The 55,762-nt window shown below is 68.8% G+C and carries 58 protein-coding genes and 1 other RNA gene (2 of these 59 running past the window's edge); 42 read left to right on the forward strand and 17 right to left on the reverse strand.

The window, feature by feature from the left end; all coding sequences use genetic code 11:
• From LC452_RS20570 to LC452_RS20680, 23 genes are all read left to right on the forward strand, one after another.
• Positions 1-87, forward strand: the 3' portion of a protein-coding gene (locus tag LC452_RS20570; RefSeq protein ID WP_223628677.1) for a FliI/YscN family ATPase. The gene continues 1,242 nt to the left of window position 1, outside the view; the window shows 87 of its 1,329 coding nt (coding positions 1,243-1,329); its start codon lies off the left edge, out of view; its stop codon occupies positions 85-87.
• Positions 84-506, forward strand: coding sequence for a hypothetical protein (locus LC452_RS20575; protein WP_223628678.1), 423 nt, complete (start codon positions 84-86; stop codon positions 504-506). Before LC452_RS20570 ends, LC452_RS20575 begins: the two co-directional genes overlap by 4 nt.
• A complete protein-coding gene (locus LC452_RS20580) occupies positions 503-1,774 on the forward strand; it encodes a hypothetical protein (protein WP_223628679.1) in 1,272 nt (423 codons plus the stop codon). Before LC452_RS20575 ends, LC452_RS20580 begins: the two co-directional genes overlap by 4 nt.
• 13 nt (positions 1,775-1,787) lie before the next feature.
• The gene (locus tag LC452_RS20585) at positions 1,788-2,237 is read left to right on the forward strand and encodes a flagellar hook capping FlgD N-terminal domain-containing protein (protein WP_223628680.1); all 450 of its coding nucleotides are present in this window, start codon (positions 1,788-1,790) and stop codon (positions 2,235-2,237) included.
• Positions 2,238-2,266: 29 nt separating this feature from the next.
• On the forward strand, positions 2,267-3,433 hold the full coding sequence (locus tag LC452_RS20590; RefSeq protein WP_223628682.1) for a flagellar hook protein FlgE: 1,167 nt from the start codon (positions 2,267-2,269) through the stop codon (positions 3,431-3,433).
• 122 nt (positions 3,434-3,555) lie between these two features.
• A complete protein-coding gene (locus LC452_RS20595) occupies positions 3,556-3,771 on the forward strand; it encodes a flagellar FlbD family protein (protein WP_223628684.1) in 216 nt (71 codons plus the stop codon).
• A gap of 2 nt (positions 3,772-3,773) precedes the next feature.
• Positions 3,774-4,583, forward strand: a complete 810-nt coding sequence (locus LC452_RS20600) for a motility protein A (RefSeq protein WP_223628685.1) — start codon at positions 3,774-3,776, stop codon at positions 4,581-4,583.
• Positions 4,580-5,395, forward strand: coding sequence for a flagellar motor protein MotB (locus tag LC452_RS20605; protein WP_223628687.1), 816 nt, complete (start codon positions 4,580-4,582; stop codon positions 5,393-5,395). Before LC452_RS20600 ends, LC452_RS20605 begins: the two co-directional genes overlap by 4 nt.
• Before the next feature lie 33 nt (positions 5,396-5,428).
• Positions 5,429-6,322 (forward strand): flagellar motor switch protein FliM, encoded by an 894-nt coding sequence (locus LC452_RS20610; protein ID WP_223628689.1) that lies wholly within the window; start codon positions 5,429-5,431, stop codon positions 6,320-6,322.
• Complete coding sequence (locus LC452_RS20615; RefSeq protein ID WP_223628691.1) at positions 6,322-6,981, forward strand: FliM/FliN family flagellar motor switch protein; 660 nt, start codon at positions 6,322-6,324, stop codon at positions 6,979-6,981. Before LC452_RS20610 ends, LC452_RS20615 begins: the two co-directional genes overlap by 1 nt.
• Positions 6,982-6,983: 2 nt before the next feature.
• Positions 6,984-7,448, forward strand: a complete 465-nt coding sequence (locus LC452_RS20620) for a flagellar biosynthetic protein FliO (RefSeq protein WP_223628693.1) — start codon at positions 6,984-6,986, stop codon at positions 7,446-7,448.
• 135 nt (positions 7,449-7,583) lie between these two features.
• Positions 7,584-8,414: a flagellar type III secretion system pore protein FliP gene (gene fliP / locus LC452_RS20625; protein WP_223628853.1), complete on the forward strand. Its 831-nt coding sequence runs from the start codon at positions 7,584-7,586 to the stop codon at positions 8,412-8,414.
• A complete protein-coding gene (fliQ, locus tag LC452_RS20630) occupies positions 8,411-8,686 on the forward strand; it encodes a flagellar biosynthesis protein FliQ (protein ID WP_223628695.1) in 276 nt (91 codons plus the stop codon). Before fliP ends, fliQ begins: the two co-directional genes overlap by 4 nt.
• Positions 8,686-9,447, forward strand: a complete 762-nt coding sequence (locus tag LC452_RS20635; protein ID WP_223628697.1) for a flagellar biosynthetic protein FliR — start codon at positions 8,686-8,688, stop codon at positions 9,445-9,447. Before fliQ ends, LC452_RS20635 begins: the two co-directional genes overlap by 1 nt.
• Positions 9,444-10,547: a flagellar biosynthesis protein FlhB gene (locus tag LC452_RS20640; protein ID WP_223628698.1), complete on the forward strand. Its 1,104-nt coding sequence runs from the start codon at positions 9,444-9,446 to the stop codon at positions 10,545-10,547. Before LC452_RS20635 ends, LC452_RS20640 begins: the two co-directional genes overlap by 4 nt.
• 42 nt (positions 10,548-10,589) lie before the next feature.
• Positions 10,590-12,656: a flagellar biosynthesis protein FlhA gene (locus LC452_RS20645; protein ID WP_223628700.1), complete on the forward strand. Its 2,067-nt coding sequence runs from the start codon at positions 10,590-10,592 to the stop codon at positions 12,654-12,656.
• 87 nt (positions 12,657-12,743) lie between these two features.
• Entirely contained in the window at positions 12,744-12,992 is a 249-nt protein-coding gene (gene csrA / locus LC452_RS20650; RefSeq protein ID WP_223628702.1) for a carbon storage regulator CsrA, read from the forward strand.
• 143 nt (positions 12,993-13,135) lie between these two features.
• Positions 13,136-13,597 carry a flagellar export chaperone FlgN gene (gene flgN / locus LC452_RS20655; RefSeq protein WP_223628704.1) on the forward strand — a complete coding sequence of 154 codons (462 nt, stop codon included), beginning with the start codon at positions 13,136-13,138 and terminating at the stop codon, positions 13,595-13,597.
• Between the two features lie 7 nt (positions 13,598-13,604).
• Complete coding sequence (gene flgK, locus LC452_RS20660) at positions 13,605-15,011, forward strand: flagellar hook-associated protein FlgK (RefSeq protein ID WP_223628706.1); 1,407 nt, start codon at positions 13,605-13,607, stop codon at positions 15,009-15,011.
• 13 nt (positions 15,012-15,024) lie between these two features.
• Positions 15,025-15,912 (forward strand): flagellar hook-associated protein FlgL, encoded by an 888-nt coding sequence (gene flgL, locus LC452_RS20665; protein WP_223628707.1) that lies wholly within the window; start codon positions 15,025-15,027, stop codon positions 15,910-15,912.
• Positions 15,909-16,307 carry a flagellar assembly protein FliW gene (locus LC452_RS20670; protein WP_223628709.1) on the forward strand — a complete coding sequence of 133 codons (399 nt, stop codon included), beginning with the start codon at positions 15,909-15,911 and terminating at the stop codon, positions 16,305-16,307. The genes flgL and LC452_RS20670 overlap by 4 nt, the downstream gene beginning before the upstream one ends.
• Before the next feature lie 216 nt (positions 16,308-16,523).
• Complete coding sequence (locus tag LC452_RS20675) at positions 16,524-16,838, forward strand: HU family DNA-binding protein (RefSeq protein WP_223628711.1); 315 nt, start codon at positions 16,524-16,526, stop codon at positions 16,836-16,838.
• Between the two features lie 170 nt (positions 16,839-17,008).
• The gene (locus tag LC452_RS20680) at positions 17,009-17,779 is read left to right on the forward strand and encodes a sigma-70 family RNA polymerase sigma factor (RefSeq protein WP_223628713.1); all 771 of its coding nucleotides are present in this window, start codon (positions 17,009-17,011) and stop codon (positions 17,777-17,779) included.
• Here the strand turns inward: LC452_RS20680 and LC452_RS20685 are convergent.
• The gene (locus tag LC452_RS20685) at positions 17,725-18,843 is read right to left on the reverse strand and encodes an ATP-binding protein (RefSeq protein WP_223628714.1); all 1,119 of its coding nucleotides are present in this window, start codon (positions 18,841-18,843) and stop codon (positions 17,725-17,727) included. The genes LC452_RS20680 and LC452_RS20685 overlap by 55 nt on opposite strands.
• 317 nt (positions 18,844-19,160) lie before the next feature.
• Between LC452_RS20685 and LC452_RS20690 the strand changes: the two genes are divergently transcribed.
• On the forward strand, positions 19,161-19,517 hold the full coding sequence (locus LC452_RS20690; RefSeq protein ID WP_223628715.1) for a hypothetical protein: 357 nt from the start codon (positions 19,161-19,163) through the stop codon (positions 19,515-19,517).
• 29 nt (positions 19,518-19,546) lie between these two features.
• Here the strand turns inward: LC452_RS20690 and LC452_RS20695 are convergent, their stop codons facing one another.
• On the reverse strand, positions 19,547-20,317 hold the full coding sequence (locus tag LC452_RS20695; protein WP_223628717.1) for an SDR family oxidoreductase: 771 nt from the start codon (positions 20,315-20,317) through the stop codon (positions 19,547-19,549).
• A gap of 101 nt (positions 20,318-20,418) precedes the next feature.
• On the opposite strand from LC452_RS20695, the gene LC452_RS20700 reads away from it, so the two are divergent.
• Complete coding sequence (locus LC452_RS20700) at positions 20,419-21,255, forward strand: helix-turn-helix transcriptional regulator (RefSeq protein WP_223628718.1); 837 nt, start codon at positions 20,419-20,421, stop codon at positions 21,253-21,255.
• Positions 21,256-21,264: 9 nt separating this feature from the next.
• Here LC452_RS20700 and LC452_RS20705 read toward each other — a convergent pair whose 3' ends face one another.
• A complete protein-coding gene (locus LC452_RS20705) occupies positions 21,265-22,104 on the reverse strand; it encodes an aldo/keto reductase (protein ID WP_223628720.1) in 840 nt (279 codons plus the stop codon).
• A gap of 61 nt (positions 22,105-22,165) precedes the next feature.
• On the opposite strand from LC452_RS20705, the gene LC452_RS20710 reads away from it, so the two are divergent.
• The 4 genes from LC452_RS20710 to rnpB all read left to right on the forward strand — a co-directional run bounded on the left by LC452_RS20710 (position 22,166) and on the right by rnpB (position 25,439).
• A complete protein-coding gene (locus tag LC452_RS20710) occupies positions 22,166-22,549 on the forward strand; it encodes a YchJ family protein (RefSeq protein WP_223628721.1) in 384 nt (127 codons plus the stop codon).
• 37 nt (positions 22,550-22,586) lie between these two features.
• A complete protein-coding gene (locus LC452_RS20715; RefSeq protein WP_223628722.1) occupies positions 22,587-23,321 on the forward strand; it encodes a zinc ribbon domain-containing protein in 735 nt (244 codons plus the stop codon).
• Between the two features lie 22 nt (positions 23,322-23,343).
• Positions 23,344-25,041 (forward strand): bifunctional 3'-5' exonuclease/DNA polymerase, encoded by a 1,698-nt coding sequence (locus tag LC452_RS20720; RefSeq protein ID WP_223628723.1) that lies wholly within the window; start codon positions 23,344-23,346, stop codon positions 25,039-25,041.
• A 41-nt stretch (positions 25,042-25,082) separates the two neighbouring features.
• An RNA gene (gene rnpB, locus LC452_RS20725) (RNase P RNA component class A) lies at positions 25,083-25,439 on the forward strand.
• 58 nt (positions 25,440-25,497) lie between these two features.
• On the opposite strand, the gene ppgK is transcribed toward rnpB, so the two are convergent.
• Positions 25,498-26,244: a polyphosphate--glucose phosphotransferase gene (gene ppgK / locus LC452_RS20730; protein ID WP_223628725.1), complete on the reverse strand. Its 747-nt coding sequence runs from the start codon at positions 26,242-26,244 to the stop codon at positions 25,498-25,500.
• A gap of 68 nt (positions 26,245-26,312) precedes the next feature.
• Between ppgK and LC452_RS20735 the strand changes: the two genes are divergently transcribed.
• From LC452_RS20735 to LC452_RS20750, 4 genes are read left to right on the forward strand one after another with little or no spacing between them, the layout of a single operon-like run.
• Entirely contained in the window at positions 26,313-26,540 is a 228-nt protein-coding gene (locus LC452_RS20735) for an SPOR domain-containing protein (RefSeq protein WP_223628726.1), read from the forward strand.
• Positions 26,541-26,542: 2 nt separating this feature from the next.
• Complete coding sequence (gene glnA / locus LC452_RS20740; RefSeq protein ID WP_223628727.1) at positions 26,543-27,880, forward strand: type I glutamate--ammonia ligase; 1,338 nt, start codon at positions 26,543-26,545, stop codon at positions 27,878-27,880.
• A gap of 9 nt (positions 27,881-27,889) precedes the next feature.
• Entirely contained in the window at positions 27,890-30,865 is a 2,976-nt protein-coding gene (locus LC452_RS20745) for a bifunctional [glutamine synthetase] adenylyltransferase/[glutamine synthetase]-adenylyl-L-tyrosine phosphorylase (RefSeq protein WP_223628728.1), read from the forward strand.
• A gap of 49 nt (positions 30,866-30,914) precedes the next feature.
• Positions 30,915-31,835, forward strand: a complete 921-nt coding sequence (locus LC452_RS20750) for a diacylglycerol kinase family protein (RefSeq protein WP_223628729.1) — start codon at positions 30,915-30,917, stop codon at positions 31,833-31,835.
• Positions 31,836-31,858: 23 nt separating this feature from the next.
• Here LC452_RS20750 and LC452_RS20755 read toward each other — a convergent pair whose 3' ends face one another.
• The 5 genes from LC452_RS20755 to glnA (LC452_RS20775) all read right to left on the reverse strand — a co-directional run bounded on the left by LC452_RS20755 (position 31,859) and on the right by glnA (LC452_RS20775) (position 36,649).
• Complete coding sequence (locus LC452_RS20755; protein ID WP_263294376.1) at positions 31,859-33,013, reverse strand: AI-2E family transporter; 1,155 nt, start codon at positions 33,011-33,013, stop codon at positions 31,859-31,861.
• Between the two features lie 85 nt (positions 33,014-33,098).
• The gene (locus LC452_RS20760; RefSeq protein ID WP_223628731.1) at positions 33,099-33,305 is read right to left on the reverse strand and encodes a hypothetical protein; all 207 of its coding nucleotides are present in this window, start codon (positions 33,303-33,305) and stop codon (positions 33,099-33,101) included.
• Positions 33,306-33,370: 65 nt separating this feature from the next.
• Entirely contained in the window at positions 33,371-33,859 is a 489-nt protein-coding gene (locus tag LC452_RS20765) for a pyridoxamine 5'-phosphate oxidase family protein (protein ID WP_223628732.1), read from the reverse strand.
• A gap of 98 nt (positions 33,860-33,957) precedes the next feature.
• The gene (locus LC452_RS20770) at positions 33,958-35,115 is read right to left on the reverse strand and encodes an AI-2E family transporter (RefSeq protein ID WP_223628855.1); all 1,158 of its coding nucleotides are present in this window, start codon (positions 35,113-35,115) and stop codon (positions 33,958-33,960) included.
• Positions 35,116-35,224: 109 nt separating this feature from the next.
• Positions 35,225-36,649, reverse strand: coding sequence for a type I glutamate--ammonia ligase (glnA, locus tag LC452_RS20775; RefSeq protein WP_223628733.1), 1,425 nt, complete (start codon positions 36,647-36,649; stop codon positions 35,225-35,227).
• Between the two features lie 121 nt (positions 36,650-36,770).
• Between glnA (LC452_RS20775) and LC452_RS20780 the strand changes: the two genes are divergently transcribed.
• A complete protein-coding gene (locus tag LC452_RS20780; RefSeq protein ID WP_223628734.1) occupies positions 36,771-37,199 on the forward strand; it encodes an RDD family protein in 429 nt (142 codons plus the stop codon).
• A gap of 7 nt (positions 37,200-37,206) precedes the next feature.
• Here the strand turns inward: LC452_RS20780 and LC452_RS20785 are convergent, their stop codons facing one another.
• The gene (locus LC452_RS20785; RefSeq protein ID WP_223628736.1) at positions 37,207-37,695 is read right to left on the reverse strand and encodes a RimK/LysX family protein; all 489 of its coding nucleotides are present in this window, start codon (positions 37,693-37,695) and stop codon (positions 37,207-37,209) included.
• A gap of 17 nt (positions 37,696-37,712) precedes the next feature.
• On the opposite strand from LC452_RS20785, the gene LC452_RS20790 reads away from it, so the two are divergent.
• Positions 37,713-38,900, forward strand: coding sequence for a RimK family alpha-L-glutamate ligase (locus LC452_RS20790; protein WP_223628737.1), 1,188 nt, complete (start codon positions 37,713-37,715; stop codon positions 38,898-38,900).
• 59 nt (positions 38,901-38,959) lie between these two features.
• Here the strand turns inward: LC452_RS20790 and LC452_RS20795 are convergent, their stop codons facing one another.
• On the reverse strand, positions 38,960-39,670 hold the full coding sequence (locus tag LC452_RS20795; RefSeq protein WP_223628738.1) for a DUF4191 domain-containing protein: 711 nt from the start codon (positions 39,668-39,670) through the stop codon (positions 38,960-38,962).
• 155 nt (positions 39,671-39,825) lie between these two features.
• Here LC452_RS20795 and LC452_RS20800 point away from each other — a divergent pair, with 155 nt between their 5' ends.
• Positions 39,826-41,286, forward strand: a complete 1,461-nt coding sequence (locus tag LC452_RS20800; RefSeq protein WP_223628739.1) for a hypothetical protein — start codon at positions 39,826-39,828, stop codon at positions 41,284-41,286.
• An 8-nt stretch (positions 41,287-41,294) separates the two neighbouring features.
• Here LC452_RS20800 and sucB read toward each other — a convergent pair whose 3' ends face one another.
• The 3 genes from sucB to LC452_RS20815 form a co-directional block, all read right to left on the reverse strand.
• On the reverse strand, positions 41,295-43,130 hold the full coding sequence (gene sucB, locus LC452_RS20805; RefSeq protein ID WP_223628741.1) for a 2-oxoglutarate dehydrogenase, E2 component, dihydrolipoamide succinyltransferase: 1,836 nt from the start codon (positions 43,128-43,130) through the stop codon (positions 41,295-41,297).
• Between the two features lie 67 nt (positions 43,131-43,197).
• A complete protein-coding gene (gene lpdA / locus LC452_RS20810; protein WP_223628743.1) occupies positions 43,198-44,571 on the reverse strand; it encodes a dihydrolipoyl dehydrogenase in 1,374 nt (457 codons plus the stop codon).
• Between the two features lie 3 nt (positions 44,572-44,574).
• The gene (locus tag LC452_RS20815) at positions 44,575-46,047 is read right to left on the reverse strand and encodes a leucyl aminopeptidase (RefSeq protein WP_223628744.1); all 1,473 of its coding nucleotides are present in this window, start codon (positions 46,045-46,047) and stop codon (positions 44,575-44,577) included.
• 113 nt (positions 46,048-46,160) lie between these two features.
• Here LC452_RS20815 and LC452_RS20820 point away from each other — a divergent pair, with 113 nt between their 5' ends.
• From LC452_RS20820 to LC452_RS20830, 3 genes are all read left to right on the forward strand, one after another.
• Positions 46,161-47,102: a proteasome assembly chaperone family protein gene (locus tag LC452_RS20820; RefSeq protein ID WP_223628746.1), complete on the forward strand. Its 942-nt coding sequence runs from the start codon at positions 46,161-46,163 to the stop codon at positions 47,100-47,102.
• Between the two features lie 167 nt (positions 47,103-47,269).
• Positions 47,270-48,514 carry an RNA polymerase sigma factor gene (locus tag LC452_RS20825; RefSeq protein ID WP_223628748.1) on the forward strand — a complete coding sequence of 415 codons (1,245 nt, stop codon included), beginning with the start codon at positions 47,270-47,272 and terminating at the stop codon, positions 48,512-48,514.
• Positions 48,514-49,206: a coenzyme F420-0:L-glutamate ligase gene (locus tag LC452_RS20830; RefSeq protein ID WP_223628856.1), complete on the forward strand. Its 693-nt coding sequence runs from the start codon at positions 48,514-48,516 to the stop codon at positions 49,204-49,206. Before LC452_RS20825 ends, LC452_RS20830 begins: the two co-directional genes overlap by 1 nt.
• Before the next feature lie 106 nt (positions 49,207-49,312).
• Here LC452_RS20830 and LC452_RS20835 read toward each other — a convergent pair whose 3' ends face one another.
• The gene (locus tag LC452_RS20835; protein WP_223628749.1) at positions 49,313-50,329 is read right to left on the reverse strand and encodes a sugar-transfer associated ATP-grasp domain-containing protein; all 1,017 of its coding nucleotides are present in this window, start codon (positions 50,327-50,329) and stop codon (positions 49,313-49,315) included.
• An 81-nt stretch (positions 50,330-50,410) separates the two neighbouring features.
• Here LC452_RS20835 and LC452_RS20840 point away from each other — a divergent pair, with 81 nt between their 5' ends.
• A complete protein-coding gene (locus LC452_RS20840; protein WP_223628751.1) occupies positions 50,411-51,115 on the forward strand; it encodes an alanine racemase in 705 nt (234 codons plus the stop codon).
• Complete coding sequence (locus LC452_RS20845; protein ID WP_223628753.1) at positions 51,112-52,152, forward strand: alanine racemase; 1,041 nt, start codon at positions 51,112-51,114, stop codon at positions 52,150-52,152. Before LC452_RS20840 ends, LC452_RS20845 begins: the two co-directional genes overlap by 4 nt.
• A 60-nt stretch (positions 52,153-52,212) precedes the next feature.
• On the opposite strand, the gene LC452_RS20850 is transcribed toward LC452_RS20845, so the two are convergent.
• Positions 52,213-52,431: a hypothetical protein gene (locus LC452_RS20850; protein WP_223628754.1), complete on the reverse strand. Its 219-nt coding sequence runs from the start codon at positions 52,429-52,431 to the stop codon at positions 52,213-52,215.
• Positions 52,432-52,612: 181 nt separating this feature from the next.
• Between LC452_RS20850 and LC452_RS20855 the strand changes: the two genes are divergently transcribed.
• A complete protein-coding gene (locus LC452_RS20855) occupies positions 52,613-54,742 on the forward strand; it encodes a type IIA DNA topoisomerase subunit B (RefSeq protein ID WP_374197792.1) in 2,130 nt (709 codons plus the stop codon).
• Between the two features lie 6 nt (positions 54,743-54,748).
• Here LC452_RS20855 and LC452_RS20860 read toward each other — a convergent pair whose 3' ends face one another.
• Positions 54,749-55,762, reverse strand: partial view of a glycosyltransferase gene (locus LC452_RS20860; protein ID WP_223628756.1) — the 3' portion only. Its footprint extends 204 nt past the window's final position; only the last 1,014 of its 1,218 coding nucleotides appear in the window; its start codon lies off the right edge, out of view; the stop codon is at positions 54,749-54,751.

Genomic DNA, 55,762 nt, shown 5'->3' on the forward strand with positions numbered 1-55,762 from the left:
CAGGGGATGGACGATTCCACGAGCGCTGCCGAATCCTGGCGGCTTCTCGCCGCCCTCACCACCGAGTTCGGAGGACTGACGCCATGACATTCTCCCTGGCGGGACTCCTGCGTGTCCGCGACGCGCAGGAGCGGGTCGCCGCAGAACAGCTGTCGCGCACGACATCCGCTCGCCTGCAGGCCGAGGCCGCAGAGCATGGCGCCGTCGTGAGCCTGTCCGAGATCAGCGCGCAGGTGGACGACGCGCCGACGATGCTGGCGATGGCGGCAGCCCGGGCGGCCGGTCGTAGCGCGCTCAGCGATCTGCAGACGCTCGCCGAGCTGCGACGCGCGGAGGAGGCCGAAGCCAAAGCCTCGCACGTCGAGGCTCGCCGAGAGCTCAAAGGGCTCGAGCGACTGGAGGGCGCGCATCGCGTCGACAGCATCCGCGCGCAGCAGCATGCCGAGCAGGTGGCGCTGGACGAGATCGCGGTCGTGCGCAGTCTCCGAGAGGAGCGGACGGCATGAGCGCCGTGTCGACGGCGAACGCCACGGTCGCTCCGGGGCTTGCGGCTCTGCTCGGCGGCGCGCCCGAGGGGAACGGCCTCGGCGGCTCGGCCGGGAAGGCACCGTCGTCGTTCGGCGTCGCTTTCGCGTTGGCCGAGCGGATGCTCGATGCCGACGTCGGGGCGACGATGCCCACGGATGCTGAGACCGTCGCACCGAGTGCGGTCACCGTTCCCGCTGAAGGCCCCGACGCGAAGGCTTCGATCGACGTGGAGGGCGAAGGACACGCGGCACCGGATGCCGGGCTGTCGGCAGCGATCGCGATGCTCTCAGCGCCGCCGGTCGCGCCGCAAGCCGAACCGGCGCCGCATCTCGTCGCCGGTGACGAGGCGATCCCTGAGGATGCGCAGGCGGCCTCGGCCCCGCGCGCTGCGCAGGCCACGGACGTGTCGCAGATGACGGATGCCGATGCATCGGTGATTCCGGTCGCGTCCGTGAGCATGTCGAATGTCCGAGCGAGCGACCCCCCGACGGTCCTCGCTCCTCCCGCCGTTGCTGCGACTCCGAGCGCAGCGCCCGACGCTCCTGTCGCTCGCGCTGAGCCCATGCCTGTGTCGGCGCAAGCGCTGAGCGCGACCGCAGCCTCCGGTGCGCTCCCCGTCATTCCCGCGGCGACACCTGTCCCGAAGGACGGCAGCACTCATCCGGATCAGCCGGTGCCCCCGACGTCGGCGGCATCGACATCTGCATCCGCACCCGCCGTGTCGGTCTCGCCGGCCAGCACGCCCGTCGTCGCCGCCCCGGATGCCGCAGCCGCGGTGCCGCGCGCGGTCGCAGCCCAGGTCGCGCCGGTCGTCCTGAGCATCGTCCAACGTCCGGTCGGCAGCCACCAGCTCACGATGACCGTGAACCCCGACACCCTCGGCCCAGTCACCGTTCGAGCGCACATCAGCACGGGCGGCGAGGTGCGGGTCGAACTCCTCGGCGCGACCGACGCCGGACGTGAGGCGCTGCGGACCATCGTCACGGATCTGCGACGCGACCTCGCCGCGGTCATGCCGCACGCGAGCCTGACGCTCGGGTCGAGCGCGTCCGCCGATGCGGGCAACCCCGATCGCGGCGCACAGCCCGGCAGTGGAGGTGCGGCCGGTGAGCACGCACCCGGCGAGCGCGGCCGCGCGGCCGCCGACGGGCGCGCCTCTGCCGAGAGCAGGGCCGGCGGCATCCCCAGCATCCTTCCGATCACGACCCGCGCCGTCTCCGGCGAGGGCCTCGACATCTTCGCCTGAGAGAGGACACACCATGACCGTCGATGCCGTGAGCGCCCCGAGCTCGATCCACACCGGAAGCACCACCGACCCCGCCGCACGCAAACAGGTGTTGGACGGCGAGGTCTTCCTCAAGCTGCTGGTCACACAGCTGACGCATCAGGATCCTTCGAGCCCGATGGACACGAACGAGATGATCTCCCAGACCACCCAACTGGCGATGATGGAGCAGCTGACGACGCTGGCGGACAACGGCACGGAGGCGTTCGCCCTGAGCATGCGCCAGGCGGCCACCGCGCTGATCGGCCAGGAGGCGAGCTACAAGGATGCCGATGGCAAGGCGGTCACCGGCATCGTCACGAAGGTGTCGTTCGACGGCCCCATCCCGCAGGTGACCATCGGCGACAAGACCGTCGCCCTGGATGCCATCACCGGCATCACCTCGAAGTCCACCCCTGCCGCGAGCGATCCCGCCGCAGCCTGATCCCCCTCACCCAGGAAGAGAGAATCCCCATGCTTCGCTCGCTCTACTCCGGCATCTCCGGCCTCCGCTCGCACCAGACCATGCTCGACGTCACCGGCAACAACATCGCCAACGTCAACACCGCGGGCTTCAAGGGCTCGTCAGTCGTGTTCCAGGACTCGCTGTCGCAGCTGATCGGCAACCCCGGCATCCCCGACGATCAGGTCGGCGGACGCAACCCCGCCCAGGTGGGACTCGGCGTGCAGGTCGCCGGCGTCCGCACGAACTTCGCACAGGGGTCGGCTCAGGCGACCGGCCGAGGCGGCGACCTGATGATCTCGGGTGACGGCTTCTTCGCGGTGCGCGCCGGCGGCGAGACGCTGTACACGCGTGCCGGCGGCTTCTCGTTCGACCCGACCGGCAAGATGGTCACCGCCGACGGCGCGATCGTGCAGGGCTGGTCCGCGCAGGACGGCGTCGTGAACACGGGGCAGGGCATCGGGAACATCGTGCTGCCCCTCGACGCGGTCTCTCCGGCCCGTGCCACGACCGGCGCCACCGTCACCGGCAACCTGCCGTCGACCGCGGCGGTCGGCGACGAGCTCGTGCGGGACGTGACCGTGTTCGACGCGCAGGGCACCCCCACCACCCTGAGCCTGACCTTCACGAAGACGGCGACCGGGTGGGACGTCACCGAGCCGGCGAGCGGCGCCAGCGGAGCGCTCACGTTCACCGACGGCAAGCAGACCGGTGCGGGTCTCAGCCTGGCGGCCGGCGGGGTCACCGTCGACCTCACCGCCGTCACCGGATACGCGAGCCTGTCGACGGTCGCGGTCACCGAACAGAACGGCGCAGCCGCAGGAACGCTCAAGTCGTACAGCATCACGGGCGACGGCTCGATCGTCGGCACGTTCAGCAACGGCGCGACGCAGACGCTCGGGAAGATCGCGATGGCGACCTTCGCGAACCCCGAGGGCTTGGAGAAGGCCGGCGGCACGGCATACCGCGTGTCGGTCAACTCCGGAGGCGCGCGGATCGGGGAAGCCGGGCAGGCCGGATTCGGCGGTCTCGTCTCCGGCGCACTCGAGATGAGCAACGTCGATCTGTCTCAGGAGTTCACCAACCTGATCGTCGCGCAGCGCGGCTTCCAGGCCAACGCGCGCATCATCACCACGAGCGACGAGGTGTTGCAGGAGCTCACCCAGCTCAAGCGCTGACGCACCGCTCGCACCCGAGCGGAATCCTCGCCGAACGCGGCCCGTCCTGGTTACCCGGGGCGGGCCGCGTCGCGATAGTCGGGGCTGCCCCGCCTCTCGTCCCACGCCCGGAGACCCACCCGATGATCATCGTCACCCGCCTCGACCGCATCCGGTTCGCGGTGAACCCCGACCTGATCGAGCGCGTCCACTCCTCTCCGGACACGACGCTGCACATGGTCGACGGCGGCGTGTACGTCGTGCAGGAGGACCTCGACGTCGTCATCGACCTCGTCGTCGCGTATCGGGCCCGCGTGCTCGATGCCGCGCAGGCTCTCGGCCGGAAGACGGGGGACTGATCGTGGATCCCGCATTCCTCATCGGGGTCATCCTCGCGTTCGGTGCACTCGTCGCCATGATCACGATGGAGGGCGCGAGCTTCGAGGCGCTCCTCATCCCCGCTCCGATGATCCTGGTGCTCGGGTCGACCATCGGCGTCGGCATCGCGAGTCACACCCTGCGCGACACCCGCCTGGCGATCGCGAGCCTCGGGCGCATGGTGCGGGGGCCGAGATCCACGCCCGAGGCCGTCATCCCCTTCCTGGTCGGCTACGCCGAGAAGGCGCGCGGGGAGGGACTCCTCGCCCTCGAACAGGAGCTCGACGGCGCTCCCGACCCGTTCACCAGGCAGGCGCTGCAGGCCCTGGCCGACGGCACGGATGCCGAAGATCTGCGGATGACGATGGACGACGAGATCACGGCCACCTCGTCGCGCAACCGCATCGCGGCGAAGTTCTTCTCGTCGCTCGGTGGTTACGCTCCGACCATCGGCATCGTCGGAACCGTCGTCTCGCTCACGCACGTGCTCGAGAAGCTCGACGAGCCGGACCACCTGGGTCCGATGATCGCCGCCGCGTTCGTGGCGACGCTGTGGGGGCTGCTCTCCGCCAACTTCATCTGGAACCCGATCGCCGGTCGCCTCGCCCGCATCGGCGCCGTCGAACTCGAGCGCATGACGCTCGTGAGCGAGGGGATGCTGGCGATCCAGGCCGGCAGCGCGCCGCACCTGCTTCAGGAGCGACTCGAAGCCCTGTCCACGGTCAAGCCGAAGCGCCGCAAGACGGACGACGCGAAGAGCGCCGAGCCGAAGGGCGCGGAGGAGCCGCGGTGAGCACTGCCCGCCGCTCCCGCGGCCGTGGGCACGACGAGGACTCGCACGACGAGCCCGACGAGCGCTGGGCCGTCTCCTACGCCGACATGGTGACGGTGCTGATGTGCCTGTTCATCGTGCTGTTCGCGGTGTCGAACGTCGACAAGACGAAGTTCGAGCTGCTCGCCAACAGCCTGGCGACGGGCTTCGGCCAGGAGGAGACGACCGCAGGCGGCGCCGACATCTCGGAGGGACTCGTGATCCCCCCGGAAGTCGAGGACGAGCAGGGCGTGGCCGACCTCACGAAGCGCGCCGCCGCGGAGTACGAATCGCTCGAGGAGCTGCGCGAGCGGATCAGAGCATCACTCGCGGCGCAGGGCCTGCAGGACACCGTCGAGTTCGTGATCGACGACCGCGGTCTCAAGGTCGGCCTGGTGGGTGCCGAGACGTTCTTCGGTGACAACAGCACCGACCTCTCAGCGAAGGCCGACGGTGTGCTCGATGCGATCGGGAACGTGCTGGCGACAGTCGCCAACCAGGTGAGCGTCGAGGGGCACGCCGACCACCGGCTCGCCGCCGCCCCGTATCCGACGAACTGGGAGCTCTCGGGTGGGCGCGCCACGCAGGTCGCCCGCTTCCTCGTGGAGCACGAGTCCATCGCCGGTGCTCGCGTGAAGGCCACCGCATTCTCCGACACCCGCCCGCTCGTGGTGGGCGACAGCCCCGAGGCCCTGGCCAGCAACCGGCGCGTCGACATCATCGTCGAGTCGAACGAGGAAGACCAGGTGCGGGCGTTGCTCCCTGCCCTCGCCGAAGCCGCAGAGGAGAGCTGACGCACCGTGCCCACCATGTCCGAGGAGACCACCATGACCGCAGCCAGCGCGATCGACGACCCGGCCGGCCGGTATCCCGCATACGACTTCAGCCGTCCGGCGCAGCTCGGCCGTGACAGCATCCGTCGACTGGAGGCATCGTTCGAGTCCTTCGCGCGGCTCTGGTCGTCGCAGCTGACCGCGAAGATCCGCGTGCGGACGCACCTGTCGCTCGACAGCGTCGCGCTCGTCTCCTATGAGGAGTACGCGCAGACCCTGCCCAGCACGACGGCGATGGTCGCCGGTTCCTTCACCGATCGGGACGAACCGTGCGTCGTGCAGTTCGGCCTCGACAGCGCGCTGCTCTGGGTCGTGCAGATGATGGGCGGCCGGAGCACCTCGCTGCCCGAGGCACGCACCTTCACTCCGATCGAGCTCGCGCTGATCCGCAACCTGATGGAGGGCACGTTCGAGCATCTCTCCGCGAGCATGGGCACGCTGCTGCCCGGCGAGCCGATGTTCGGCGGCGTGCACTACAACCCGCAGTACCTGCAGGTGATCGCCGCGTCGGCAGCGGTGATCGTCGCCCGGTACACGATGCGCCTCGGCGATACCCAGACGGTCGCATCGGTCATGCTCCCCGCGTCGGCGGTCGTGGATCGCCTGGCGGCGTCGGGAGCGGATGCCGCGGCGGCCCGCGGCGCCGCGCACACCCGTGATCAGGTGCACAGCACGCCGCTCGAGATCACACTGCGCCTCGCGCCGATCACGATCGGGGCCGGTGAGGTGCTGAACCTCGCGCCGGGCGACCTGCTGCGCCTCCCGCATCCCGAGACGACCCCGTACGAGCTGATGGCGGGGCGCACGCCGATCGCCCGCGCCACCCCGGGCAGCCGGGGCTCGCGGCTCGCCTGCACCATCACGACCACCCACGAGGAGAACCACTGATGAGCACCTTCCACGAGACAGCCATCGCCGCGGCGATCGCCGGCAAGCTGCCGCTCGGCTATCCCGTCATCCCGACGCCGTCCTCCGACCCGGGTGCCACCGGCGAGGCCGTCGCCGTGAGCTTCACCGGCACGCCGGGCGCGCGCATCGCGATCCAGGTGTTCGACCCGGCCCAGCTCGAGGACGGCTCGAAGAGCGCCGAGCTGGCCGACCGCCTGCACCCGGTGTTCGAGGCCGCGGCTATCGTGCTCGGCACCGGATCCCTCAGTGACGGAGAGCAGGTGAGCGCTGCCGAGGTGTTCACGGCCTCCGGCACGCAGGTGTTCGACCTCGTCGATGCATCGGGCGCCATCGCGGCTCGAGCCTCCGTGCGCATCGACGGCGACCGCGCGGCTGCCGCATCCACCGGTCCGCAGCGGCTCAGCCGTATCGCCGGCGTCGAGATGGAGCTGGTCGTCGAGATCGGTCGCACACGGATGCCGGTGCGCGACGTGCTCTCGCTCGAGCCCGGTCACGTCGTCGAGCTCGACCGCGCCGCCGGGTCGCCCGCGGACATCAAGCTCAACGGCCGGCTGATCGGTCACGGCACGGTCGTCGTCGCCGACGGCGACTTCGCGATCCGTGTCGAGCGCATCCTCGACGGCGCAGAGAGCGTCTGAGCATGGACGACGTGCTCGTCGCGCTGCGCATGATCGTCGCACTGGCGGCCGTGCTCGGCCTGCTGCTGTTCCTCAGCCGCCGGCTGCAGAAGGCGGGCGCGAAGGGCGACAGTCCGATGTCCGGGCTGCTGCCGAAGAGTCTCGGTCGGATCAGCGGACTCCGCCGGAGTCACGCGACTCCAGGTCGTGGCACGAAGGCACGGCCGGAGAAGATCACCGTCGTCGCTCGGTCGGGGATCGGTGCCAAGGCACAGCTCGTCGTGGCCGAGTTCGGCGGCATCCGCTATGTGCTCGGTGTCACCGAGCACGGCATCAGCGTCGTCGACACGCAGGAAGCGCCGCTGACGGAGGAGGACGAGGCGGTGGATGAGGCGGATGAGGCAGGACACGCCACAGACGACGGGTCGTCGACGGGCGATCTCGACATCTTCGATGACGCGGAGTGCCCGCTGAAGTCGGTCGCCTGAGCGCTCACTGCCGGTTGCCCGCCGGTTACGCGATGCGGCCGGTGTCGCGATAGTCGTCGTCGAGCACGGATCGCTCGACCTCCTGGCTACGGATCGGCCACGTCTCCCATCTTCGGAGTGCCGCCCGTGCCCGCAATCGCCGCCGCCGCTGCGCTGCCGTCGAGCGCGCGGCGGACGCAGAGGCGCATCTGGATCCTGATCGCCGTCGCGCTGGGGATCGCCGCTCTGCTCGTGTGGTGGAGCGCCACCGGCGCGCACGCCGCGGCGTCGGCCCTGCCGACCGAGACGGGTGACGGCGAAGGCGTGACGATCAACGGCATCAACGGCACGCCGTCCGACAGCATCATGACGCTGCTCGGCATCACGGTGCTGAGCGTGGCGCCTGCGCTGCTGCTGATGATGTCGAGCTTCACGAAGATCTTCGTCGTGCTCGCTCTCACCCGCAACGCGCTCTCCCTGCCTTCGATCCCGCCGAATCAGGTGCTCGCAGGACTCAGCCTGTTCCTGACGCTGTTCATCATGTGGCCGGTTCTCACCGACATCAACGCGGTGGCGGTCGCGCCGTTCACCGAGGGGCAGGTCGATTTCGGGCGGGCGTTCGAGCTCGCGCAGCAGCCCCTCAGGGAGTGGATGCTCGCCTTCACGCGTGAAGAGGACATCGCGCTGATGTACCGCGCCGCGCAGCTGGACAATCCCGCGGACGCCGCGAGCATCCCGCTGCACACCCTCGTGCCGGCGTTCATGCTGAGCGAGCTGCGCGCCGCCTTCCTCATCGGCTTCATCATCTTCGTGCCGTTCCTGGTGATCGACCTCGTCGTCGCCAGTGCGCTGATGTCGATGGGCATGATGATGCTGCCGCCGGTGATGATCTCGCTGCCGTTCAAGATCCTGCTCTTCCTGCTCATCGACGGGTGGGGGATGGTCATCACGGCCCTCGTGCAGTCCTACAGCGGAGGTGGCGGATGAACCCGGAAGCGGTCGTCGACATCGGCCAGGCGGCTCTCATCCTCGCGGCGAAGCTCTGCGCACCTCTGCTGATCACGGCGCTCGTGGTCGGTTTCGCGATCTCGTTGCTGCAGTCGATCACGCAGGTGCAGGAGATGACGATCTCCTTCGTGCCGAAGCTCGTCGCCGTCGGCATCGCGCTGCTCGTGAGCGGTCACTGGATGATCGCCGAGATGATCGCCTTCACGAACGAGCTGTTCGCGCGAATACCGTCGCTGTTGAACGGCGGCTGATGAACATCCCGATCGACTTCACCTGGCTCGAGGCGACGGCCCTCGCGTGCGTGCGGATCACGGCGTTCCTCGTGATCGCTCCGCCGTTCAGCCACGGCACCGTCCCGATGCGGATCCGCGCGATGCTGGGCGCAGGCCTCGCCCTCGCGGTGTCGCCGGTCGTCACGGTCGGGTACGAGCGGCTCGACACCGGGGGATTCATGCTCGCCCTGGCAGGCCAGGCGCTCACCGGTGCGCTGCTGGGGTTCCTCGTGATGCTGCTGTTCAGCGCGATCCAGGGCTCCGGCCACCTCGTCGACACCTTCGGCGGGTTCCAGCTCGCGCAGGCGTTCGACCCCGGGATGGCGGTCAACGGCGCGCAGTTCACCCGACTGTTCCAGATGACCGCGATCGTGCTGCTGTTCGCGTCTGACGGCTACCAGCTCGTGCTCGGTGGACTGTTCCGGTCGTTCGACGCGATCCCGGTCGACGGCATGATCGATCTCGCGAAGCCTGCGGAGGCGCTGGTCGGGGCGACGGCGCAGATGATGCTCAGCGCCGTGCAGATCGCCGGCCCGCTGCTGATCGTGCTCTTCCTCGCCGACGTGGGCCTCGGGCTCGTGACCAGGGTCGCACCGGCCCTGAACGCGTTCGCGATGGGCTTCCCGATCAAGATCGGCCTCACGCTGCTGCTCGTCGGCTTCGTCTACGCGGCCCTGCCGGGCGTGGTCGCTGCGATCGCGGATGACGCGGCCCGACTGCTGCTGGGTGTGACCCGATGAGCGAGACGGACACCGGCGAACGGAGCGAGAAGACCACCGATCGTCGTCTGAAGGAGGCGCGTCGCAAGGGGCAGATCGGACGCAGCCAGGACTTCACGGCGTGGGTCTGCATCGCAGCGGCCGCGATCATGTCGCTGCCGGCGATCGCCTCGGCGACGCAGGTGCTCACCGAGTTGTTCCTGCGCGTCGCGCCGGTGGCGGCGCACCCCACCGACGGCGCGGCTGTGGAGGTGCTCGGCGCCGCGCTGAACTCGATGGGCGGCATCCTGATGCCGATGCTGCTCGTCGTGCTGCTCGCGACCACCGCGACCGCCGTCGCCCAGGGCGGGATCCACCTACGAGGTGTGACGATGCGCACCGAGCAGCTGAACATCATCACGGGCCTGAAGCGCGTCTTCGGCCGGCAGGCGCTCTGGGAGGGCGCGAAGGCACTGCTGAAGACCGCGGCGATCGGCCTCTCGCTGTGGATCGTCGTCGCAGGTCTCGTGCCGGTGCTCATGGCCAGCGGCAGCCACAACATCACCTGGCTGCTCGAACAGGCCGCAGGGGGAGCGGTCGCGCTGCTGCAGGTCGCCGTCGTCGTGGGCATCCTGCTCGCGGCGATCGATGTCGCGGTGGTCCTCCGCCGCAACCGCAAGCACACGCACATGACGAAGAAGGAAGCCAAGGACGAGCACAAGAAGAGCGAGGGCGATCCGCTGGTGCGGTCGCAGCGGCGCTCGCGTCAGCTGGCGATGAGTCGCAACCGCATGATCGCGGCGGTCAGCGACAGCGACGTGGTGCTCGTGAACCCGACCCACGTCGCCGTGGCGCTGCGCTACGAGCCGGGCAAGGCCGCGCCGCGGGTCGTCGCCAAGGGCGCGGGCATCGTGGCCCTGAAGATCCGCGAGCGGGCCGAGGAGGCGGGTGTGCCCATGGTGCGCGACATCCCGCTCGCCCGCGCACTGCACGCTGCGTGCGAGATCGGCCGGGAGATCCCGGAGGAGCTCTACACGGCGGTCGCCCAGGTGCTCGCCTTCATCGAGCACCTGAAACGCCGCGGCTCCGCGCGCGGCACCCACACGATGCCCTTCGCGAGCACTCGCGAACGCGGCCTCTGAATCCCGATCCCACCCCCGAACCGAAACGAGAAAGCGAAGCGCATGATCGGTCAGCTGCTGTCCAAGGGAGCCGTTCCCGTCGGTGTCGTCGGCATCATCCTGCTGCTCATCGTGCCGATCCCGACGCCGCTCCTCGACGTGCTCATCGTCGTGAACATCTCGTTCGCGCTGCTGATCCTTCTCACCGCGATGTTCGTGAAGAAGCCGCTCGACTTCTCGGTCTTCCCGAGCCTGCTGCTGGTCGCGACGCTGTTCCGGCTCGGACTCAACGTGGCCTCCACCCGCCTCATCCTCAGCGAGGCGCACGCCGGCCAGGTCATCCAGGCTTTCGGGCAGATCACGATCAGCGGGTCCCTCGTGATCGGCGCGGTGATCTTCCTGATCCTCACCGTCATCCAGTTCGTCGTCGTGACCAAGGGTGCCGAGCGCGTGGCCGAGGTCGGCGCGCGGTTCACGCTCGACGCGATGCCGGGCAAGCAGATGGCGATCGACGCCGACCTGAACGCCGGGCTCATCACCGACACCGAGGCCCGCAGACGTCGTGCCGAGGTGGCGGCGGAGGCCGACTTCTACGGTGCCATGGACGGTGCGTCGAAGTTCGTGAAGGGCGATGCGATCGCCGGCATCGTGATCGTGATCATCAACTTCGTCGGCGGCATCGTCATCGGCATGGTGCAGCACGGCATGGAGATGGGCGATGCGCTGGAGACCTACAGCATCCTGACCATCGGCGACGGCCTGGTCACCCAGATCCCCGCGCTGCTGATGGCGGTCTCCACCGGCATGATCGTGACGCGCGAGAACGTCGAAGCGGAGATGGGCCAGGCGGCGGCCAAGCAGCTGCTGCAGTCGCGCAACGCGCTCGTGATCACCGGACTCGCGGCGATCGCGATGGGCTTCATTCCCGGGATGCCGCTGCTGGTGTTCGCCGGAATCGGCGCGGTGCTGCTGTTCGCGGCCTCCCGCGTCAAGGCCAGTGAGGATCGCGAGGCGGCGATCGAGGCCGACGCCCAGCACCAGGAGGCCGTGGAAGCCGGGACGGAAGGGCCGGAGGAGCTGATGGACCGGATGCGCGTCCACGCCCTCGAGATCTCGCTCTCGCCCGACATCGTCGACCTGGCATCCGGGGGAGCGGGAGACCTGCTCACGAGGGTCAAGTCCCTCCGCCGCAAGCTCGCGCTCGACATCGGCATCCTGATGCCGCCGGTCCGCACCAGGGACAACATCGAGCTGCCCGCGCAGACCTACGCGATCCTCATCGCCGGAGTCGAGGTCGGCCGTGGCTCGGTCCCGCGCGGGCACGTGCTCGCGATCGGGACCGGACTCGACCAGCTCCCGGGAGCCGTCGTGATCGATCCGGTCTTCGGGCTCGAGGGCAAATGGGTGCCCGCCGAGATGTCGCACGCTGCGGACATGGCCGGCGCCACCGTGATCGACAGGGCCAGCGTGATCATCACGCACCTGTCCGACGTCGTGCAGACCCAGGCGCACCGCCTGCTCTCTCTCGAAGACGTTCGCCAGCTCACGGAGCACCTCAAGCAGTCGAGTCCGGCCACCGTCGAAGAGCTCACCCCGGCGGTGCTCTCGCTCGCCGGCATCCAGCGCGTGCTCGCCGGGTTGCTGGCGGAGCGCGTGCCGATCAACGACCTCGCGCGCATCTACGAAGCACTCGCGCTCCGCGGCAAGACGTCGACAGAGACGGCAGGCCTGATCGATGCGGCACGCGCTGCTCTCGGACCGGCGATCGCGGCGAGATTCGCCGAGGACGGTCGCATCCGCGTCGTCATGTTCGAGCCGCTGCTGGAGCAGCAGATGCTCGAGGGGATGCGCGTCGTCGACGGGCTCCCGCAGATCGTGCTGACGCCTGAGGCGACCCTGCAGGTGCTCGAGAGCGTCCGCCGCACGGTCGCGGAGCTCGACCAGGCCGGCCCCGAGCCCGTGCTCGTGTGCGCGCCCTCATTGCGTCAGGGGGTGCGGCGCATGGTCGCTGCGCAGGTCGCCGGACTGCCCGTGCTCTCCTACGACGAGGCCGGTGCCGGCGGCCTCGCCACCGACGTCGTCGGAGTCGTGCGCGTGACGCAGTCCGCGCTGCCGAGCGCTGCGGGGTAGCCGCGAATCCGCTCGTTTACGAGGCTATGCACTAGCTTTGTGAGCAGGATGGCGTGAGCGCGCCGAAGCCATGGAAGGCGGATTGACATGCTGGTGCTGACGAGGCGCGCGAACGAGAGCATCGTGATCGGAGACGACATCACGATCACGATCCTGGCGGTGACCCCCGGTGGCGTGCGGGTCGGCATCGACGCCCCGCGAGACATGCGCATCCACCGCGCCGAGGTCGTGCTCGCGATCGGCAACGCCAATCAGGAAGCCGTGCAGACCGCGTCGGACGACGCCGCCGAGAACGTCCTCCTCGGAGCCTTGGGGCGGCTGAACGTCACCCCCTGAGCAGTGTCAATGGGGAGTTCTCCCCATGCGGGCCGAGTTACTGCCCTTCGGGTTGTCGCGATAGTCGTGTGTGTGACGGGAGCTCCTGTCACGGAAGCTTCGACCCGACGAGGTGACGTACTGTGGCCGCCCACGATCTGAGCATGCAGCTCCTGCGGGAGCGCGAACTGCTCGAGATGCTGCTCTTCAAGCTCGACGAGCAGCAGATGCTCCTGGCTACCGGACGCAACCGCTGGATCCGCCACGCGTCGACGGAGATCGAGCGGGTGCTCGCCGCCATGCCGACCGTCGCCCTCTCCCGGGACTCACTGGTCGTCGCGACGGCCGACGAATGGGGCGCGCCGGGCGCAATCACGCTCCGCGACCTGATCGATGCGGCACCGGACGACGGGTGGCGTGAGGTGCTGACCGGACACCTGACGACCATGACCGCACTCGCGGACGAGATCGAGCAGATGAAGCAGATCAACGAACATCGACTGCGCACGGCGATCCGCGTCACCCAGGAGACCATCGCCGGGCTCGGTGTCCCGTCCGGCGAATACAGCCCGTCCGGAGACGTCGTCCGCGACGGAGACGCCCGACTGCTCGACACCCGGATGTGAGGTGACCATGTCTTCGTTCGCAGGTCTTCGTCTGGCGGAATCCGCCCTCAACGCCGCACGCGCCGGCATGACCGTCACCGGTCAGAACATCGCCAATCAGACCACGACGGGCTACACCCGTCAGCGGGTCGACCAGGCTCCCGTGTCCGGTCCAGGGCAGACGGGGCTCTGGAAGAGCGGGCTCGGTATCGGCGGCGGCGTGAACGTGACCGGTGTCGCGCGTCTCGGCGACGCGGTGCTCGACGCCCGGGTCCGCGATGCCCTCTCGACCTCGGGATTCTGGAGTGCCAGGGCGGCTGCGGCCGGCCAGGTCGAGAGCATGCTGGCCGAGCCGACCAAGGACGGGCTGGCCGCGAACATGAATCGCTTCTGGTCCGGATGGTCCGATCTCGCCAACACCCCCGAACCGGCCGCGGCGCAGGTCGTGCTCACGAACGCACAGGTGCTCATCGGGCAGATCTCCGCCGGATACGAGTCGGTCGCAGGCCAGTGGACGGATCTGCGCGGCCAGGTGGACCGCGACATCGCCGACGTCAACGCCGTCGCCGGCCAGGTCGCCGCGCTCAACGGCCAGATCCGCGATGCACTGCAGTCCGGTCGCAACGCCAATGAGCTCATCGATCAGCGCAGCGTGCTCGCGCAGCAGCTGTCCACCGCGGTCGGCGCCAAGGGCATCGTCGAGAACGACGGCACGCTCACCGTGAGAGTCGACGGCAACGCGCTCGTCGCCGGAGACGCCAGCCGCGCGCTCGTCGTGAGCGGACCGCGGGAGATCCAGGACGGCGGCCGGATCGCCGTCGCGTGGGCGGACCGCCCCGACCTGCCGGTCGCGATCGGCGGTGGCGTGATCGGCGGCACCATCAGCGCGCTCGCTCCCGCCACGGAGGGCGGCTCGCTCGCCAGCGTGGCCGCTGCCTACAACGAGACTGCGACCGCGCTGGCCACGGCCGTCAACGACATCCATCGGACGGGTGTCACTTCGAGCGGCGCGCCCGGAGGCGACTTCTTCGCGATCGACGCGAGCGGCCCTGCCGCAGTGGGACTGCGAGTGGTGCCGACCGGCCTCGACCAGCTGGCCCTTGCCGCACCGGGCGCCGGCGCGAAGGACACCACGATCGCCGACCGCATCAGCACCCTCGGCGCATCTGCGACCGGGCCGAGCAAGACCTGGTCGAGCTTCATCACCGGGTTCGCGGTCACCGTCGCCGGAGACCTGCAGCGTGCAGACATCGCCGACATGGGGGCCGTCGCCGCCGTGACGGCCCAGCAATCCAACGCCTCGGTGGACGGTGACGAGGAGACCATCAACCTCCTCACCTACCAGACCGCCTATCAGGCGGCCGCGCGCGTGCTCACCGCCATGGATGAGGCGCTGGACCTGCTGATCAACCGAACCGGCCTCGTCGGCCGCTGACTGGGGAGTCGACATGATCGGACGCATCACGAGCAGCACCATGACGCAGCAGTCGCTGCGCACGCTGCAGAGCAACCTCGCCGACCGCGAGCGCCTGCAGAACCAGGCCGCGTCGCAGCGAGCGTTCCGCTCACCGAGCGAGGATCCGGCTGCGGCGGCCACCACGCTCGGCGTGCACGGCGAGCAGTCCAGGGTGGCGCAGTACGCGCGCAACCTCAGCGACGGCATGGCCTGGGTGACGACCGTCGACACCGCCCTCGGCGCGAGCACCGATCTGCTCAACCGTGCGCGTGACCTGACCGCCCAGGGTGCGAACTCCGGCGCGCTCAGCCCGACCGCCCGTGAGTCGATCGCGCAGGAGCTCGAGACGATCAGCGCCGAGCTGCTCGCTCAGGCCAACACCACGGTGCTCGGACGCAGTGTCTTCGCCGGGACCAGCGACTCCGGGGCGGCGTTCGACCCGGGCACCTTCACGTTCAACGGCGCACCGGGAGACGGCGTGCGTCGGCGCATCAGCGAGAACGAGACGGTCCGCGTGGATTTCGACGGCTCGCAGGCGTTCGGCGTGGGCGCGAACAGCGCGTTCGCACTTCTCACGGACATCGCGGCCGAACTTCGAGGGGGAGCGAACGTCGGCTCGCGCCTCGACGACATCGACGCGAGGCTGAAGGACGTGGTCGCGGCTCGCGGCACGACGGGTGCGCGTCAGGTGCAGATCGAGCGCGCAGCATCCCAGAACCTCTCGATCTCCACCGACCTGGAAGCACGTCGTGCCGAGGTCGAGAACGTCGACAGCCTCGAGGTGCTCGTGCGCCTGCAGTCCGCCGAGCTCGTGTTCCAATCCGCCCTGCAGGTGACGGCCAAGTCGCTGCAGACTAATCTGCTGGAGTTCCTGCGATGACCACGACCTCTGCCGGTCAGACCGCTGTCGCGATCGAGTTCGCCACGGCGATGCCCGGTCTGAGCCCGTACACGGCGTTCAGCCTCGCGAGCATCGTCGGCGTCGAGGGACTCTATGCGCTGCGAGCGGTGGATGCCGACGTGCGACTGTTCCTGCTCGAGACCGCGGTCGTCGATCTCGAGTACGCACCCCGGATCCCCGTCGGTATCCGTGGGGAGATCGGTGCGACCGACGCCGACGTGCTGCGGACGTTCGTCATAGCCAACCCTTCGGATGACGGCGTCCACGTCAATCTGCGTGCGCCCATCGTCGTGCATCCCGACACCGGACGCGCGGCGCAGGTCATCCTCGACGACCAGGACTACCCGATCCGGGCGCTTCTCCGCGAGCACTGAGGTCCGGGGGATCCGGGCGAACCGGCTCGCGAACCAGTGAATTCGAATATTCACCGCAGATACGAAGGAAGAAGCACTATTCTCTGAGGGGTAAGGGCTGGGGCCTCACAGAACCCGGTGTCGTCGAGATGGGACCCGACGATCCGCGGAGCTGGCTTGTCGGGGTACAGCGACGCAGCTCGGCGACGGGCGAACACACAGGGGACGACGAAGATCATGAGCACATCGAAGACGCTGGATGCCAACCGCGTGAGCAAGCGCGAGTTCGTACAACGATTCGCACGACGCGGGGGGATCTCGGTCTTCGCCGCGCAGACCGCGTACAACGCCATGATCGATGAGCTGCTCGACCTCGTGAGCCAGGGCAACACCGTCACCCTGACCAACTTCGGCAAGTTCTACCCGCAGAACCACAAGGGACACCGCGTGCAGTTCGGCAAAGACGAGGGTACCGGCGAGGTCACCGACTACACCGTGCTCAAGTTCTCCGCGACGCGCGAGGTGAACAGGCGCGTCAAGACCAACGACTGACGATCGTGATCTGATCGTGAGCAGGATCCCCGGGAGCCGCGGCTCCCGGGGATCCTGCTGTGTGCTCCGGGGATCTAGCATGGAGTCCAGATCGTGCGATCGCCCGGGAACGGCCGCACGGCGGGCCGCTGGGGAGGGCTCGCGTCGACCGTGAGAAAGATGAACTCCCCATGCCCCTGCGTGCGCGCAATCGACTCGTCGTCGAGCATCTCCACATCGTCGGAGCGGCGACGGCCCAGCTGGCCTCCCGGGTGACCCAGGTGCCTCGCGACGACCTGACTTCCGCCGGCGCCTACGCGCTCGTCCGTGCGGCAGACCGCTACGACTCGAGTCTCGGCGTGCCTTTCGGCGCGTTCGCGCGCGACCGGATCAACTGGGCGCTCAAGGACGAGCTCCGCTCGCTGGACTGGGCGCCGCGTGAGGTGCGCGCCGGCGTCAAGGCGGTGTCGAAGGCGCGCGAGCGCCTCACCGCCTCACTCGGACGGACACCCACGGTGGCCGAGATCGCGCAGGTGATGGACGTCGCACATGACGTCGTGCGCGAGCGCCTCGCCGACGCTGATCGCGTCGTAGCCAGTCTGGACGCGCCGGACGTGGGGGAGTTCCGCTGGACCGGCGACCTTCCGGACGAGGTCGTGATCGCCTCGGAGCGCGACGAGTTCCTGCACCGCGCCGTCGATGCGCTGCCGGAGCGGAAGCGTTTCGTCATCCGCGCCATATATTTCGACGACCGGACGGTCAAGGACGTCGCCGTCGAGCTCGGCGTCTCGCACGCTGCGGTATCGCAGCAGCGTTCAGAGGCGGTGCGGATGCTCAGGGATGCCGTCGAGCGCTTCTTCCGCGAAGGGGCCGTCGCCGTGTCGCCCCGATCGAGGATGCTCGATGCCTACCTCGAACGGATCTCGGCCGGGCGCCAGAGATCGAATCCGTCTGCGGACTGACCCACCAGAGTCAGCCTCACCGACGTGGGGTAGATCTCGGGTTCCTCGTCATCGTCGCCGAGCAGGTCGAGTCTGTCGATCGGGACGAAGATGCTGCCGTCCGGCTCGAAGATGAGATCGCGCGGAACGAACGAGGCGAAGATCGAGCGGGTGGAGTTGCGCAGTTCGAATGTCCGGCCGACGTCGCCGCGTTCGAACAGGTTCAGCTCCACCTCGTCGGACCAGACCTTGCCATCGGGGAAGCGCGCCTCGATGCGGTAGGTGCTCGGTTCGATCGTGCGGATGTTGAGATCGTCGACGATCTCGGAGAACAGGGAGTCCGGCTGCCGGAGCTCGAAGGCGATGGCGCGCAGGTGGTCGTAGTTCAGCCGCGCGCGGCGGGAGAACAAGGCGACGTTCTCGATCTCCTCGGGGTCGGCACCCGGCACCTGATCGACGAGGTACTGACGCACCTCATCGGGGCCGGGATAGTCGAAGCGCAGGTGGTAGTGGAAGCGGCCGGGCCGGCTGACGAGGTAGGTGCTCACGTCGGACATGTCGTTCACGGAGAGGCAGTAGATGCGCTTGGCGGACGACAGTCCGTCGAACAGCGACAGGAACTGGTTCTGACGATTGAGGCCGTCGGCGGTACCTCGACGCCCTGCGGGGAAGATCTTCTCGAACTCGTCGAAGATGATCAGGCACTCGTCGAGGCTGTCGAGGAAATCGACGACGCCGTCGTCATCCGCCGTCACCACCACCACCGGCAGACCCTGTTCGCGCGCCTCCTCGGCGACCATGCGCAGGAAGAGGGACTTGCCGATGCCCTTGTCGCCGGACAGCATCACGCCGAGACTGCGCTCGGAGCGCGCGTAGGACTGGAAGATCTTCGCGACCTTCTTGTCCCGACCGCCGTAGACGCGCTCGGCGCCGATGGTCAGGTCTTCGATCCTGATCAGGCTGAAGCCCTCTTTCGGTGAGAACCCGACCCGATAGGTGCCCAGCGGGAACGCCTCGTGCGTGCGCACAGCGTCGTCGTACACGCGAACGTGTCCGCCGGTCTCGATGTAGGTGGGTGCCAACACCCTCCTCCTTCACTCCCCGATGTACCTATCGGCCGGACTCGGCGATCGGTAAGGCGATGACCGACGCCCTTCTCGCTCGGCGATGCGAACAGGAGCCGCTCAGACGGCTGATCATGCGCGCGCTGTGCTCTCCGCCTGCACACTGTGTCATGACCGCGAAGGCCTCGACAAGTGCGGGTCGGCGTGTCGACGGTGAGTTTTCTCTTCGTTTACGTGGAGGAAGAGCGCGTTCTTTCCCTCGGTCTGCGTTTGCGGAACCTCCGACAGTATTCTGAGCGCACCGGGGGCGAGCAGGTCGGAGCGCGAGTATGGGCGGGATGGATGAGGCAGGGGAGCCGGTCACCGGCTCGATCGTCATCCAGGTCGAGGCCGCGCCTCAGGGGATGATGCGCTGCACCTTGGATGCTGCGGGACCGCAGCGCGTCTGGTGGACCGTGCTCCTCGCGCACGATGACGCCGTGATGGGTGCGGCGACGTCGCCGGAGCAGATGGCGAACCTGCTCATCCGAGGCAGCATCGAGTGCATCCGGCAGAGCGTGCCGAGTCTCGAGGTGGGCGGGTTGACGATGCGCCTGGAGCCAGGTCCGAACGACAACGCTCAGGTCGTCTCCACCGGCCCTGCGCGATACCGCTCATCGGAATGGGCGGCCCTCGTCCACGCAGTGCGAGAGTGAGCCGACGGGGATCATCGAGAACTCGACGCTCACGGTCGTCGGCCGTGCGGGTCGCGGCTGTTCAGCGTCGCCACCACCTGGTCGTAGTCGCCGGGGGCCTCGCCGTAGCGGAGGAACTTGACGTTCTCGACCTGGATCTCGGTCGCGTCGGGCTGCGCCTCGAACAGGTCGACGACCTCGGTGATGAACGCGTCGAGAGGCATCGCGAAGTCGCTGTCGCGCTGCCCGGGCATCAGGTCGGTCTGCACGGACGGCGGCTCGAGCTCGATGACCTTCACGGTCGAGCCCGCGAGCTGCAGCCGCAGCGACTCGCTGAGCATGTGGATCGCCGCCTTGCTGGCGTTGTAGCTCGGCGTCGCCCGCAGGGGAGCGAAGGCCAACCCGGAGGAGACGGTCACGATCGTGGCATCCGCCATGCTGCGGAGGTGCTCGATGAACGTGGCGATGAGGCGGATGGGGCCGAGCACGTTCGTGACGATGGTCCGCTCGGCGTCGTCGAGGAATCCCGACGGCCGCGACCAGTCCTCGACGCGCATCACGCCGGCCATCGTGACGACCACGTTCAGGTCGGGGTGCGCGGCGAGCACCTCGGATGCCGCGGAACGGATGCTGTCGGCATCCGTCGTGTCGATCTGCACGGTGTGGATGCCGGAGCCCTCCGCGGCGATCTCCCGCAGCAGCTCGGTGCGGCGCCCGCCGACGATGACAGTGTTGCCCTTGGCGCGGAGAGCGCGGGCGAGAGCGAGGCCGATGCCGCTGGTCGCCCCGGGGATGAAGATGGTGTTTCCGCTGATGTTCATGAGTCCAGACTCGATCAGCCGCGCCGACCCCACCAGAGAGCGGTCATCCAGGGATCGGCGCTCCCTGGATGAGGGCGGCCGCGCGGGGGGATACTTCTGGAGTGGATCGAGAAGCACTGGCGGAGTTCCTCCTGCGACGACGGGAGAGGCTGCAGCCGTCCGACGTGGGGCTGAGCGCGGGAGCGCGGCGCCGCACCCCTGGTCTCCGCCGCGAGGAGGTCGCGCAGCTCGCCGCGATGTCCACCGACTACTACACCCGGCTCGAGCAGCGACGGGGACCGCAGCCGAGCCTGCAGATCGTGGCGGCTCTGGCCCGCGCGCTTCGTCTGACCTCGGACGAGCGCGACTATCTCCACCGCATCGCCGGCTACAGCGCACCGGACCGCGCGGCTTTCGCGGGACATGTGCGCCCGGGCATGCTGCGCATCCTCGACCGGCTGCACGATTCACCCGCGTTCGTGGTCTCGGCGCTCGACGAGGTGCTCGTGCAGAACGACGCGGCCCGCGCCCTGCTCGGCGACGCGAGCCGCTGGGAAGGGCTCGAGCGCAGCGGGATCTACCGCTGGTTCACGCACCCCGAGACGGAGAGACGTCGCTACCCCGAGCGCGACCATCGACGACAGAGCCGCTCTCTCGTCGCTTCGCTGCGCGCCGCGCATGGTGCCCTGGGCACCCGGTCGCGTGCAGGCGAGATCGCCGCGGAGCTCAGCCGCACGAGCCCCGAGTTCGTCGCGCTCTGGGAGACGCAGGAGGTTCGGCGGCGGTTCGAGGAGCACAAGGTCCTCGTCCACCCCGAGCTCGGAGAGATCGAGGTGGACTGCCAGGCGCTGTTCACCGAAGACGAGTCGCAGTCGCTGATCGTGCTGACCGCCGCGCCGGGCAGCGACGCCGCCAGCAAGCTCGAGCTGGTCAGGGTGCTCGGGATCCAGACGATCTGAGAGGCGGGCTCAGGACTCTTCGTGCGTCCGCGGGTCGGCGTCGAAGAGGCGACCGTCGGCGTGACCGAGTGCGGTGAGGGCATCCACCTCGGCATCGTCGAGCACGATCTCCGCGGCGGCGAGGTTCGAGACCTGGTGTTCGAGCGACGACGCCTTCGGGATCGAGACGGTCTCCCGGGCGACGTGCCAGGCGAGGACCGCCTGCACCGGGGTGATGCCGTGTGCTGCGGCCACCTCGAGCACGACGGGTTCCTCCACCAGGGCCTTGGCCCGGCCGAGCGGGCTCCACGCCTCGGTGAGGATGCCCTGCTCGCGGTGGTAGGCCAGCTGCTCCTCCTGCGGGAAGTACGGGTGCAGTTCGATCTGGTTCACGACCGGACGCACGCCCGTCTCACGTTCGATGCGCTCGAGGTGCTCGGGCAGGAAGTTCGACACGCCGATCTGGCGCACGATGCCGCGCTGCTGAGCGTCCACGAGGGCCGCCCAGGCCTGCACGTACTCGTCCTGGCCGGGGTTCGGCCAGTGGATCAGGTGCAGATCGGTGACGTCGAGCCCGAGCCGTGAACGGCTCTCCTCGATGCTGGTCCGCGCCTTCGCGGTGGGGTGATGGCGTCCGGGAAGCTTCGTCGTGACGATGATCTCCGCACGGGGAACGTCGGATGCCGCGACGCCGCGGCCCACGGATCCCTCGTTCTCGTAGTTGAACGCCGAGTCGAGCAGCCGGTAGCCGGCGCCGAGCGCACTCGTCACGGCAGCAGCGCCGTCGTCGCCGTTCAGCGCGTAGGTGCCGAGGCCGATGGCCGGCAGTGCGAAGCCGTTGTGAGCGGTGAAGGTGGGAACAATGGGCATCGAGGCTCCTTCGAGGCAGGTGTCTCTTCAGCGTAGGGCGTGACCTGCGATGCTGGCTCTCATGATCGATGTCGTGCGCTGCCCGTGCCTCTCCGGCGACGTGTTCGAATCCTGCTGCGGTCCGCTGCTGCGCGGCGTCCCTGCTCCGACGGCCGAGCGTCTGATGCGATCGCGGTACACCGCCTTCACGCTCGAAGACGCTCCGCACCTGCTGCGCACGTGGCACCCGACGACGCGTCCCGCCTCCCTCGAGTTCGATCCGGGGCTGAGCTGGCGGAGGCTCGTCATCGTCGATCGGGTCGCGGGCGGGCCGTTCGACCATGAGGGCGTCGTCGAGTTCGAGGCATTCTGGCGCCAGGGCGCGGACCGCGGCTCCCTGCACGAGCGCAGTCGCTTCGTCCGGGAGGATCGGCACTGGTACTACGTCGACGGCGACGTGCGGTGACGGGCGGGATGTCCGGCCAGCGGCTAGATTTGAGAGCGTGAACGCCAGCCCCGAGAACCAGCGCACCCTGCTCGACATCGCCGACCTCGACCGGCGCATCGCGCAGGCCGAGCGTGCCCGCACCCAGCCCAGCCAGGGAGCGCGGATCACGGAGCTCGTCGCGATCCGTCAGGAGCAGCTGCGTGAGCTCACCACGCTCACCGGAACCCGCGACGACGCGCGCACCGAGCTGACGCGCCTGGAATCCGACGTCAAGGTCGTCGAGCAGCGTCGCAACCGCGACACCGAGCGACTCGCCGCCTCCACCAGCTCCAAGGATGCGCAGGCGCTCGAGCACGAGCTGGCGAGCTTGGCGCGCCGTCAGAGCGATCTCGAAGACGCCGAGCTCGACGTCATGGGTCGGCTCGAAGAGGCCGAGGCCGCTGTCGCCGCGCAGCAGGCGCTGTTGGAGACCACGACGGCCGAGGGCACGGCCCTCACCTCGCAGGCCAAGGCCGACATCGCCGCCGCCACCGAGCGCGGGGCCGAGTTCGCGCGCGACCGCGCCGCCGTCGTCGCGACCGTGCCGGCCGACCTTCTGGCCGAGTACACGCGTCGCGCCGCGAACAGCGCCGGCGCCGCCCTGCTTACCCGCGGCACCTGCGAAGGCTGCCGTATGGTCCTTCCCAGCACCGACCTGAACGATATCCGCCGCGCATCCGACGAGCTCGTCGTCACCTGCCCCGAGTGCGGATGCATCCTCGTGCGCACCGAGGAATCCGGGCTCTCTTGAGCGGGGCCCGCGCTCCGCGTCGATGAGCGCGTCGACGTCGCCGGGACGGCGGATCGCCCTCGTGGCGCTCGGCGCCGGACGATACGCGGCGGTCGAGCTCGATGAGGTCGCGGAGGAGATCTCGCGGCTGACCATGTCCGGGCCGGAGCTCGTCTCCTGGGTCGCAGACCTCGAGGGCTCGGAAGCGCCGCGGTGGATCATCCGCAGCGCGCGCGACATCTACCCGATGCTGCTCGACGGCGGAGTACGCCTCGGACGGACGCACGACCTGCTGCTGTGCCACGCGATCCTGCGCGACACCGACAAGGTGGCGCGACCGCTGCCGCCGTCCGCCGCCTGGATCCGCCGTGAGCCGACGGATGCCCCGCCCGCGCTGTTCGACGTCGCGGAGCAGGACGATGCCGAGGATCCTGTCGCGGAGGTGCTCGACCAGTTCCGCGCGCAGCGCCGGGTGATCGAGCAGGAGCGCGACGGACGGCTGACGCTGCTGTGCGCGGCGGAGTCCGCCGGCGGACTGATCGCCGAGGAGATGCGTGCGGCCGGTCTCCCGTGGGACGAAGGCGTGCACGACGCGATCCTGACCGAGACTCTGGGCACGCGGCCCGCGGCCGGGGGACTGCCCAGCAGGATGGTCGAGCTGGGCGACCGCGTTCGCGCGATCCTCAGCGACTCGACCCTGCACCTGGACAGCCAGCCCAAGCTGCTGCGCGCCCTGCACCGCGTCGGCGTGCACGTGGAGTCGACGAGCCGGTGGGAGCTCGCGAGCCAGTCGCACGCGGTGGTGGAGCCCCTGCTCGCCTACAAGAAGCTCTCACGACTGCTCAGCGCCAACGGCTGGGCGTGGCTGGCCGAGTGGGTGCACGACCGCCGTTTCCGGCCGGTGTATATCCCGGGCGGCGTCGTGACCGGACGCTGGGCGTCGGCCGGCGGCGGTGCCCTGCAGCTTCCGCGCAGCCTTCGGCCCGCCGTGCGCGCCGATCCCGGTTGGACGCTGGTCGTCGCCGACGTCGCGCAGCTGGAGCCGCGGATGCTGGCGGCCATGGCATCCGACAAGGCGATGGCGCGCGCGGCCCAGGGGAGCGACCTCTACGAAGGTGTCGTGGCCTCCGGCGCTGTCGGCACCCGCGAAGAGGCGAAGTACGCGGTGCTCGGCGCGATGTACGGAGCCACCACCGGCGACAGCGGTCGACTGGTGCCGCGCCTGCGGAAGGTCTATCCGCGTGCGATGGCTCTCGTCGACAAGGCCGCCCGCACCGGCGAGGACGGCGGTGTGGTGTCGACGTGGCTCGGCCGATCGTCGCCCCGGCCCTCCACGGAGTGGACGGAACTCCAGTCCCGAGCCACCGGAGCGGATGCCGACCCCGCCGAGGTCGCCCTCGCCCGTCGGCGCGCCAGGGACTGGGGCCGGTTCACCCGGAACTTCATCGTGCAGGGCACGGCTGCGGAGTGGTCGCTGATCTGGCTCGCCGAGATCCGGCACCGGCTGCAGCGCGCACCGGAATCGGCCGTTGCCGCCGCGGCATCCGGTCCGTTCGCGCGTCAGCCTCATCTGGCCTTCTTCCTCCACGACGAGGTGATCCTGCACGTGCCCGAGGAGCAGGCGGAGGCGGCCGCCGATGCCGTGCGGGTCGCGGCATCCGTGGCCACCCGGCGGCTGTTCGGCGATTTCCCGATCGACGTTCCGCTCGACCTCCGGATCGCGGAGTCGGCCGAGAAGTAGGGGCCGTCTCCGGAGGCCGGAGAAAGTAGACTGGACGCGAATGGGTCGACTGGACGGCCGCGTGGCGGGCAACCGCACCGAGGAACGTCCGGGCTCCACAGGGCAGGGCGGTGGGTAACACCCACCCGGAGTGATCCGCGAGAAAGTGCCACAGAGAGCAGACCGCCCCGCAAGGGGTAAGGGTGAAAGGGTGGTGTAAGAGACCACCGGGGGTCATGGTGACATGACCCGCCAGGTAAACCTCGCCCGGAGCAAGGTCAGACAGAGGATGTTGACGCGGCTCGCCGAGTCCTCGGGTAGACCGCTAGAGTGCCACGGCAACGTGTCGCCGAGAGAGATGGCCGTCGAAGGGGCGAAGAACCCCGGAACAGAACCCGGCGTACAGGTCGGCCCATTCGCCTCACACGCAGAAGGCCCCGCTGAACCAGCGGGGCCTTCTGCATGTGGGCGGGGGGATCAGTCGCCGGCGAGCGACGCTGCGCCGATGATGCCCGAATTGTTGCGGTGGATCGCCGGAACGATCGGGGTCTTGAGCTCGAGCAGCGGGAGGAAATCGCCGGCGTTCTTCGACACGCCGCCGCCGACCACGAACAGGTCGGGGCTGAAGAGGAACTCGATGTGGGAGTAGAACGCCTGCAGCCTCTCGGCCCAGGCCTCCCAGCTCAGGTTCTCGCGCTCCCGCGCAGACGTCGCCGCCCACTGCTCGACGGACTCGTACTCGCGGAAGTTCAGGTGCCCGAGCTCCGTGTTGGGGAGCAGCACGCCGTCGTAGATGAACGCCGATCCGATGCCGGTGCCGAGGGTGGTGAGGAGCGTGAGACCGCGGACGTCCCTGGCTGCGCCGTGGCGGGCCTCGGCGACGCCGGCCGCGTCGGCGTCGTTCACGAAGACGATGTTGCGGCCGAGTCCGTCACGGAAGAAGCGCTCCGCGTCGAAGTCGAGCCATTCCTTGGAGACGTTCGCGGCGGACAGGGTCTTCCCGCGCTTGACGATGGCCGGGAAGGCGACACCGAGCGGCATCGTCGAGTCGTGCACGTCGAGCGTCTTCAGCACCGACTGCACCGCGACGAGCACGTCCTGCGGGGATGCACCCTCGGGAGTGGGGACGCGCACGCGGTCAGAGGCCATGGTGCCGTGCGTCAGGTCGACGATTCCTGCTTTGATTCCCGTGCCGCCGATGTCGACGCCGATCGCTTTTGCCATGAGCGATAGCTTAGCGACCACGGCACACGCCAGTAGGATCGATGACATCACGCGAAGAAGGGGCAGCTATGTCTGACGGCGACGAAAAGTACTGGTACAACTCCGAGACCGGTCAGGTCGAATTCGGCATGATCTCGCCCTCTGTCGACCGGGTCGGCCCGTTCGACACCGCAGCCGAGGCAGCCCGTGCGCCCGAGGTGGTCGAGCAGCGTTCGCGCGCCTGGGCCGAGGAAGAGGCCGCAGAGCAGGGCTGGGACGCGAAGTCCTCCGACGCAAAGGGCCAGGGCGCAGAGTAGTCATGGACAAGCAGAGGGACTTCGTCCTCCGGACCATCGAGGAGCGCGGCGTCAAGTTCGTGCGCCTGTGGTTCACCGATGTCATCGGCACGCTCAAGTCGGTCGCGATCGCGCCGGCCGAGGTCGAGGGCGCCTTCGCCGAGGGCATCGGATTCGACGGTTCGGCGATCGAGGGCCTCACGCGCAGTCACGAGTCCGATCTGCTCGCTCAGCCCGACCCGACGACGTTCCAGACACTGCCGTGGCGCGGGGAGATCGATCCGACCGCGCGCATGTTCTGCGACCTCACGACCCCCGACGGGCAGCCGGCGGTCGCCGACCCGCGGCAGGTCCTCAAGCGCACGCTGGCCAAGGCCGCCGATGCCGGCTTCACCTTCTACACGCACCCCGAGATCGAGTTCTACCTGCTCAAGTCGTCGTCGTTCGGCCCCGAGGGGCCGGTGCCGGTCGACTCCGCCGGCTACTTCGACAACGTGCCCGGCGGCACCGCGCACGACTTCCGTCGTCGCTCGGTGCGGATGCTGGAAGACCTCGGCATCTCCGTGGAGTTCAGCCACCACGAGGGCGGACCCGGTCAGAACGAGATCGACCTCCGCTACGCCGACGCGCTCACCACGGCCGACAACATCATGACCTTCCGCACGGTGATCAAGGAGGTGGCGATCGAGCAGGGCGTCTACGCGACGTTCATGCCGAAGCCTCTCAGTGGCCACCCGGGCAGCGGCATGCACACGCACATGTCCCTGTTCGAGGGCGACCAGAACGCCTTCTACGAGGAGGGCGCGAAGTACCAGCTCTCCAAGACCGGACGCCACTTCATCGCCGGTCTCCTGCGTCACGCGAACGAGATCGCCGCCGTGACGAATCAGTTCGTGAACTCGTACAAGCGCCTCTGGGGCGGCGATGAGGCCCCGAGCTTCGTCACGTGGGGCCACGCGAACCGTTCGGCGCTCGTGCGGGTGCCGATGTACAAGCCGAACAAGGGGCAGTCCTCGCGCGTCGAGTACCGCGCTCTCGACTCGGCGGCCAACCCGTACCTCGCGTACTCGCTGCTGCTCGCGGCGGGCCTGAAGGGCATCGAAGAGGGCTACGAGCTCCCGCCCGAGGCCGAGGACAACGTGTGGGCGCTGAGCGACGCCGAACGGCGCGCGCTGGGCTATTCCGCCCTTCCGGCGAGCCTCGATCACGCGCTCGAGTTCATGGAGGGGTCCGAACTCGTCGCCGAGACGCTGGGCGAGCAGGTGTTCAACTACGTCCTGCTCAACAAGCGCAAGGAGTGGGAGGCCTACCGCGGTCAGGTCACGCCGCTGGAGCTGAAGAACAACCTCGAACTCCTCTGAGCGTCGCGCATGGCCCGTCCGGACGATTCCGTCTCTCTCTCCGCTCTGGCCAGGCTCGGCTTCGCCGAGCTGAGCGAGGCGGCAGCATCCCTGTCGGAGCTGGCGAGCATCCTCGACATCTCGAGGGCGTCGTTGCTCGAAGGCGCGGATGCCGCGGATCCCGATGCCGCCGTGCGCGGGATGGTGCGCGTCGCCCGTCGGGATGCGGTGCCGCTGAAGGCGCTCCTCGACGATGCCGAGTCGCGCCACCGCGTGTGGCGGGTCTTCGGTGCCTCGGAGGGTCTCGCCGACTTCTTCCTCCGGCATCCGGACCAGCTCACGGTGCTGGGGGAGTCGAACGCGGCTCTCCCGACCCCGGCGGCGCTTCGCACGCACATGCTGGACGCGGTCGGAACCCAGGACGGGTTCGCGCGCTCCGGCGATGACGCGGCCGTGGTCGCCGTGCGCGTCGCGTATCGCCGGAGCCTCGCGGCCATCGCCGCCTACGACCTGACTCACCCGGAACCGCAGACCGAGGTCGCCGGTGTGTCGGCCGCACTGGCGGACGCCGCGGGAGCGGCACTCGAGGCCTCCCTGGCGATCGCCCGCGCGCGTGTCCGAGACACCGTCCCGGCGGAGCAGGTCGCCGCCACGCGGCTCGCGATCATCGGGATGGGGAAGTCCGGAGCCCGGGAGCTGAACTACGTCAGCGATGTGGACGTCATCTTCGTCGGCGGGACGATCGACGAAGAGGTCGTCGCCGAGCCGCGGGCGATCGACATCGCCACCCGATTGGCCCGCGAGACGATGCGGGGCCTCGACAGCATCGAGGTCGAGCCGCCGCTGTGGGAGGTCGACGCCAACCTGCGCCCCGAGGGCAAGCAGGGTGCCCTGGTGCGCTCGCTCGCCTCCCATCTCGCCTATTACGACCGCTGGGCGAAGAGCTGGGAGTTCCAGGCGCTGCTGAAGGCGCGACCGCTCGCCGGAGATCCCGAGCTCGGCGCGGAGTACATCGCGGCCGTGCAGCCGAAGATCTGGTCGAGTGCCGCCCGCGAGGACTTCGTCGAGAGCGTCCAGAAGATGCGGGAACGCGTGACCGAGCACATCGACCCGGAGGACGCGCCCTATCAGCTGAAGCTCGGCGCGGGCGGGTTGCGTGACATCGAGTTCACGGTGCAGCTGCTCCAGCTCGTGCACGGACTGACCGACGAGTCGCTGCGCACCCGCGGCACACTCGAGAGCCTCGACGCGCTCGTCGCCGGGGGCTACATCGGACGAGCGGATGCCGCGACGTTCGCGGACGACTACCGCGTCCTGCGGCTGATGGAGCACCGCCTGCAGCTGCGTGAGCTCAGTCGCACCCATCTCCTGCCGCGGACGCCCGCGGGACTGCGCGTGCTGGCCCGCAGCACGGGCCTGGCCGAGAGCGGCGAGGGCATCTGGAGCCGGTGGGAGAGCGTGCGCCGCGAGGTGCGCGAGATCCACACGCGCCTGTTCTACCGCCCGCTCCTCAGCGCCGTCGCCGGGCTCCCCGAGGAGGAGCGCACGCTCTCGGCCGCGCAGGCGCACGATCGCCTGGCCGCCATCGGCTTCCGCGATCCGGCGGGAGCACTGCGGCACATCGGCGCACTGACCACCGGGCTCAGCCGCAAGGTGACGATCCAACGCGCGCTGATGCCGATCATGGTGCGCTGGTTCGCCGACGGCAGCGACCCCGACTACGCCCTCATCGCGTTCCGGCGGATCAGCGAGCGGCTGGGGGACACGCCGTGGTTCCTGCGCATGCTCCGCGACTCGTCCGGAGCCGCCGAGAGCCTGACGCGCCTGCTGTCGTCATCCCGCTACATCGGCGAGCTGATGGAGTGGATCCCCGAATCGGTCGCATGGCTCGACAGCGCCGAGCGCCTGCGTCCGAGAGGAGCGGCCGCGCTCGACGAGGAGGCGCGCGCGATCCAGACGCGCCACGAGACGGTCACCGATGCGCTGCGTGCCGTTCGCGCCCTGCGACGCCGCGAGCTGCTGCGCACGGCCATGGGAGGCGTCCTCGACGTCCTGTCGATCGAGGAGGTCGCGACCGCTCTCACCGAGATCACCGAGGTGACGATCCAGGCCGCCCTCCGTGCGGTGATCAGGGAGGTCGTCCCGCCGGAGGACGACGCCCTCGACTTCGCGGTGATCGCGATGGGTCGCTTCGGCGGCGCCGAGCTCGGCTTCGGATCCGACGCGGACATCCTGTATGTGTACGACGCCAACGGAGTCGACGGACAGCGCGCCCAGACCCTCGCGACGCAGATCGTCGCGGGGCTGCGCGAGCATCTCACGGACCATCGCGTTCCCCTGGACCTGGATGCCGATCTCCGCCCGGAAGGCCGTCAGGGGCCCGTCGTACGGTCCATCGAGGCCTATACGGAGTACTACCGGCGCTGGTCGCTGTCCTGGGAGGCGCAGGCTCTGCTCCGCGCCCGAGGCGTCGCGGGCAGCTCGAAGCTGATCGGCCGGTTCACGGTGCTCGCGGACTCGATCCGCTATCCCGAGACCGTCGACCTGCAGGGCACGCGTGAGATCAAGCGGATCAAGGCGCGGGTCGAGGGGGAGAGGCTGCCCCAGGGCGCCGATCCGCGTCGACACCTCAAGCTGGGTCCCGGCACCCTCAGCGACGTCGAATGGCTCGTGCAGCTGTTCCAGCTCCAGCACGCGCATGACGTTCCCGGGCTGCGCACGACGTCGACGATCTCCGCGTTGGGCGCTGCGGTCGAGGCCGGCCTGGTGCCCGAGAGCGATGCCGAGCTCCTCCGAGAAGCGTGGCGCCTGGCGAGCCGGCTCCGCTCGGCGATCACGCTCCTGACCGGGAAGACCAGCGACGTGCTGCCGGCCGACCGCCGCGAGCTCGATGCGATCGCGCGACTCCTGGGCTATCCCGATCGCTCGGCGACCGAGCTCGAAGAGGACTATCTCGGAGTCACCCGGCGGGCGCGAAAGGCGTTCGAGCACCTCTTCTACGGCTGATCGCGCGCCTGAGTTTGCAGTATCCGGCGCGGTGACTCAAGCTGACGCTATGACCCACGCACGCATCGGCATCGTCTGGAACCCCTCGAAGGTGGAGCAGGAGGTTCTGCAGGACGCGGTGAGCAGCGTATTCGACGAGGACACCGATGTCCGCTGGTGGGAGACGACCCCGGAGGATCCGGGCCGCGGCATGGCGCGTGAGGCGCTCGAGGACGACCGCGACATCGTCATCGCCGTCGGCGGCGACGGCACTGTCCGCGCGGTCGCCGAGTCGCTGGCCGGTTCGGAGACGGCGCTCGGGATCGTCCCGCAGGGCACGGGCAACCTCCTCGCGCGCAACCTCGAGGTGCCCCTCAACGACGTGAAGGCCGCGCTCGAGCGCGTGCGCGACGGTGAGCCCCGTCGTATCGACCTGGGCTGGGTGTCGTACGACGGCACCGAGCACGCCTTCGCCGTGATGGTCGGCTTCGGCGTCGACGCGCAGATGCTCGTCGAGACCGACGACGACCTCAAGTCGAAGGCCGGATGGCTGGCCTACGTCGAGGCGATGGGCCGCGCTCTGGCCGGGACCGAGATGACCGACATCACGCTCGCGATCGACGGCGAGAAGGCGGTCGCCGTGCGCGGTCACACCATGCTGATCGGCAACTGCGGAATGGTGCAGGGCGGCATCCGCCTGCTTCCCGACGCCGTGCTCGATGACGGCAAGCTCGACGTGCTGATGATCAGCGCCGACGGTGCGCTGCAGTGGCTCGACACTCTCCGGTCGTTCGTCTGGGACAACGGCATCCGTCGTCTCTTCGGCGCCACCGATGAGGCCGTCAGCACCGACTCGGCCCGCCACCTGCCGGTGGAGAACATCTCGGTCGAGCTGAAGACGCCGCTGGTGTTCGAGATCGACGGGGAGGACATGGGCGAGGTGTCCGCGTTCGACGTGCGTGTGCAGCCGGGCGCTCTGCTCGTCCGCTGACCTGAGCCGGATTCAGCAGACGGTCAGAGCGCGACCTCGGGCGGGACGACCTTCCGGTCCTGCGCGGGGAACGTGACCTTCTGCACGATGATGATGACGCTGGCCGCGACGGGGATCGCGACCAGCGCGCCGAGGATGCCGCCGAGTGCGCCGCCGGCGACCGCCGCGATCACCACGAGTGCACCGGGTACGGCCACGGCCTTGCTCATGATGCGCGGCGAGAGCACGTATGCCTCGATCTGCATGTAGACGAGGTAGTAGATGATCGAGATCAGTGCGGTCAGCGGCGAGACGAAGAGGCAGATCAGCGAGTTGATTATCGAGGCGGTGAGGGTTCCGACGAGCGGGATCATCGATCCGATGAAGGCGATGAGCGCCAGCAGAGCGGGCACCGGCGCACCGATGATGCTGAGGAAGATCAGACTCAGCACGCCGTTGATGAGCGCGAGGCTCGCCTGTCCGATCACGTAGCGGCCGACAGCCCCGGAGACGTCTTCCAGCAGCTCGCTGAACGTGTCGCGCTGGTAGGCGGGAACGAAGCGGGCGGCGGTGCGCTTCATGCTGCGCAGTGAAGCCATGAAGTACAGCGTGAGGATCAGCACGATGGTGATGCCGGTGAAGCCGCCGGCTATCCCGGCACCCACCGCGAAGACGCCACCGCCGATGTCGGCGTAGTTCCCTGGATCCTGGAAGAAGCCGAGCACACCCTGCACCGCGTCCTCGATGTTCGAGCCGAACTGGCCGCTGACATCCTTGAACCAGTCGGTGTTCATGAAGTCCTGCACCATCGTCGGGCCGTTCTTGATCAGGTTGCTGATCTGCTCGACGAGAAGCGGGACGATCGCGAGGATGATGCCGGCGAACGCCAGGACGACGGCCGCGACGACGATGGCCACCGCGGCGGCGCGCGGAAGCTTCTTCTCGATGAAACGGACGATGGGGTCGAGGCCGAGCGCGAGGAAGACGGCGACGCCGATGTACACGAGCACCGTGGCCAGCTGATTGACGATGCCGCCGATGACCAGGGCCACCAGCACGCCGAGCGCGCCAAGGAGCCCGAACATGAACGGATTGGTGCGAGCGTACGCCGCCACCGCGTTCGACGGCTGTGAGCGCTTCGCGGGCGCCGGAGCGACCGCTGCAGCATCGTTCTTCGCGATCACTCTTCTACGGCGCATGATTCCCCCGGTCAGATGTCAGACTCATCAGTTGATCATCCCTCATCAACCCGGTCAAGCCGGTGGACACGCGAGGGCGCGGGGGTCAGTCCGCGTCGTCCTTCTTCTTCCCTGCCGTGTCGAACGCGATGCCGAGGCAGAGGCCGATCGAGATCCCGAACCCCATGCCGATCGCGATGTTGTCGAACAGGAGCAACCCCATGGCCGCGCCGATCGGCAGCCCGAGGGCGATGCCGATGGCGAGACCGTTGTAGGAGGTCTTCTTGTCGGAGCCTTCTTCTGAATCGCTCATGACAGCGAGGCTAGGCGCACGCGATGCCCCCGCACATCCGTCGTGCGGGGGACATCGCGCCGCGCTCACTTGCCGGGAAGCTCGACCGTCTCGTTCTCGGCGTCGTACGGCTCGCCGGTGATCTTCGACTTCACGAAGCTGAAGAGCGAGGCGAGCTTGCCGCCCGGGCTGTCCCAGTACTCGGCGGACTCGGCCGAGAACTTCAGCAGTCCGACATCGGGGTCATCCGGGCCGTTCGTGAACCACGCCTCGACGGTCGGGCTCCACAGCTCCTTCACCTTCGCCTTGTCCTCGACGAGCTCTGCGCTTCCCGAGAGCGACACCCACGAGTCGTTCGAGCTCAGCGAGACGCCGACGCGTTCGTCCTTCGCGATGTCGGCGACGAGCGACGCGCTCCTCGAGACGAGGAACCAGAGGTCGCCGTCGAATTCGGACTCCTGCACCGTGAGCGGATGCGCGACGAGTCGATCGTTCGCGTTGCGTGTGGTGAACATCGCGAAGCGGAAGTCCTTGAGCAGCTCCGCGACCCTCTGGGTGTGGGTGGTGTCGGTCATGAGTTCGTCCCTTTCGCGTTGGGTGGAATCTCATCCTCGGCGAGAGGAGCGCGCGTGCCGAGGGGGTTGCGCACCCGCACAGGTCGCGGTACCGCTGCCTATTCCTCGACCCGCTCGCGAGGCGACGGCTGAACTCTCTCGTCGCGCTTCTGCCTGAACGGTCGCGCGGGAGTGTCGGGTCCGTCCCAGACCGTGATGATTCCCCAGGCCGCTGCAGCGAGAGGCACGGAGAGGACCGCGCCCACGATGCCGCCCAGGATGGTGCCGGCGGTGAGGGCGAGCAGGATGACCAGAGCGTGCAGCTTGAGCGATCGCGCCATCACGACCGGCTGCAGGAAGTTGCCTTCCAGCTGGTTCACGAGGACCACGATCCCGACCACGATCAGCGCTGCGACGGGCCCGTGGGTGACGAGGGCGACGAGGGCGGCGAGAATACCGGCGGCGGTCGCCCCGACCAAGGGGATGAACGCGGTCAGGAAGACGATGACGGCCAGTGGCAGCGCCAGGGGGATCTGCAGGATCGCGAGACCGATGCCGATCCCGAGCGCGTCCGCGGCCGCGACGATCGACGTGCCGCGGATGTAGCTGCCGAACACGTCGACGCTCTTGTCGCCGATGCGGCGTGCACGGGCGTAGCTCTCGCCGCTGAAGGGACGCAGCAGAAACTCCCAGATGCGTGGCCCGTCCTTCAGGAAGAAGAACAGCACCACGATCATCAGGACGAGGCCGGTGAAGAAGCTCGCCGTCGCGGAGACTCCGGCCAGAGCGCCCTGCCCGAAGGAGGAGCTCGTCAGGAAATCCTGCGCCGACGCCCACACATCGTCGAGGTCGATCGCGTCGATGTCGAACGGCAGGGTGCCGAGCCAGTCCGTCACTTGGGAGATGCCGTCCGTGGCGGATTCGACGAGGTCATCCCACTGGTTGCGGACCGTGAGCACGATCACCCAGATGACGCCGCCGAGCACAGCGATGATCCCGATGAGAGCGATCCAGGTCGCGAGGATCGAGGGGACTCCACGTCGACGCATCAGGCTGACGAGCGGGTGGATCGCGCACGCGAGGATCAGCGCGATCGTCACCGGGATGAACACCAGCGACAGCTGAGTGATGACGAGCACTCCGACGGCCACGAGGGCGAGGACGGCGAGCGTCTGCAGGCTGCGTGTCGCGACGAGGCCGAAACCGCGAGCCCACAGGCCCTTCACGGGCGGTACCGGTGCCTCGGGGTCCTGCGGTCGTCGAAATATCGGGAACATCATCCAGCACTCCTCAAATAGCCGCGGTCACGCCACCGTATCGTGCAGACGACGAGAAGCCCGCCCCAGCGCGAGGCTGGGGCGGGCTTCCGTGCCGGTCTGCGAGATGTCAGACGCCGAAGTACAGCTCGTACTCGAACGGGTGCGGGCGCTGGGCCATCGGCAGGATCTCGTTCTCGTACTTGTACGAGATCCAGGTCTCGATGAGCTCCTTGGTGAAGACGCCGCCCTCGAGGAGGAACTGGTGGTCCTCAGCCAGTGCGTCGAGCGAGTCCAGCAGGGAGTTCGGGACCTGCGGGATGCCCTTGGCCTCCTCGGGAGGAAGCTCGTAGAGGTCCTTGTCGACCGGCTCGTGCGGCTCGATGCGGTTCTTGATCCCGTCGAGGCCGGCCATGAGCTGGGCGGCGAAGGCGAGGTACGGGTTGCCGGAGGCGTCGGGCGCGCGGAACTCGATGCGCTTGGCCTTCGGGTTGGAGCCCGTGATCGGGATGCGGATCGCGGCGGAGCGGTTGCCGGCCGAGTAGACCAGGTTGACCGGAGCCTCGAAGCCCTTGACCAGACGGTGGTAGCTGTTCAGGGTCGGGTTCGTGAAGGCCAGCAGCGCCGGTGCGTGCGCCAGGATGCCGCCGATGTACCAGCGTGCGACGTCACTGAGCTGGCCGTAGCCCGCCTCGTCGTAGAACAGCGGCTTGCCGCCGTCCCACAGCGACTGGTGCGTGTGCATGCCGGAGCCGTTGTCGCCGTAGAGCGGCTTGGGCATGAAGGTCGCGACCTTGCCCCACTCGTTGGCGGTGTTCTTGACGATGTACTTGAACTTCAGGATGTCATCCGCCGCGTGGACCATCGTGTCGAAGCGGTAGTTGATCTCCTGCTGGCCGGCGGTGCCCACCTCGTGGTGCGAGCGCTCCAGGATGAACCCGGCCTCGATCAGCTTGAGCGTGATGTCGTCGCGCAGGTCGGCCGTCTTGTCGACGGGGGAGACGGGGAAGTAGCCGCCCTTGTACGGGGTCTTGTTGGCGAGGTTTCCGCCCTCTTCCTCACGACCGGTGTTCCACGCCGCCTCTTCGGAGTCGACCTTGTAGAAGCTCTCGCCGGCGGTGACCGAGTAGCGCACGTCGTCGAAGATGTAGAACTCGGCCTCGGGGGCGAAGTAGGCGGTGTCGGCGATGCCGGTGGAGGCGAGGTACTTCTCGGCCTTCTTGGCGACCTGGCGCGGGTCCTTCGAGTAGATCTCGCCGGTGCGCGGGTTATAGATGTCGAAGATCATCACGAGGGTGCTCGCCTCGCGGAAGGGGTCGACGTAGGCCGTCGTGACATCCGGGATGAGCTGCATGTCGGACTCGTGGATGCTCGCGAAGCCGCGGATCGAGGAGCCGTCGAAGAGCTGACCCTCGGTGAAGAACGCCTCATCGACCGTCGCTGCAGGAATGTTGAAGTGCTGCTGCACACCCGGGAGATCGGTGAAACGGATGTCGAGGAACTTGACCTCGTTCTCCTTGATGTAGCTCAGAACCTCGGACGAATCTTTGAACATGTACGACTCCTGGATTGCGGATCGATGGCTTCACGGCCATTGTGCACAGTACGGCTGGGGCGTTTCCCCGGGGTGTCCGTATTGTTTCGGGCATGTTACAGGGGTCGCCTAGGCTGGAGCAGTGACGGATGCTGTGAACACATACCCCGGTGAACGACTCGGACTGCCGTCTTCGGGGTCGGGGAGCGTCGCCCGGGTCGGCCGCCGTATCGGTGCCCTGGCGATCGATTACACGGCTGCGACGATCATCGCGACCGCCTTCTTCGGCTTCGACCAGTTCGCGCTGCCTGCCGAGGCCGGGCTCTCGCAGTTCGCCCCGATGCTCGTGTTCGCGGTGCTGCAGATCCTGTTCATCCCGACCGCGGGCGGCAGCCCCGGCCACCGCATCCTCGGCATGAGGGTCGTGCGCCTCGACGGCGCATGGGTGGGACTGTGGCGGCCGATCGTCCGGACGCTGCTGCTGATCATCGTCGTTCCCGCGGTGATCTGGGATGCCGATCAGCGCGGCCTGCACGACAAGGCCGTCGGCACGATCCTGATCCGCACCTGAGCGGACGTCAGCTGCGCCCGCGATTGCGCCGGCGCGCCTCGCGGGGCGCCCTTCCGCCGAGGAAGGAGCGCGCCGGATCCACGATGTAGCCGTGACGCAGCGCTTCGCGTCCGATCAGCATCCGGAAGCCCATCTCGTCGCGATTGCTCAGGGTGACCTCGGCGAGCACCTCTCGATCCACCAGGCGGACGAGCAGCTTGACCACCAGGCGCTCCTGCGCGTGCCCGGACGAGCTGCGCACCGCACGCCGGTCGTGCACGGGCGTCTCGACGACGACGGCATCCTCCTGGCTGTCCTGCCAGGGCTTGACCCGGAATCGCACCCAGTCCTCGCCCTCGCGCTCGAACTCGTGCACGTCGAACGCGTGCAACGAGGAGGTACGGGCGCCGGTGTCGATCTTGGCCTTGAGCCAGTCGACACCGAGATCCGGAAGGCTCACCCACTCGCGCCACCCCGTAAGGGTGTTTGAATGGGAAGACTTGTTCACTCGACCCATCCTGGCAGGAATTCTTCGTGAAGATCGCAGTGCTCTCCCGTGCGCCGCAGGCGTACTCCACCCAGCGTCTGCGAGCGGCCGCGCTGCAGCGCGGTCACAACGTCAAGGTGCTCAACACCTTGCGGTTCGCGATCGACCTCACCGCCGATGAGCCCGACCTGCATTACCGGGGACGCCAGCTCAGCGACTACGACGCGATCCTTCCCCGCATCGGGAATTCGATCACGTACTTCGGCACGGCCGTGGTCCGTCAGTTCGAGCAGATGGACGTGTACACGCCCAACACCGCGAACGGCATCTCGAGCGCACGCGACAAGCTGCGCGCCAACCAGATCCTCTCCCGACACAACATCGCGATGCCGCCGACCGCCTTCGTGCGCAACCGCGCCGACGTGCGTCCGGCGATCGAACGGGTGGGCGGCGCGCCGGTCGTGATCAAGCTGCTCGAGGGCACCCAGGGGATCGGCGTGATCCTGGCGCCGCAGGTGAAGGTCGCTGAGGCGATCATCGAGACCCTGCACTCGACGAAGCAGAACGTCCTCATCCAGAAGTTCATCTCCGAGAGCCGAGGACGCGACATCCGCGCCCTCGTCGTCGGCGACCGGGTCGTGGCAGCCATGCGGCGATCCGCGGCGGGTGACGAGTTCCGCTCGAACGTGCACCGCGGAGGATCGGTCGCGGCGATCGAGCTGGACCCGGTGTACGAGCGCGCGGCCGTGCGATCGGCTCAGATCATGGGACTGCGCGTCGCGGGTGTCGACATGCTCGAGGGCGAAGACGGGCCGCTGGTGATGGAGGTCAACTCCTCGCCCGGGCTGCAGGGCATCGAGAGCGCCACCAAGCTCGACGTCGCAGGTGCGATCATCGACTACATCGCCGGGCAGGTCGCGTTCCCCGAGATCGACGTGCGTCAGCGCCTCACCGTCTCCACCGGCTACGGCGTCGCCGAGCTCATGGTGCACGGCGCGGTCGACCTCGTCGGCAAGACGCTGGGTGAAGCGGGCCTCTGGGAGCGGGACATCACCGTGCTGACGCTGCACCGCGGTGTGAGCGTCATCCCGAACCCGCGCAAGCACGTGGTGCTGGAGGCAGACGATCGTCTCTTCTGCTTCGGCAAGCTCGACGAGATGCGGTCCATGGTCCCGGAGCGGCGCCGGCGCCGTGCGAAGGTGCGTCGTCTGCCTCGGCAGCCGCTCTCCGAGTGAACGAGAACGCGGCCGCGCCTCGATGAGAGGGCGGCCGCGTCTCGTGGCGGATGCGGGGCTCAGCGCGGACGCTGAGCGCGGACCTTGGTCGGGTCGATGCCCTTCGGGATCGGCAGCGACGACAGCGACTGCGAAACGGAGTCGATGCGCCGGATGACTGCGGCCATGGTGGTCTTGTCGATCGCCTTGGGCAGCTTCTTGATCGTCTTCGAGAGGTCGGCGATCGCGACCTCGTCGTCTCCGTGGCCGACGTAGAGCACCGTCACGGGCACGCCGTGCGCGACGCGCTGGGCCTTGCTGCGCTCCTCGTTGACGAGACGCGTCAGCCGTCCGCGAGTGCCTTCTCCGACGACGACGATGCCACCGCGGCCGATGGTGCGGTAGACGGCTTCCTGCGTCTTCGGGTTGATGCCGACGGGGGTCTCCGAGGCCTGCCAGCTGCGGCCGAGGCTGGTGCTGAGCACGTGGCCGGTCGCTCCCGGCATGCCGTCGATCTTCGTGTACATCGCCGACGTGGAGAGGCGGGTCATCAGGAACAGAGCGCCCAGCACGCCGAGCATCAGTCCGGTGATGCCCCAGAGGATGAGGGTCCAGACCTGGAACGGCGGGATCAGGTAGCCGGCGACGAGGCCGAGCAGGATGCCGGCGACGAGGATCGCGGCCTGCACCCACGGAAGCCAGGTGTAGGCCTCGCGGGTGAACCGGAAGAGGGACTTGATCTGGGAGAAGAACCCAGGACGCTTTTCGGGTTCAGGAGCACGCTTTGCCATGGGCACCAGCCTACCCAGTTCGCGGATGCCGTGATGTCGAGTTCGCGCCCAGCGGAGCACTCGACTCTTCCTCCACATTGGTCGGTATGTCGCGAATCCATCCACATCGACCCCGATCGGTCTCGCGCCGGGCTCCCGTGGGCTGTGATGGGGGAATGGCAGACGTCGAGATCGAAGACCGGGGCACCGCGCTCCTCCCGGGAGCGCACCGCGTGGTCCGCGCACTAGATCCGACCGAGGGCCCGTTCGCCGGCACGCTCGTCACCCGAGGGGACGGGGTGGCTGTGCGGGTGGACGCCGCTTCACTCGCCGGATGGGTGGGGTGGCGATTCGCGGGCGCGGAGCACGTCGCGGGGCCGGTCGACGTCATCCGGCGTGCCGACGGCCACGACGCGCTGCTGCCATGGTGCACCGACCGGGTTCTGGGGTTCCTGGTCCGTCGCACGGCCGCCGACTCCGCGTTGTCGTCGGGCGAATGCAGCACGCTCGTGGTGAGCCTGCTGCGGGGGCTCGATGAGCTCGGAGAGAGCGCCGACGCGGTGCAGACGGGGGTGTGGTGGCTGACCGACGGCGGCCGCCCCACCTTCGTCATCGGGCAGGGCGACGACCCGCGGGCCGGCGCTGCTGAGGTCATCTCCCGGTTGCGGGACGAGTGCGGAGACAAGGCGTTGGGGCGGGTTCTCGCCACGATCGAGGAAGGGCTCGTGAAGGCTCTCCTGCAGCCCAGGGTGCCGCGGCGATCGCTGGAGGACTGGGAGAAGGAGCTTCTGGCGATCGCCGCTCCGCGTCCGCTCGGCCGAGAGGTGCACCCGCCGGAGCGCGCACGCGAGGTCGCGCGGGTGCTCGTTCCCATCGACCGGCGCTCACCGTCGACCCGGGCCTCACGACGTGATGGGCGCAGGCCGTCGGCGCCGAGGCCGCGTTCCTCGGACGTCGTCGCGGGTGCACGACGGCTGCGATCCGTTCTCGAGGGTCTTCGAACGCGCGTCTCGACGAGATCGGGGGCGAGCGTTGCTCGTCGTGGCGCTTCGGTCAGGCCGGCGCCGCGTGCCGGGAGCCGCGCGCGAAGGCGGCCCCTCGTGATCTTCGCCGGGGCCGCGGCGGCCGTCGTGCTCATCGGCGGACTCCTCTGGCCCGCAGGCGGATCCGCGGAGTCAGCGGATGCCGCGCGAGGCGGGTCTGCGTCCACGGAGCCATCCGGCGCGGCCTCCGCGCGACCTCGAGAAGCGGATCCGGAGACCGGCGACCACGATGAACCCGCGGCCACGCCTGCTGCCTCGACTGCGCCCGACGACCCGACCGCCTCGGCGGCCAGTCTGCTGGCGGCGATCGCCGAGTGCCACGCCGCGGACGATCAGGTCTGCGCCGATGCCGTGGCGGCCGGGTCCGCCGGTGTGGTGGAGACGCTCGCATCGGCGGCGGTCGGCACTCCGACGATCGAGCTGGTCGACGAGTACGGCGACGTCGCGGTGGTCAGGCTCGGTGCGCCCGTGGCTGCGCCCGGTGAGGAGGGCGAAGGAGAGCCGGCCGCACCCGAGCAGATGCTCGTCCTCGTGAGGCAAGACGAAAAATGGCTGGTCCGCGACGTCTACGGCGTCGCGGACCAGCCAGGATGATGCGAGTGTCAGGCTCCGAGCTGTGCGGCGAACTGCGCCGCCTCGAGGCGGGCCTTCACTGCGCCCAGGAAGCGAGCAGCGTCGGCGCCGTCGATGATCCGGTGATCGTACGAGAGTGCGAGGTACACGTACGAACGGACCGCGATCGCGTCAGCGCCGCCGACCTTCACCAGGCCCGGACGCTTGACGACCGTACCGGTGCCGAGGATCGCGGACTGGGGGAGGAACACGACAGGCGTGTCGAACAGCGCGCCGCGCGAACCCGTGTTGGTCAGCGTGAACGTGCCGCCCGCGAGCTCGTCGGGCTTCAGCTTGTTATCGCGCGTGCGCGCCGCGAGGTCTGCGATCTCGTGAGCGATCTGCGCGATGTTCTTCGACGCCGCGTCGCGCAGGACCGGAGTGAGCAGGCCGCGCTCCGTGTCGACCGCGATCGACACGTTCTCGCTCGCCGGGTAGACGATCTGCTCGCCGTCGACCGTGGCGTTCACGATCGGGAAGGCCTGCAGGGCCTCAGCGGTCGCGAGAGCGAAGAACGGCAGGAACGACAGCTTGTCGCCGGTCTTCTCCAGGAACGACGCCTTCACGCTGTCGCGGTAGTCCGCGAGAGCCGTGACGTCGACCTCGACGACCGTGGTCAGCTGAGCGGTCTGCTGCATCGACTCGACGGCGCGCTTCGCGAGAACCTTGCGCAGACGCGACATCGGCTGCGTGGTGCCACGCAGCGGCGAGACCTCGAGCGGTGCCGGTGCGGCGGCAGCCGCCGGAGCAGAGGCAGCGGGAGCGCTGGCGGCGGTCTCGGCCGCCTTCAGCACATCTTCCTTGCGGATGCGACCGCCGACACCGGTTCCGGTGACGGACGCCAGATCCACACCCTGCTGCGAAGCCAGGCGGCGCACCAGCGGAGTGACGTAGAGGTTGTCGCTCTCGGTCGGGAGGTTGAGCTTCGGAGCAGCCTCGGCCGCGGGAGCAGCAGGAGCGGATGCCGCAGCGGGTGCCGGCTCGGCGGGTGCCGCCGCGGGTGCGGGAGCGACCGGAGCCGGTGCCGCCTCGGCGGCGGGAGCCTGGGCCACCGGCGCCTCGGCGGCGGGAGCAGCCGGAGCCTCGGCCGGCGAAGCGGGAGTCTCGGTCGGAGCAGCGGGGGCCTCTGCAGCAGGAGCTTCAGCGGAGGGAGCCGCAGCAGGCGCAGCGCCAGAACCGACGCGAGCCAGCACGGCGCCGACGGCGACGGTCTCGTCCTCGGCGGCCACGATCTCCTGCAGGACGCCGGCGACCGGCGACGGGATCTCGGTGTCGACCTTGTCGGTCGAGATCTCGAGAAGAGCCTCGTCGACCTCGACGCTGTCGCCGACCTGCTTCAGCCAGCGCGTCACGGTGCCTTCGGTCACGCTCTCGCCCAGTTCGGGGAGCAGGATGTCCTTGGCGTCTCCGGCGGGCGCGGCCTCAGCGGCCGGTGCAGCTTCAGCTGCGGGTGCCGGTTCTGCGGCGGGCGCGGCCTCGGCTGCCGGCTCTGCGGGAGCCTGTTCAGCCGGAGCCTCTTCAGCCGGAGCGGCCTCGGCAGGTGCTGCCTCAGCCGCGGCCGGAGCGTCCGACGCGGGGGCTGCGGCACTGCCGTCGCCGATGCGGGCGAGAAGTGCGCCGACCTCGACGGTCTCGTCCTCGGACACGAGGATCTCCTCGATCACTCCGCTGACCGGCGAGGGGATCTCGGTGTCGACCTTGTCGGTCGAGATCTCGAGCAGGCCCTCATCCGCCTGGACGGTGTCGCCCACCTGCTTGAGCCAGCGGGTGACCGTACCCTCTGTGACGCTCTCACCGAGAGCGGGGAGGACCACGGATGTGCTCATGACTGAGTCTCCTTCAAGAAGTTGTATGACGCGTATCTAGCTTAGTGACTCGGGCACCGGTTGGTGCTCAGAGGGCGTGCAGCGGCTTTCCGGCCAGTGCGAGGAAGGCCTCGCCGAGAGCTTCGCTCTGCGTGGGGTGCGCGTGGATCAGCGGAGCGATGTCCTCCGGGTGCGCCTCCCAGGCGACCGCGAGCTGTCCCTCGGTGATGAGCTCACCGACGCGATCACCGAGCAGGTGCACGCCGATGACGGGACCGTCCTTCAGGCGGACGACCTTCACGAGGCCGCTCGTGCCGATGATCTCGCTCTTGCCGTTGCCGGCGAGGTTGTACTCGTAGGCGACGACCGCATCGGCGCCGTGCTCGGAGACGGCTGCCTCCTCGGTCACGCCGACCGAGGCGACCTCGGGGCTCGAGTACGTCACCTTCGGGATCTGGGAATCGGGGATGTTGACGGAGGAGAGGCCCGCGATGCGCTCCGCGACCGCGATCCCCTGCTGGAAACCGCGGTGGGCGAGCTGCAGACCGGGGACGATGTCGCCTACGGCCCAGACACCGGGCACGCCCGTGCGCAGCTCCTGGTCGACCGTGACGAAGCCGCGGTCGAGTTTCACTCCGGCCTCCTCGAAGCCGAGATCGGCCGTGACCGGCCCGCGCCCCACGGCGACCAGCAGGTAGTCGGCGGTGAACTCCTTGCCGTCCTCCAGCGTGACGGTCACCGAATTCTCGTCCTGGGTGGCCGTCTGGAACCGCACGCCGAGCGAGTACTGGATGCCGCGACGGCGGAACGCACGCTCGAGGCCCTTGCTGAGTGCGATGTCCTCGTTCGGCACGAGGTGCGGGAGCGCCTCCACGATCGTGACCTCGGAGCCGAAGGAGCGCCACACACTGGCGAACTCCACGCCGATCACGCCGCCGCCGAGCACGAGCACGCGCTCCGGGATGACGTCGAGGGCGAGCGCCTGCTCGCTCGTGAGAATGCGTCCGCCGATCTCCAGTCCGGGCAGCGAGCGGCTGTACGAACCGGTGGCGAGCACGACGTCGGCACCGACGTACACGTCATCGCCGACGCTGATGCTGCGATCCGCGTTCAGACGGCCGAGCCCGGGAACGGTGGTGATGCCCCGTGCCTTGACCAGTCCTTCGAGTCCCTTGAACTTCTTCGCGACGATGCCCTCGCGGTAGGCGCGCACGCCGGCGGGATCGATGCCCTCCAGCGTCGCGGACACGCCCACGTGTGCCGCGTCGCGCACGTGCTCGGCCACCTCGGCCGCGTGCAGGAGAGCCTTCGTCGGGATGCAGCCGCGATGCAGGCAGGTGCCGCCGACCTTGTCCTTCTCGATGAGTGCGACCGACTTGCCGAGCTCGCTGGCCCGCAGGGCGGCTGCGTAGCCACCGCTGCCGCCACCCAGGACCACGATGTCGAAGTTATGGGTTGTCATGTGTCATGCCTCCTTGTGGGATGCTGCGGCCAGGGCGATGATCGTTCGGACCATCGCACCGGTCGGGCCCTTGTCGGTGAAGCCGTACGGCGCACCGGCGTGCTCGCCGGAACCGGCGATGTCGAGGTGCACCCAGGGGATGCGCGGCGCGTCCTCGGCATCCGAGGTGCGTCCGACGAAGCGACGCAGGAACAGGCCCGCGTACGAGGCTCCGCCCATGCGATCGCTCATGTTGACGTTCTGGAGGTCGGCGATCGGAGACTCGAGCGACTCCTCCATATGCGCCGGCAGCGGCATGTGCCAGGCCAGCTCGTCGGCGTTCTCGGCCGCGGCGAGAAGCTCGGCGACCGTGTCGTCGTCGCCGAACACTCCGGTGTGGCGGTGGCCCAGGGCGGCGACGATCGCGCCGGTGAGCGTCGCCACGTCGACGATCACGTCCGGGTGCTCGCGACTTGCGGCGACGAGCCCGTCGGCGAGGACGAGCCGACCCTCGGCATCCGTGTTGAGCACCTCGACCGTCGTGCCGTCGAGGATGCGCACCACGTCGCCGGGGCGGAGAGCGCGTCCGGACGGCATGTTGTCGGTGATCGCGAGCCAGGCCGTCACGTGCACGGGAAGTCCGAGCGTCGCGATCGCGCGCAGCGCCGCGAGGCTGGTGGCGGCCCCCGCCATGTCGAACTTCATCCCGACCATCGAGGCTGCGGGCTTGAGTGAGAGTCCGCCCGTGTCGAACGTGATGCCCTTGCCGACCAGCGCGATGTGGCGCGTCGCGTCGGCGGGGGAGTAGTCGAGCCGGACCAGGCGCGGCGGCCGGTCGGAGCCCTGGGCGACACCGAGGATGCCGCCGAAGCCCTGCTCGGCGAGAGCGGTCTCGTCGAGGATCTCGACAGAGACTTCGAGATCGGCGACGCTGTCCGCGGCGCTCTGCGCGAGCTGCTCGGGACTCTGCCACTCGGCCGGCACGTTCACGAGGTCCTTGATCAGCGCGACGGCCTCGCCGACGGCCTGGGCCTTCGCGATCGCCTCGTCGTCGAGGTCGGCGTGCAGCGTGACCCCGGCGGCACGGGTCTTGCCCTTCTCCGCGCGGTAGGTGTCGAAGCGGTAGCCGCCGAGCACAGCGCCTTCCGCGGCGGCCGCGGCGAACGACTCGAGCCCGCCGGCGAATCCGACGGCGACATGATCGAAGCCGGTGAGCGAGCGCAGGGCGGCTCCCACGGCGTTGCGCACGGCGGCGGCGTCGGCTCCGGAGCCCGTGCCGACCACCGCGAACGGCAGCGAGGTAACGTCCGGGGCGTACACGCGCGTGAAGGACGAGGCTGACCCGGTGAACCCGATCCCGGCCAGTGCCTCGGCGAGGCCCGGATACTTCGCCAGCGACTCGGACGATCCCGAGAGATCGGACACGACGAGCACTGCGGCATCTGCAGCGCTTCCGGGGAATGGATCGGTGGTGTGCGAGAGCACGGGAAGCGTCATGCTTCCATCCTAGGATCCTCGCCGGAGCACCGGTGCGCGGGGAGCGTCCGCGTGTTCGCTCTCAGCATGACGAGCCCAGCCCGGGCATCGGGACCTGCTCGTAGCATGGACACATGCCCTTCTCCGGTGATCTCCACGAACGCGTCGCGAATGCGCCGACAGTGCCGCACGGCCTGCCCCTGGTCGTCCTGCTGACCGGATTCACCGATGCGGGAAGCGCGGTGTCAGGTCTCATCGATCACCTGCGCGAGACCGCATCTCCGCAGCCGATCGTCGTGTTCGACAACGACGTGCTCCTCGACTACCGGGCCCGTCGTCCGGTGATCTCCTTCGATCAGGATCACCTGACCGAGTTCCGTCCCTCCCGGCTCGAGCTCTCCCTTGCCACCGACGCGCTGGGACAGCCCTTCCTGCTCCTCGCCGGATACGAGCCGGACTTCGCCTGGAACGCGTTCGCGCAGACCGTGCTCGATCTCGCCGCCGAGTTCGAGGTGTCCGGGCTGAACTGGGTGCATTCGATCGCGATGCCGGTGCCGCACACCCGCCCGATCGGCACGACCGTCAGCGGCAACCGTCGCGAGCTCACGGTGGCGCATTCCGTCTGGCGGCCGCGCACGCAGGTCCCTGCGACCGCAGGTCACCTCCTGGAGTTCCGCTTCGTCGAGAACAGCCACCGCGCCGTCGGATTCGTGCTGCTGGTGCCGCACTACCTCGCCGAGACCGAGAACCCGGATGCCGTGATCGCCGCCGCCGACAAGCTGATGGCGTCCACCGGACTCGTGCTTCTCATGGATGCCGTGCAGGAGCGCCGGGAGGATTACCTCACCCGGGTCGACGAGCAGGTCGCGGGCAACGAGGAGCTGCAGCAGATGGTGCACAACCTCGAGCGCCGCTACGACGCCTATATGGCGGGTCGCAACCCCGACGACGACACGTACGACGAGGGCGGGTTCAGCGAACGCGATCTGCCGAGCGCCGACGAACTCGCGGCCGAGTTGGAGCGCTACCTCGCCTCCCGTCCGTCGGGCGACGAAGACAAGCCCGGGCGCGGCTAGAAGAATCTCCGCCAACTTCGCCGGAATGCATCCGCATCGCCACACGTGTGCGATACTAGGAGTCCGACCCGTTGTCAATCGGTGTTTTCGAACACCGGACTTGACAAGGGTCTTACTAGTGTCCGAAATGTCCCGGGGCGGTCCCGCAGCCCCGTGAAAGGCGAAACGTGACTCCTGCCACGACGAAGAAAACCCGGACGACGAAGAAGGCCGAAGAGACCGCCGTCGACACCGAGGTCGAGGTCGACGCTCCTGAGAAGCCCGCGCCGCTGAGCGCAGCCAAGCGTGCGGCCGCGAAGCGCGCCCCCGTGAAGAAGAAGAAGTCGGATGACGTCGTCGAAGAGGACGAGGCTCCCGTCGCCGGCGCTGCAGATGACAGCGACGACGAAGACGACGACTCGAAGCCGAAGTTCACCGAGCCGCTGCCGACCGGCGCGATCGTCATCTCGTCGAACGACGACGAAGACATCCCGGTCTACTCGACGCAGATCACCGGCGCGACGGCTGACCCCGTCAAGGACTACCTGAAGCAGATCGGAAAGGTCGCGCTGCTGAACGCGGCCGAAGAGGTCGAGCTCGCGATGCGGATCGAAGCCGGTCTCTTCGCCGAGGAGAAGCTCTCCGCGATGTCGCAGGCAGAGCGGACCGGACAGCTCGGTCTCGACCTGCAGTGGGTCGCCCGCGACGGTCAGCGTGCGAAGAGCCACCTGCTCGGCGCCAACCTCCGCCTCGTCGTCTCGCTCGCCAAGCGCTACACCGGCCGCGGCATGCAGTTCCTGGACCTGATCCAGGAGGGCAACCTCGGTCTCATCCGCGCGGTCGAGAAGTTCGACTACACCAAGGGCTTCAAGTTCTCGACGTACGCCACCTGGTGGATCCGTCAGGCGATCACCCGCGCGATGGCCGACCAGGCCCGCACCATCCGCATCCCGGTGCACATGGTCGAGGTCATCAACAAGCTCGCCCGCGTGCAGCGGCAGATGCTGCAGGACCTCGGTCGCGAGCCCACTCCGGAAGAGCTCAGCCGTGAGCTGGACATGACGCCGGAGAAGGTCGTTGAGGTGCAGAAGTACGGTCGCGAGCCGATCTCCCTGCACACCCCGCTCGGCGAGGACGGCGACAGCGAGTTCGGTGACCTCATCGAGGACACCGAGGCGGTCGTTCCGGCCGACGCCGTGGGCTTCACGATGCTGCAGCGTCAGCTCGAGCAGCTGCTCGACTCGCTGTCGGAGCGCGAGGCCGGCGTGATCCGGATGCGCTTCGGCCTCGGCGACGGTCAGCCCAAGACGCTCGACCAGATCGGTGACACCTTCGGCGTGACCCGCGAGCGGATCCGTCAGATCGAGTCGAAGACCATGGCGAAGCTGCGTCACCCGAGCCGCTCGCAGTCGCTGCGGGACTACCTCGAGTGATGCAGGCGAACGAGGGCAAGGCGCTCGAGACCAGCGTCGACGGCAGGAGCTTCGCGCGGATTCCGCTGCGCACGCGCGTCGTGATGCCGGATGACGACCTCGATGCGGTCATCACGGAGTACGCGAAGGATGCCGTGCAGCCGGGCGACCTGTTGTTCGTGACGGAGAAGATCGTCGCGATCACCCAGGGCCGTTCGTACCGCCTCGACGAGATCCAGCCGCGCAAGCTGGCGCTCTTCCTGTCGAAGTACGTCACCCGCACGCCGTACGGCATCGGGCTCGGCATGCCGGAGACGATGGAGATGGCGCTGCGCGAGTGCGGGACGCCCCGCATCCTGCTCGCTGCCGCGGTCGCCGCCGTCACCAAGGCGTTGGGTCGCAAGGGCGACTTCTACCGCATCGCCGGCGACAAGGCGCGCGCGATCGACGGACCGACCAAGCACACCATCCCGCCGTACAACGAGGCGGTCGTGCTCGGACCGAAGGACCCGCGCGGTGTCGCCGCGCACCTGAAGTCACTGCTCGGCGGAGCCCTCGAGGTGGCCGTGGTCGACATCAACGACCTCGGCGGCAACATCCTCGGGTCCACGCTCGACAAGGACGGCGAGCGTCGTCTCGTCAAGATCCTCGGCGACAACCCGCTCGGCCAGGGACTCGAGTCCACCCCGCTCGGGATCGTCCGCGCGGTCTGATCCTTCGTCAGGCTCAGCCCTTCGTCAGGCTCAGCCCTTCGTCAGGCTCAGGAACCGAACGGCAGAAGGCCCGGATGCTCAGCATCCGGGCCTTCTCCGTCTCATCTCAGAAGCCGATGACCTCGCGGTAGCGCGGCTTGTGTCCCGTGCGGATGCCGGTGACGCTGGGCTTGTTCTCATACACGCCGGCGCCCCAGTTGCCCTCCACGAGCACGGGGCCGTCAGGGGACACGACGACATCCCAGCCGACGTACTGCACCTGCGGCACGACGCGGGCGACCTCGTCGATGAAGGCGCGCACCTCATCCATGTACGGCAACTGGAAGTCGGCGATACGGAAGCCCGTGTCCGGGTGGTTCTCGTGCACGTGGCCGTGCGAGTCGTACCCGGCGCCGACCGCGTGGCCGTTCTCGTCGAGCATCGTGTAGAAGCCGCCGAACGTCATCTGATCGCTGACCGCTCCGCGCCCGAACTTCTGGGCCATCGCGAGGATGTGCGCCTTCTCACCGTCGAAGAACGCAGTGACGCGGGTCGTGTTGACCGTGCCGGGGCAGACGGCCGCGAGGGCGTCGTGCTGGCGGATGACCTCTTCGATCAGCAGCTCGCCGCGGCTCAGCAGACCCGCGTGGAACTCGTCCCAGTCGGTGACGTCGGCGGCGTGGTAGCGGTGCACCCCGGTGCCGGCCTGGCCGACCGGCTCCTTCGTGACGATGGTGCCGAGGCGCTGGGTGAGCTCTCGGACAGCCTCCGCGTTCCCTTCCTCGACGACGAGCCAGTCGCGGTGAAGATGCGCCGCGAAGTGCCGGTTGAACTCGATCTTGTCCTGGAAGATCCAGCGGAAGTCCGGGTGGTCGTAGCGCTGCGAGAGCTGGTTCGACACCGGATGCGTCATGAACGTCTCGCGCTCGGCCTTGGTGAGGATGGCGAAGTCGTAGTCGATGTAGTCCTGGAAACCGACGTTGTGCCGTGCGGCGGACCAGAGCATGTCGGCGACGATCGTCGGCACGGCCTTGTGGTGCTGCTCCGAGGCCTCTTTGGCTCGCTCCACCACCGATCCGACGTCGATACGGCGGGCGCGTCCCAGCAGATAACGGATGCGGGGCGCGAGGGAAAGACGAGACATATGGCTCCGAGGGTAGGGGTCCCGACCAGTCTACGGGGGCTCGAAGATCAACCTGGGAAGGCGGAAGCTAGGCTGGAAAGCGTGTGTGAGACGACTTCCAGCGCCCTGCCGCGCGCCGTGATCTCCCGCTCGGCTCTCGCCGCCGCGGCATCCGCCGCTGTGCGCGCCGGCGGGCGAACGGCCGATCTGCGGCGAGACGCGTGGGGCCATGGCGTCCTCACCGTCGCCCAGGCGGTGACGGCCGCAGGGGCTGACCAGGTGCTCGTGGATTCGGCGGGCGAGGTCGACACCCTGCGTCTCGAGGGCATCGTCGGGATCACGTCCGGGGCCGCGGACATCGACCCCGCTCTGCTCTACGGACTCCCCGATGACGAGGGCTTCCTGGCTGTGCGTCCGGTCATGCGCCTCACGGGCCACGTCATGTCGACCAAGCGCCTCCGCCAGGGCGACGCCGTGTCGTACGGCTACACCTACCGTGCGGCGAGCGACACGACGGTGGCGCTGGTCACCGGCGGCTACGCCCAGGGGATCGTCCGTGCGCTGGGGAACCGTGCGCACGTCGAGGTCGAAGGCGTCGCCCGACCCATCGTCGGCCGAGTCGCGATGGACGTCTGCGTCGTCGACCTCGCCGGCGCAGACGCGGCGCACGGCCAGGAGGTCACCTACTTCGGCGGCACCGGGCCCGCAGCGCCCGGGCTGACCCGCTGGGCAGAGGTGACCGGGATGAGCGTCGCGGAACTCGTCACCGTCGCCGGCGCCCACGCATCTCGGGGGTGGGAGGCATGACGCGCCCGGAGCTGCGGCTCAGCCGCGGCACCTTCCGCGCGAACATCGCCGCCGTGCGGGACCGCATCGCTCCTTCCGCCCTGATGCTCGTCCTGAAGGACGACGCGTACGGGCACGGGTCGCGCTGGGCCGTCGAGACGGCCATGCAGGCCGGTGTCGAGTGGTTCGGGAGCTATGACATCCGCACCGCGCTGAACGTGCGGCGGATCGCGGGCGGGGACGTGCGGATCTTCGCGTGGGCGACCTCCTCTGACGATGAGATCGACGAGGCTCTGGCGCGCGACATCGATCTGGGCGTCGGCACGATCGCGTACCTGCGGCGGATCATCGCGCGCGCAGCCGCCCTCGGTGCGCCCGCGCGGGTGCACCTCAAGATCGACACCGGCCTGCACCGCAACGGCGTGCTTCCCGAGGACTGGGCCGACGCCGTCGCGGAGGCGCGCGACGCGGAACGGCTCGGGCACCTCGAACTCGTCGGCATCTGGAGCCACATCGCCGAGGCGAGCGATGCCGAAGACGACGAGGCGCAAGCCGTCTTCCTCGACGCGGTGCGTGTCGCAGGGGAGTCCGGGACCACTCCGGCGTTCGTGCACCTCACGGCGTCGGCCGCGTCCTGGTGGCGGCCGGAGCTGCGGGGAACCGTGTCGCGGATCGGGGCGTTCTGCTACGGCATCCGCTCGGCCGACGGGCCGGAGCTCGACGGGATCCGTCCCGTCGCTTCGCTGAGCGCGCTCGTCGAGGACATCGTCGACGGAGACGCGGTGATCTCGATCGGCAGCTTCGACGGGCTGCCGTCCACGCTGGCGGGGATGCCGGTCGGTACGCCGGCCGGGTCGCGAGCGCTCCGTGCGATCGGACAGACGACGTCGGTCGTCGAGGCGTGGCCGGGGATGGCCGTCGGCGACGAGGTCATCCTCTTCGGCGCGGGCGACTCCGGCGAGGTGAGCGCGACCACGCTCGCCGAGCGGATCGACACGGTGGGCGAGGAGATCCTCACCCGATTGAGCCCGCGGGTCCGACGGGTCGTCCTCGCATGAAGAAGACTCCGGGCCGCGCGTGAGCGCGACCCGGAGTCGGAAGTCGGAGAGGTCTGCCGGTCAGACGGTCTCGACGAGGCGAGCGCTCTCGTCGTGCCAGCTGGTGGCGATGCTGCGGAGCTTCTCTTCGTACTTGCGGCCGTGGTGGGCGCAGAACAGGAGCTCGGATCCGTTGACCTCTGCGGCGATGTACGCCTGAGCTCCGCAGGAGTCGCAGCGATCCATCGCTGTCAGGCGGAACTCGATGGCGGTGGCCTCACGTTCGGTTGTTGCATTCATCTCGGTGCCTCCTCGGGTGTCGGCCTCGCTGTGGGTCGTGCTCCATACAACCACGCTGCACCTGTACGCATGCCCGGATCACGGCGTGTTTCGCTCAGCGCGTACGCGATCGGTGCGGGGTGCGGTCCCGTGGGGAGTGTCTACCGCCGGGAGGAGCCGGCCGAGAATAGACTCGGAGATTGTGACCGCCGAGTATTCCGCCCATCATCTCCAGGTGCTTGAAGGGCTCGAGGCTGTCCGCAAGCGTCCCGGCATGTACATCGGGTCGAACGGATCGCCGGGGCTCATGCACTGCCTCTGGGAGGTCATCGACAACGCCGTCGACGAGGCCGTCGCCGGAAACGGCGAGAAGATCGATGTGATCCTCCATGACGACGGCAGCGTCGAGGTGCACGACCGCGGTCGCGGCATCCCCGTCGACATCGAACCGCGCACCGGTCTGAGCGGCGTCGAGGTCGTCTTCACGAAGCTGCACGCCGGCGGCAAGTTCGGCGGCGGCTCGTACGCGGCGTCCGGCGGCCTGCACGGCGTCGGCGCCTCGGTCGTGAACGCGCTCTCGGAGCGGCTCGACGTCGAGGTCGATCGCGGCGGCAAGGTCTACGCCATGTCGTTCCACCGCGGCGAGCCCGGAATCTTCACAGACACGGGGGAGAAGCGCCCCAACGCGCCGTTCCGTCCGTTCGAGGACAAGAGCGAGCTGCGGGTCATCGGAAAGGCCCCCCGGGGTGTGACCGGCACGCGCATCCGCTACTGGGCGGACCGGCAGATCTTCACCAAGGACGCCGCGTTCCAGCTCAAGGAACTCGAGACGCGCGCGCGTCAGACGGCGTTCCTCGTGCCCGGACTCGAGATCCTGGTCCGCGACGACCGTGCGCGCAGCCCGCAGACCGCTCCGGCCGAGGGCGTCCTCGCCGGCATCGTCGACGAGGTCCCGCGCGAGATCTCCTACCGCTACGAGGGCGGCATCTCCGAGTTCGTCGACTACCTCGCGACAGACGCCCCCGTGACCGACAACTGGCGCATCCAGGGCGAGGGCACGTTCAAGGAGACCGTGCCGGTTCTGCAGGCGGACGGTCACATGATCGCGACCGAGGTCGAGCGCGTGTGCGCCGTCGACATCGCGCTGCGCTGGGGCACTGGATACGACACCACCGTGCGCTCGTTCGTGAACATCATCGCGACACCGAAGGGCGGCACGCACCAGCAGGGCTTCGAGCAGGAGCTGCTGAAGGTGCTGCGGTCGCAGGTCGACCAGAACTCCCGCCGGCTCAAGGTCGGCAACGACAAGCTCGAGAAGGACGACGTGCTCGCCGGCCTCACCGCCGTGCTCACCGTGAACGTGCCGGAGCCGCAGTTCGAGGGTCAGACCAAGGAGGTGCTCGGCACCCCCGCCGTGCGCCAGATCGTCGCGCAGGTGCTGCGTAAGGACCTGGGCGAGCGCTTCACCTCGACCAAGCGCGACGACAAGAACCAGGCCTCGCAGCTGCTCGACAAGATCGTCTCCGAGATGAAGGCGCGTGTCTCGGCGCGCGCCCACAAGGAGACGCAGCGCCGCAAGAACGCGCTGGAGTCCTCCACGCTCCCGACCAAGCTCGTCGACTGCCGCACGAACGAGGTCGAGCGCAGCGAGCTCTTCATCGTCGAGGGCGACTCGGCGCTCGGTACGGCCAAGAACGCGCGCAACAGCGAGTTCCAGGCGCTGCTGCCCATCCGCGGCAAGATCCTGAACGTGCAGAAGGCCTCGGTCAGCGACATGCTGTCGAACACCGAGTGTGCCTCGATCATCCAGGTGATCGGCGCCGGTTCCGGGCGCACCTTCGACATCGACGCAGCGCGCTACGGCAAGGTCATCCTGATGAGCGACGCCGACGTCGACGGGGCGCACATCCGCACCCTCCTGCTCACCCTGTTCTTCCGGTACATGCGGCCGTTGATCGAGGACGGCCGGGTCTTCGCCGCCGTGCCTCCGCTGCATCGCATCATCATCATGAACCCCGGTTCAAAGCCGAACGAGACGGTCTACACCTACAGCGAGCAGGAGATGCACGCCCTGCTCACCAAGCTCCGCAAGGCCGGCAAGCGCTGGCACGAGCCGATCCAGCGCTACAAGGGCCTCGGCGAGATGGATGCCGAGCAGCTGGCGAACACGACCATGGACCGCTCCGGACGCCTGCTGCGGCGGGTACGCATGGAGGATGCCGAGGCCGCGGGCCGCGTCTTCGAACTGCTCATGGGCAACGAGGTCGCTCCGCGCCGCGAGTTCATCATCGATTCGTCCGGACGCCTGTCGCGCGAGGCCATCGACGCCTGACGCCCGTCAGCGTGCGGTCGCGAGCGCTGCCTCGTAGACGCCGAGCAGCGCGTCGCGGTGGGTCGTCTGCGCGACCTGTCGGCGATGCGCGATCGCGGCCTCGCTGAGTCGGGTGAGCCGCGCGGGGTCGTCGCGCAGCTGCGACAGTGCGGTGGCGAGACCGGCGGCATCCGGCGACGGGGTGACGATCCCTCCGCCCGGCGGCAGCGTCTCGGCCAGATCGGGATCCGTGACGATCACCGGCAGACCGGAGGCGATCGCCTCGAGCAGCACCATCGGCTGATTGTCGAAGTCGAGCGAGCTCGACACGAGCACATGCGCCTTCCGCATCGCCGCGAGGACCTCGGACTGCGGAACGCCGCCGTGCACGGTGACGCGACCGTCGGGGAGTGCCGCCGCACGGCGGGAGACCGATGCGCGAGAGACGCCGTCGCCGTACATGTGCCCCGCGATGCCCGAGACCTGCGACACCGCGTCGAGGAAGACCTCCGGGCGCTTCTCGGGGGACAGGCGCCCGCACCACATCACGCGCAGCTGCTCGCCCCGTGCGACCACACGGGGGGTCGGGATGCCGACCTCGTCGAGCACGGACTCCTCGAGGCCGTTCGACAGGACGGTGATCGGCGTCTCGACGCCCTGCGCGAGCAGCTTGCCCGCGAAGTGCGCCGAGGGGACGATCACCTGATCGGCGTGATTGGCCTGACTCACCATGAGGCGCCACATCCGGCGAGCCGTCGGTGTGCGCGTGTACGGCGACGAGGAGTCGACCCGGGCCCGCGCGTGGCTCATGCGTCTGCGGTGCATCGCGGCGAGCAGGGCGGTCGTCACGCTCGGCAGCGGCAGGACCGACCGCGTGTACACGTCGATCCGACCGTGCATCGTCTGCACGATCGGGAGGCCGAGGGCCTGGGCGGCCTCGAACCCCGCGAGGGCGGCGAACATCTCGGTGTGCACGTGCACGACGTCGACCTCTCGCGCCTTCAGTTCCTCTCGCAGGAAGGCGGATGCCGCGGACGGGCT

The sequence above is a fragment of the Microbacterium sp. EST19A genome, from assembly GCF_019969685.1.
Classification (GTDB): domain Bacteria; phylum Actinomycetota; class Actinomycetes; order Actinomycetales; family Microbacteriaceae; genus Microbacterium.

Bases quoted from the DNA above. Each gene is read 5' to 3' on its own strand.
- LC452_RS20575 (WP_223628678.1), top strand. From the start codon at position 84: ATGACATTCTCCCTGGCGGGACTCCTGCGTGTCCGCGACGCGCAGGAG.
- LC452_RS20580 (WP_223628679.1), top strand. From the start codon at position 503: ATGAGCGCCGTGTCGACGGCGAACGCCACGGTCGCTCCGGGGCTTGCG.
- LC452_RS20585 (WP_223628680.1), top strand. From the start codon at position 1,788: ATGACCGTCGATGCCGTGAGCGCCCCGAGCTCGATCCACACCGGAAGC.
- LC452_RS20590 (WP_223628682.1), top strand. From the start codon at position 2,267: ATGCTTCGCTCGCTCTACTCCGGCATCTCCGGCCTCCGCTCGCACCAG.
- LC452_RS20595 (WP_223628684.1), top strand. From the start codon at position 3,556: ATGATCATCGTCACCCGCCTCGACCGCATCCGGTTCGCGGTGAACCCC.
- LC452_RS20610 (WP_223628689.1), top strand. From the start codon at position 5,429: ATGACCGCAGCCAGCGCGATCGACGACCCGGCCGGCCGGTATCCCGCA.
- LC452_RS20615 (WP_223628691.1), top strand. From the start codon at position 6,322: ATGAGCACCTTCCACGAGACAGCCATCGCCGCGGCGATCGCCGGCAAG.
- LC452_RS20620 (WP_223628693.1), top strand. From the start codon at position 6,984: ATGGACGACGTGCTCGTCGCGCTGCGCATGATCGTCGCACTGGCGGCC.
- fliQ (WP_223628695.1), top strand. From the start codon at position 8,411: ATGAACCCGGAAGCGGTCGTCGACATCGGCCAGGCGGCTCTCATCCTC.
- LC452_RS20635 (WP_223628697.1), top strand. From the start codon at position 8,686: ATGAACATCCCGATCGACTTCACCTGGCTCGAGGCGACGGCCCTCGCG.
- LC452_RS20640 (WP_223628698.1), top strand. From the start codon at position 9,444: ATGAGCGAGACGGACACCGGCGAACGGAGCGAGAAGACCACCGATCGT.
- LC452_RS20645 (WP_223628700.1), top strand. From the start codon at position 10,590: ATGATCGGTCAGCTGCTGTCCAAGGGAGCCGTTCCCGTCGGTGTCGTC.
- csrA (WP_223628702.1), top strand. From the start codon at position 12,744: ATGCTGGTGCTGACGAGGCGCGCGAACGAGAGCATCGTGATCGGAGAC.
- flgN (WP_223628704.1), top strand. From the start codon at position 13,136: ATGCAGCTCCTGCGGGAGCGCGAACTGCTCGAGATGCTGCTCTTCAAG.
- flgK (WP_223628706.1), top strand. From the start codon at position 13,605: ATGTCTTCGTTCGCAGGTCTTCGTCTGGCGGAATCCGCCCTCAACGCC.
- flgL (WP_223628707.1), top strand. From the start codon at position 15,025: ATGATCGGACGCATCACGAGCAGCACCATGACGCAGCAGTCGCTGCGC.
- LC452_RS20670 (WP_223628709.1), top strand. From the start codon at position 15,909: ATGACCACGACCTCTGCCGGTCAGACCGCTGTCGCGATCGAGTTCGCC.
- LC452_RS20675 (WP_223628711.1), top strand. From the start codon at position 16,524: ATGAGCACATCGAAGACGCTGGATGCCAACCGCGTGAGCAAGCGCGAG.
- LC452_RS20680 (WP_223628713.1), top strand. From the start codon at position 17,009: ATGCCCCTGCGTGCGCGCAATCGACTCGTCGTCGAGCATCTCCACATC.
- LC452_RS20690 (WP_223628715.1), top strand. From the start codon at position 19,161: ATGGATGAGGCAGGGGAGCCGGTCACCGGCTCGATCGTCATCCAGGTC.
- LC452_RS20695 (WP_223628717.1), bottom strand. From the start codon at position 20,317: ATGAACATCAGCGGAAACACCATCTTCATCCCCGGGGCGACCAGCGGC.
- LC452_RS20705 (WP_223628720.1), bottom strand. From the start codon at position 22,104: ATGCCCATTGTTCCCACCTTCACCGCTCACAACGGCTTCGCACTGCCG.
- LC452_RS20710 (WP_223628721.1), top strand. From the start codon at position 22,166: ATGATCGATGTCGTGCGCTGCCCGTGCCTCTCCGGCGACGTGTTCGAA.
- LC452_RS20720 (WP_223628723.1), top strand. From the start codon at position 23,344: ATGAGCGCGTCGACGTCGCCGGGACGGCGGATCGCCCTCGTGGCGCTC.
- ppgK (WP_223628725.1), bottom strand. From the start codon at position 26,244: ATGGCAAAAGCGATCGGCGTCGACATCGGCGGCACGGGAATCAAAGCA.
- LC452_RS20735 (WP_223628726.1), top strand. From the start codon at position 26,313: ATGTCTGACGGCGACGAAAAGTACTGGTACAACTCCGAGACCGGTCAG.
- glnA (WP_223628727.1), top strand. From the start codon at position 26,543: ATGGACAAGCAGAGGGACTTCGTCCTCCGGACCATCGAGGAGCGCGGC.
- LC452_RS20745 (WP_223628728.1), top strand. From the start codon at position 27,890: ATGGCCCGTCCGGACGATTCCGTCTCTCTCTCCGCTCTGGCCAGGCTC.
- LC452_RS20750 (WP_223628729.1), top strand. From the start codon at position 30,915: ATGACCCACGCACGCATCGGCATCGTCTGGAACCCCTCGAAGGTGGAG.
- LC452_RS20755 (WP_263294376.1), bottom strand. From the start codon at position 33,013: ATGCGCCGTAGAAGAGTGATCGCGAAGAACGATGCTGCAGCGGTCGCT.
- LC452_RS20760 (WP_223628731.1), bottom strand. From the start codon at position 33,305: ATGAGCGATTCAGAAGAAGGCTCCGACAAGAAGACCTCCTACAACGGT.
- LC452_RS20765 (WP_223628732.1), bottom strand. From the start codon at position 33,859: ATGACCGACACCACCCACACCCAGAGGGTCGCGGAGCTGCTCAAGGAC.
- LC452_RS20770 (WP_223628855.1), bottom strand. From the start codon at position 35,115: ATGTTCCCGATATTTCGACGACCGCAGGACCCCGAGGCACCGGTACCG.
- glnA (WP_223628733.1), bottom strand. From the start codon at position 36,649: ATGTTCAAAGATTCGTCCGAGGTTCTGAGCTACATCAAGGAGAACGAG.
- LC452_RS20785 (WP_223628736.1), bottom strand. From the start codon at position 37,695: ATGGGTCGAGTGAACAAGTCTTCCCATTCAAACACCCTTACGGGGTGG.
- LC452_RS20795 (WP_223628738.1), bottom strand. From the start codon at position 39,670: ATGGCAAAGCGTGCTCCTGAACCCGAAAAGCGTCCTGGGTTCTTCTCC.
- LC452_RS20800 (WP_223628739.1), top strand. From the start codon at position 39,826: ATGGCAGACGTCGAGATCGAAGACCGGGGCACCGCGCTCCTCCCGGGA.
- sucB (WP_223628741.1), bottom strand. From the start codon at position 43,130: ATGAGCACATCCGTGGTCCTCCCCGCTCTCGGTGAGAGCGTCACAGAG.
- lpdA (WP_223628743.1), bottom strand. From the start codon at position 44,571: ATGACAACCCATAACTTCGACATCGTGGTCCTGGGTGGCGGCAGCGGT.
- LC452_RS20815 (WP_223628744.1), bottom strand. From the start codon at position 46,047: ATGACGCTTCCCGTGCTCTCGCACACCACCGATCCATTCCCCGGAAGC.
- LC452_RS20820 (WP_223628746.1), top strand. From the start codon at position 46,161: ATGCCCTTCTCCGGTGATCTCCACGAACGCGTCGCGAATGCGCCGACA.
- LC452_RS20830 (WP_223628856.1), top strand. From the start codon at position 48,514: ATGCAGGCGAACGAGGGCAAGGCGCTCGAGACCAGCGTCGACGGCAGG.
- LC452_RS20835 (WP_223628749.1), bottom strand. From the start codon at position 50,329: ATGTCTCGTCTTTCCCTCGCGCCCCGCATCCGTTATCTGCTGGGACGC.
- LC452_RS20845 (WP_223628753.1), top strand. From the start codon at position 51,112: ATGACGCGCCCGGAGCTGCGGCTCAGCCGCGGCACCTTCCGCGCGAAC.
- LC452_RS20850 (WP_223628754.1), bottom strand. From the start codon at position 52,431: ATGAATGCAACAACCGAACGTGAGGCCACCGCCATCGAGTTCCGCCTG.